We start from the raw sequence: 57,671 nt of genomic DNA, 5'->3' as shown, positions 1-57,671 counted from the left end.
GGCCCCGGCAATCATCGTGCCGCCGGTCATTCCGGCCCCTGAAACCCGCGTCCAGCCGCCGATTTCGATCCGCCCGGCTGAACGCGCCGAGATGGCACCCGCCCCGGAAACCGCAAGCAACGCCGCCGATATTCTCGACGCCGCCCGCGCCCGTGTGCTGCCGCAGCAGGTCCGCATCGAGCCTGAGGTTTCGACACCGGCCGCCCAGAGCCTGCCGACCGTTTCCGAGGGGACGCCCGTCGTGACCGCCGATGCCGGCGCGCCGCCGCAGCAGCCGAAGGGTGATTTCCAGCGGATCCTCGAAGAGGAAATGAACACCAACTTCACCGCCGAACGCGTCGTTCAGCCGGTGCCGACGATCCTGCCGGCGCAGAGCATGCCGGTCCGTCCGGTTATCCCGCCGCAGCCGGCCAATCTGCCGCGCCGCGATCCGGAGATGGCGCCGGTGACGGGCGCCGACGCCGAACTGCAGAAGGAAGTGGCCCGCATCTTCGGCGAAATGAGTGTCAATCGCGACAAATAGCTCTGAAACACAGGCCCGAAACAAAAAAGGCACCGCCGGAAAGCGGTGCCTTTATTTTTTTCTGCCGTGAGGCGTTTATTCGTCGCGGTAGACTTTTTCGCGGCGCTCGTGGCGTTCCTGTGCCTCGATCGACAGCGTGGCGATCGGGCGGGCGTCGAGACGCTTGAGGCCGATCGGCTCGCCGGTTTCTTCGCAGTAACCGTAGGTGCCGTCATCGATACGCTGCAGCGCGGCGTCGATCTTGGAGATCAGTTTTCTCTGACGGTCGCGGGCGCGAAGTTCGATGGCCCGGTCTGTTTCGGAAGATGCCCGGTCCGCGAGGTCGGGATGGTTGGCGCTTTCTTCAGCGAGATGATCTAGGGTCTCGCGCGCTTCTCTAAGGATGTCGTTTTTCCATGCGACCAGCTTTGCCCGGAAATATGCTCGCTGGTTTACGTTCATGAACTCCTCGTCTTCCGAGGGAACGTAATTGCTAAGATCGATCTTCTCACTCAACGCGATTCTCCTGAAGAACATCTCATGTGGCGGGGTGTATATCCCATGCGCTAATATCGATTCAAGCCAAATACGACATGTAAACAGATTTTTAAATCTGTCACATTTTTGAGCTAACAGTCTATTTTCTCATCATTATTCCGATTCCGCCTTTTCACCCCGCCTTCAACAAGCCGTGTTGGTGCAGCGCTTTTGCACCGCTCCGGCACGTCACCGGTTGACGCCGGCAATACCCGGCAGCTACTGAAAAGGCTCCTTCGCACGTGGATTTTTCTATGGCCGCAACCTTGCCTTCGCCTTCACGAATCTACCTGCTTCGGCACGCTGAAGCCGTCTGGCCACAGCCCGGTCAGGGCGATTTCGACCGCGACCTGAGCGAGAAGGGATATGGCGATGCCGAGATCGTCGCCGGCCACGCCGCCGACAAGGGTTACCGGCCCGACATCATCCTGAGTTCGACCGCGCGGCGCTGCCGCGAGACGGCCGATGCCGTCCATCGCGCCATGGGCCTCTCGGTCGACCTGCGCTATGTCGACGAGCTCTACAACACGACGCCTGACGTCTATCTCGAAATCCTGCGCACGCAGACGGCAACCGCCGTCATGCTGGTCGGCCATAATCCGACGATCGAGCAGACGCTCGAAACACTGATCGGCCACGATGCCCTGCTACGTACGCTGCCGAACGGCTTTCCCGCCGGCGGTCTTGCCGTTCTCGATTTCGATGTCGCCGCGGCGGCCTGGAAACTGCGCGAGTTTCTCGTCGCCTGACGCCAATCCTTTTTCCGGCGGCCAAGCGATCCTATATGGGTGAGCAATGACATCAGGGAACCCGCCTTGCCGCCAAGCCTGACATCCCTCGCCGACGATGCCCGCATCGCCTTCGACAATCTGACCGACCGCGCTAGCGGTCTGGTTCACCCGACGATCCGCCTCGGCGTGACGGGCCTTTCCCGTTCCGGCAAGACCGTCTTCATTTCCTCGCTGGTCCACAATCTGCTGCATGGCGGCCGCCTGCCGCTGTTCGAGCCGGTGCAATCCGGCCGCGTCTCGGCGGTGCGTCTCGAGGAACAGCCCGATGACGGCGTGCCGCGTTTTCAATACGAGGATCACATCCGGGCGCTGGTGAAGGACCGCGTCTGGCCGGATTCGACCCGCGCCATCTCCGAATTGCGCGTCACCATCGACTATCAGAGCGCCAGCGGCTGGAGCCGGATGTTCTCGCCCGGCCGCCTGTCGATCGATATCGTCGACTACCCCGGCGAATGGCTGCTCGACCTGCCGCTGCTCGCCAAGGACTTCCGTACCTTCAGCGAGGATACGCTGGCATTGGCCCGCACCGGCATCCGCGCCGAGCTCTCCCGCACCTGGCTGGAACTGACCGATCAGACCGATATTCACGCCGCAGCCAACGAGATGACGGCGCGCGACCTCGCCTCCTCCTTCGCCGCCTACCTGAAGGCCTGCAAGGCCGACGAGCGGTCGCTCTCGACCCTGCCACCCGGCCGTTTCCTGCTGCCCGGCGATCTCGACGGTTCACCCGCCCTCACCTTCGCACCACTGCACCTGCCTGCCGATGGCAAGCCGGAAAAAGGCTCTCTCTGGGCAATGATGGAGCGCCGCTACGAGGCCTATAAGTCCGTGGTCGTCAAACCCTTCTTCCGCGAGCATTTCGCCCGCCTCGACCGCCAGATCGTCCTCGTCGACGCGCTGCAGGCGATCAATCGCGACCCGGAAGCCGTCCAGGATCTGGAACGGGCGCTGAGCGACGTTCTCGCCTGCTTCCGTCCCGGCACCAATTCGCTGCTCTCCTCGCTGCTCGGCCGCCGCATCGACCGCGTGCTCGTCGCCGCCACCAAGGCCGATCACCTGCATCATGAAAGCCACGACCGGCTGGATGCCCTGACGCGCCGCCTTGTCGAGCGCGCCATTCACCGCATCGGCATGGCCGGTGCCGGGATCGACGTCATGGCGCTCGCCTCGGTGCGCGCCACCCGCGAAGCGACGGTCAAGCGCGACGGCCACGATCTGCCGGTCATCGTCGGCACGCCGATCGAGGGAGAGACCATCGGCGGCGAGCGTTTCGACGGGTTGCGCAAGACAGCGATCTTCCCGGGCGACCTTCCCACCGACCCCGAAACCCTGTTTGCCGCCATTGAATCGGGAGACCGCGATATCCAATTGCCTGACTTGAACGTCGTGCGCTTCCGCCCGCCGCAGCTCGAGGAGACCGGTGGAGGTATCAAGCTCTCGGTACCGCATATCCGGCTCGATCGCGCCATGCAGTTCCTGTTTGGAGACCGTCTCGCATGAGCAAGTCCGCTCCAGAAGATCCCGGCCGCAAGACCCGCGCCCCCGCCGCCTTCGTCTATGAGGACGATCCGCGTCCGGTCGAGACATCGCTGCCGCCGGAGCGGCGCAGACCCTCGGCATTCGAAGCTGATGTCATCCTGACGCCGGATGAGGACGATCCCTTCCTCAATCCGGAAAAGGACAGCGCCCCGCTTCCGGTCGCCGTGCCGCGCAAGCGCCACCTCTCCTTCGCCAAGATCGCCGGCGGCGCCTTCGGCATCCTGCTGTCGCTCGCCTTCGGTCTCTGGACCGATAGCCTGATCCGTGACCTGTTCTCCCGCGCCGATTGGCTCGGCTACGCCGCGCTCACAGCGCTCGCCGTCGGCATCCTCGCTGTCGTCGGGATCGTCATTCGCGAGACCGCCGGGATGATGCGGCTGACGGCAGTGCAGACGATCAAGGCGGAGGCCGAAGCCGCAATCCTGGAAACCAGGCCCGCCAAGGCGCGCACGCTGGTCAACCGGCTGGCCTCCATGCTCTCGGCCAAGCCCGAGACCGCCAAGGGCCGCGCCACGCTGAAAGCCTCCGAGAACGACATCATCGACGCGCCGCATCTCGTCGCCCTTGCCGAACGCGAATTGCTCGGCCCGCTCGACCGCCAGGCCCGGGCGCTGATCGTCAATTCGTCGAAGCGCGTCTCGATCGTCACGGCCGTCAGCCCGCGCGCCATCGTCGATCTTCTCTACGTCCTCTACGAGGCATCGCGGCTGATCCGCGCCATGGCCGAGCTCTATGGCGGCCGTCCGGGCACACTCGGGATGATCCGGCTGATGCGCGACGTGCTTGCTCATCTCGCGGTGACAGGCTCGATCGCCGTCGGCGACAGTCTCGTCCAGCAGGTGCTCGGCCACGGCCTCGCCTCGAAGCTCTCGGCTAGGCTCGGCGAAGGCGTTATCAACGGCCTGATGACGGCGCGCATCGGAATCGCTGCGATGGACCTTTGCCGTCCACTCGCCTTCCGCGCGCTCAAGCGGCCGGGAATCGGCGACTTCATCGGCGATCTTACGCCGTCCATGACCGGCCGCGACCAGCCGAAGTGACAGCAAAGCGCTTTTTCTCAGCGTGTGAGCCTGACGTAACGGAAGCGGCCTGGAAACGCATAGTTTCCATGCCTGTAGCGGCATGAAATCAACATGCGAGCAGCTCCGGAAATCCCGATTTTCCAGTGCATTTCGGCAGGCCGGAAACCAACCATTAACCATTATTCGGCAAAACTCCGAGGCAGTAACGGGTAGGTGTGCCAAGGAAATTCCATGTATTCGCGCAAGCTTCTTATCGTCTGCGGCCTCGCCGCCGTGGCCCTGTCGCCGGTCGCCGAAATCACGCCGGCAGCAACCGCCGCAACACGCGACAAAGCCTTCTTCGAGTCGGTCGCCGGCTCCTGGAGAGGCCCGGGTGAAATCGTCGCCGGCAAATACAAGGGCACGAAGTTCACCTGCAATCTCGTCGGCTCTTCGGTCACCGACGGTACCGGCATTAAGCTCGACGGCTCCTGCCGCGTCGGCGTCTTCAAGCAGCCGATGACCGCGACGATCACGCAATCGGGCAACAGCTACAAGGGCCAGTTCCTGGATGGCGCAGCAGGCAAGGGCCTGGACGTCATTTCGGGCACGGTGACGCCCGATACCGTCGTCGTCGGCCTCAACCGCTCCAAGCTCAACGGCGCCATGATCGCCCGTATCCGTGACGACAAGACGATGAACGTCACGGTTTCGGTCAAGGTGGAAGACCGGATGATCCCGGTCATCGGCCTGACGCTGACTCGCCAGCTCGACGAAATGACGGTCGGTTCCGTTCAGTAAACCCTACTGATCACGCAGACACACCAGGCGGCGGATTTTCCGCCGCTTTGCGTTTCAGGACTTCGTCCACCAGTCGCGGGAAACATCGGCAATCTCGATGCCCAGCACATCGGCATCCTTCAGCCATTCCCCAACGCTGCGGCCTTTCACAACGAGATCGGCGGCAAAATCCGCGAGCGGCATCAGCACGAATCCCCGCTCCGTCATCCGCGGATGCGGCAGCTCCAGCCGCGGCGCCGCCTGCTCGACATCGTCGAAAGTCAGCACATCGATATCCAGCGTGCGCGGTCCCCAGCGCTCGATCCGCTCGCGCTTCATCTCCCGCTCGATATCGAGACAGACATCCAGAAGCGCTTCCGGCGTCAGCTGCGTCTCGACAGCGGCGCAGGCGTTGAAAAAGAAGGACTGATCGGTCTTGCCCCATGGCGGCGTGCGATAGAGGCGCGAAACCGCGGTCACACGGCTGTCGGCGCGCGCATCGAGCGCCTGCAAGGCAGCAGCCATCGAGGCGACGGGATCGCCGACATTACCGCCGAGCCCGAGCGTCGCCGGTCTGAAATGATCACTGGGCAAAATGTTCGACGCTCACCTGAACGAAATCCAGTACGCCCGGAACCGGCGCACTCGGCTTGCGCACCGTGATCTTGGCACGGGTGATCTGATGGAAGCGCTCGCAGAGCCCCTTGGCGATATCGAGCGCCAGCGCCTCGATGAGATAGCGCCGCTTGCCGACGACGATCTCCTCGATGACGGTGAAGGCGATGCCGTAATTGACGGTGTCCTCGATCGAGTCGCTTTCCAGCGCCTTGCCGGCGATCACATCGAGCTCGGCATCGACGAAGAAGCGCTGCCCGAGGAACTCCTCCTCGTCATGGACGCCATGACGGGCGAAGAACGCACAGTTCTGCATCAGGATGGTATATTTCGTGCTCATTGGCCCCGGCGTCCTTCGTAATTACGGCGTGCCACCAGCATAGCATCGGCAACGCACAGCGCATCCCTGTTGATTGCGACATTGTGGACGCGGAAAACCGCAGCGCCCGCCAATCTCAGCAGCGCACTGCTCGCCGCCGTCGCGACGTCACGGTCAGCTGCATCGCGACCGGTGACCGTGCCGATAAACCGCTTGCGCGAGGTTCCGGCCAGCAGCGGCAGCCCGAAACGCTGAAGCTCGGCAAACCGCGCCATCAGCTCGAAATTCTCTTCCGCCGTCTCCTTGGCAAAGCCGAAGCCGGGATCGAGCACGATCTGCTCGTTGCCGATACCCGCCTGCCGCGCAAGACCGAGCGACTGATCGAGGAACAGCGCCTGATCCGCAATCACATCGGCAAGCTTCTCGCGCTCCCGCCCCGTATGCATGATGCAGACGCCAGCCTTTGCGCCGGCGATCACGCCTGCGATCTCCGGCTCCTTCTGCAGCCCGAAGACGTCGTTGACGATATGAGCGCCCGCTTCGAGCGCAAGCCGCGCCGTCTCGGCCCGGTAGGTATCGATGGAAATCAGCGCGTCTGACCTGTCGCGAAGCGCCTCGATGACAGGCAGCACCCGCTGCTGCTCTTCCGCCGCATCGACCTTCGCAGCACCCGGCCGCGTAGACTCGCCGCCAATGTCGATAATCTCGGCGCCATGGGCGATCGCCGCCAACGCATGTTCGACCGCCGCTTCCGTGCTGTCATAGCGTCCGCCGTCGGAAAAGGAATCCGGCGTCACATTGACGATCGCCATGATGACGCTCTTGCCGCCGAGCTCCAATTCGCGGCCATGCGCGAGGCGCCAGCGACTGCTCCGAAGCTCGTCCATGAGCGTTTATCCCATTGAAAACAAAAATTCCGGCGCGCTCTATTGCGCTCGCGGTGGCTATGCCCCAAGCTCCGCCAACTTTCAACACGGGTTGTCGTCTAGAATGCCTTCCGCATCGCGTAATATGCGTCTCTTCCTTGCTTTTTCCATGACGATTGCCCTTTGCACTTCCGCCCAGGCGGCCGTGGTCGCGACGAAAAGCTATTCCTATTTCGATATCCGCGGAAAAACCGCAGACGAGCTCGATCAGCAGCTCAGCACCCGCGGCCCGACTGCCAACGGCTCATCCGCCCGCCATCCCGGCGCCACCAAGATCCGCTTCGGCGGCGAAGCGACCTATGTCCAGCATGACGGTCGCTGCCGCGTCGGCAGCGCCAAGGTGACTGTGCATACGCAGATCATCCTGCCGCGCTGGCGCAGCCGCAAGGGCGCATCGAAGGAACTGTCGATGATCTGGGATGCGCTCTCGAGCGACATCAAGCGCCACGAGGAGCGCCACGCCGAAATCGCCCGCAATCAGGCTCGCGTCATGGAGCGCCAGATCCTGAGCCTGCCCGCCCAGCGCAGCTGCGAGACCATGCAGGAGTTGGTATCGGATGTATCAGCTCGCGGTATAGATGAGCACGACCGACTTCAGGCGCGTTTCGACAAGGTCGAGGCGGTCAACTTTCAAAACCGGATGCTACGTTTGTTGAACAACCGAATCGGTGCATCGGGCGGCAAAAACTAGCGCATTTCCAGGCGAAAGACGATGTTTGATCGTTAGCTGCACAACGAAACCTGTGCGAAACTTACGCCCTCCCCAGCCTCTCAATGGTAAAAATTTGCGATAGGCGACTCAACTGAGGCGCGCTAATATGAACACATTCGAAAGTTCAGGTGTGAACGACCTGATCTTTTGTCTCTGGGTTCTCCTGGCGCGTTCCAAGCCGCGGACGGTCCTCCCTCGTCCGATGGTTATGCGCCCGCCTCGCCTCGCACGTCATCCGGCGCGCGAGGCTTTTTTTGGAACGCACTTCTTCTCTCAGAAAGCTTTCGGAAGACCGGCCTGTTTCAAGGTCTCGTTTGCCGTATGTCGGGACTTGGTTCCGTAATCGACGGTGAAATGCCGCTTGGAAACCGGACTATACCAGATTTCGTGATCGCCCTTGCCCGGCCGCACATAGTCGCAGCCAGCCTTGCGCAATAGCTCCTTCAGTTCCCGAAGGTAGCCAACCATCGTCAGAAATTCGGATTGGGAACGCGAGCGAGTTGCTCAGCCATGATGTGGACCGGGATTTCGGCGAGATCAGACGAGATGCCGTTAAGTTCCAGGAGATCGGAGATCGCCGCGAGAACCCTCGGGCTCAGCGCCTCAAGCGTCTCGGCCTCGACTGCAAGACCGTCGATATCGTTGCTGGTCGCAACCCATACGCCGGCCTCGTCATCCCAATCGGCGCGCACGAAAATGGATACATGCTTCATGCCGTCACTTCTCCCGCCCGGCAAACGCCCGGGCTGATCCTGCCTATGCTACGTTCCCGCAGCCTGCAGACGCCGTGCCGGGCACGGCGCCTATTGTGCACATATATAGCTGAATGGAAGTGAATTTTCAGTAGTGGCGTCGATTACGCCTGGCGTTCCGGAACGTGAACCGTCAGGCCGTCGAGCACGGCCTTCATGCGGATCTGACAGGAAAGACGCGAATTCGGCCGGACGTCGAAGGCGAAGTCCAGCATGTCTTCTTCCATCGCTTCCGGCGGGCCGACGCGCTCTACCCACTCTTCGTCGACATAGACATGACAGGTCGCGCAGGCGCAGGCGCCGCCGCATTCGGCTTCGATGCCCGGGACGGAATTGCGCACGGCATTTTCCATGACGGTCGAACCCTGATCGACGTCGAGGTCAAAGCGCGTGCCGTCAAAGGCGACAATGGTCAGTTTGGGCATTTTGATTTCCGGTAACTTAATGAGGGAGGATCAGAATTTTTCTTCCAACAAATCTGCGAGCCAGTCAACATCGGCCGTCTCGCGCTCTTCATCCCATACTTAAAAGCGACAGGCTTTCTTGATTGCGTCATGCCGCTGGTCACAAAAAGACCCGCTGTGCCCTAAAACAGACTTGCTGTTCACGCGAACAGACTTGCTGTTTCGGAATGGCGCAGCGGGTCCAGCTTTGTAGACCGATGCTCTGCTCCTAGCGGCTGAGCTTCAGGATGAAATTTTCCGCCTCGACGACGGCGGCGCCGACGGCGGCCATCGATGCCGCATCGCCGGCATTCTCTTCGAGCATTTCAGCCGTCTCGGAGACCCGGAAGGCGCCGACGGCGCTTGCCGCGCCCTTCAGCCGGTGGGCGGCTGCGACGATCTTCTTCGCCTCGCCGGAGGCGATTTCTCCGAGACACGCGCGCGCCTGGCGCGCAAACATCTGGAGCACTTCGATTTCGAGGGCCTTGTCGCCCATCGTCTGCTTTGCAAGATGCACCAGGTCGATCGGACGGACCTTGGAGGGGCACGGCCCCTTCGAATTATCCGGCGCTTCGAACGCGATACTGACTGCTGCCATGTGCCAAACTCCCGTCTTTATCCCCGCGGTTGAACTCAATAGTGCGGTTGGAGCGTGGCGATCGCGTTAAATTCCGGCACATTGAGGGCGGGATTCTCCCGCTATGGTTAATATCCGTTAAACATCGCTAAATTATTGGTTTTTCAACAGGCTCTGCCGTTAAATCATGTTAACAACCCTTTAACGGCGGGTGATTAGCAAGCCTTCGTTAATTGTCTCCGAAGCCCGGATGTGTCACTACGATACTGGTACAGTGGGTTTGTGCTACGCGCCTTTGCGGGCCAAGTGGATAATGGTAATGTTTTGATACCGTCCGTTTGAAAAAGCGGCTATCCACTCTGAAATGACATGCTTATCCGTCCGTCGTCTCGGATGGTAAGGTCAGAGCAAAAGGTTGACGTCCGGGCGCGGCGATGCCCGGATCAGCGGCTGAACCGGCTGAGATGTAACGAGGCGTAACGGAATGGCGAACAACAAGTACAACGAGTCGATCGAGGACAAGGCGTTCAAGGCATTGGACGAGGCGCTCCAGATCGACTTCAGCCAGCAGAAAGCGCCGTCTCGCAGCGGCAAAACGCCCGACGCCCCGGAGGCCAATGTGTCTGAGAACCCATCTGCGCGTAATCAGCAGGAACAGGACGACAGCCAGCGCCGCCGCGGCCGCGCAAAGACTGCAGAACAGCCCGCCCCCCGTGCCCCGGCCTTCGCGCCGGCCAACGACGCCAATCGCAATACCCCGGCAACGCTTCTGAAGTCGCTCGACGGTGGCTCGACGCGCACAGCCATCCGCAACGCCACGCTCTTCTCGCTCCTGTGGATCGTCGGCGGCATCGGCCTGATGTCCCTGCTCTATTCGCCGCAGATCTGGCAGATCCGTTCGATCGCCGATCTGGTGGCGCTTCCCGGCGTGATCGCCGGCATCATCGGCATCATCGTGCCGGTCCTGCTCTTCTACGCCTTCGCAATCATGATTTCCCGTGCGCAGGACATGCGCAACGCTGCCCGCTCGATGGCCGAGGTCGCCCTGCGCCTTGCCGAGCCGGAAACCATTGCCTCCGAACGCATCATGACGGTCGGCCAGGCCGTGCGCCGTGAAGTCTCGGCAATGAATGAAGGCATCGAGCGCACCATCGCGCGCGCTTCCGAGCTCGAAACGCTCGTTCATTCCGAAGTCAACGCGCTCGAGCGCAGCTATGCCGATAATGAATTGCGCGTGCGCGGTCTCGTGCATGAGCTCGGTTCCGAACGCGAAGCGATCGTCAATCACGCCGAGCGCATCCGCAGCTCGATCGTCGGCGTTCACGACCAGCTGAAGGAAGACCTGTCGCTGGCGACCGAAGAAATCGCCGTCCGCCTCTCGACCTCTGGCGAAGCCTTCGCCTCGATGATCGATACGCGCGCTGCAACGCTGACCGAAAAGTCGGAAGCCGCCATCCAGTCGCTCGGCACGCTGCTGGCCGCCAAGACGGATTCGCTGTTGCAGACGCTGACCTCCTCCGGCTTTGCGCTAGCGCATGAATTCGACACGCGCCTGGATACGCTGACCTCCAGCCTTAGCGAACGCGGCGAACACCTGCTCAGCCAGTTTGAGACGCGCGCCTCCACCATGGACAGCAGCGCCGAGAAGCTGAACGCTGCCCTCAACGACCGCGCCCGCCAGCTGAACGAAATCCTGATCGCCCGCACCCGCGAGATCAACGAGACGCTGACCGGCAGCGAACGCGAGATAACCGGCTCGCTCGATGGCGTTCTCGCCAAGCTCAACAGCGCGCTCGACGAACGTGGCGCGAGCTTCCGCCAGAGCCTGCAGTCCAGCGCCGACGACGCGATCATGGACCTCGACCTGCGTTCGGGCTTCTTCGAAGAGCGCCTGCAGAGCACCGTCGCGCAGATGTCGACGGCCTTCGACGAGCGCGTCGCCGAATTCGCGACCGCCTTCGACAAGCGCGCCGGTTCGCTCGATACCAAGCTCATGGAAAGCCTCGCCCGCATCAACGAAACGCTGGCAGGCGGTTCGGAATCGATCGACGGCATCCTGAATTCCAGCATCGAGCGTCTTGGCGCCTCGATGACCGACCAGTCCTTCGCGCTGGCAACCGCACTTGGCACCGGCCAGGAAGTGCTGGAAAGCTCGCTCGGCAGCAAGGTCGAGGAAATTTCCGAGGCCCTCGCCGCCCGCACCAAGGAAATCAACCAGACCCTCAAGTCCGCTTCCAGCGACGTCAACGACGCGCTGGCCGCCGGCATGGCCGATTTCCACGGCAACCTCACCGGCCGCACCAGCGAGTTTACCACCACGCTGCAGAACGCCACGGGCGAGATCTCGCAGGCGCTGGCAGCCGGCACATCCGGTCTCCAGGCCGGTCTTGCCGAGCATACAGCAAACCTCTCCTCGGCCCTGCACAGCGCCACCGGCGAAATCTCGCTGGCGCTCGCCGCCGGCACGTCCGAGCTGCATAACAATCTCTCGGCCCGCTCGACCGAATTCCGCGACACGCTGCTGACGACGACCTCTGAACTGACTGCTGCCGTTTCCGCCGGTGCCGACCAGATCAGCTCCGCCTTCGGCCGCGCCGACGATCTCAACACCGTCATTTCCGAGCGCGCTGCTGCGATCACCACGGCGCTCGACTCCGCGCATGAGCGCATCGACAGCGCCATGGCCGAGCGCAGCAATGCTCTCGCAAACACGCTATCGAGCCACCACGACCGCGTAGCCGACGCGCTCGACGAACGCACCATGGCGCTCGCCATTTCGCTTGACGCCGCCCAGGAGCGCCTCGAAGGCACCATGTCCGACCGTGCCAATGCGCTGAACGACGCGCTTTCGGCAAACCACGCCCGCCTGTCCGATACGCTCTCCGCCAATCACGATCGTCTCTCCGACGCTCTCGACGAGAAGACCATGGCGCTCGCCATTTCGCTCGACGACAGCCAGAGCCGCTTCGACAGCGCGCTGGAAGCCCGCGCCAATGCGATGCTCGACACCGTTGCCGGTGCCGAAGCCCGCGTTGCCGGCGCCTTCGCCGACAAGTCGGAAGCGATCCGCAGCGCCTATATCGACAGCCAGGATCGCCTGGAGCGCTCGCTGAACGAACATGCAGCCGCCCTGCACTCCTCGCTCTCGAGCAACAGCGACCGCATCGAAGCCGTGACCGGCGACGCCGCCGCCCGCTTCCAGTCGCTGACCGGTGAAGCTGCAGACCGTATCGAGGCTGTGACCGGTGATGCCGCAAGCCGCCTGCAGACGCTGACCGGTGCCGCAGCCGATCGCATCGAAGCCGTCACCGGTGGTGCAGCGACCCGCATGCAGTCGCTCGCAGGCGAAGCCGCCGACCGCATCGAAGCGGCAACCGGCGACGCAGCAGCACGCTTCCAGACCCTCACGGGCGACGCTGCGGAACGCATCGAAGGCGGCCTCGCCTCGGCGCATGACCGCATCCGCTCGACACTCGAAGACCGTACCAACGCCATCAGCCTGGCTCTCGGCGAAGCCCATGCGCAGATCAGCGACACGCTCTCCGAACAGGCAACGACGATCAGCGCTTCGGTCGCCGCCAGCACCAGCATGCTCGAAATGTCGCTCGAAGATCACGAGGCATCGCTGCGCCAGACGATCGACAACAGCTCCCGCGCCCTCGACGAGCGCCTGCGCGAGGGCGCCGGCCAGATCGCCGAACGCTTCCAGGGTGCTGCAGCCGAAATCTCCCGCACGGCCGAGACCTTCTCGACCCATCTCGACCACTCCGTCAGTGGCATGACCGAGCGCTTTGCCGAAACCGGCTCGCGCGTCGAGGCTGGTCTGACGACACTCGAAAACCGCATCCGCGATGGTGTCGGCGGCGTTGCCGAGCAGGTCGATGCAGCCGGCGCGCGTCTTTCCGAAACGCTCTCCGACAGCATCAACCAGCTGCGCGAGCTCGGCGATGATGCCGCCTTCCGCGTCACCACCGTTCTCGAAAGCACCAGCGACACGCTGACCGGCGCAATCGACGATCGCACTGCGAGCCTGGCTTCGACGCTGGAAGAGCGCGCCCGCAGCCTGTCGTCCTCGATCGATGCACAGGCTTCCAGCCTCGCAGCCAGCCTCGACGTCCGCGCTTCGCAGATGAACGCCTCGCTCGAAGCGAGCTCGGCAAACCTGACCACTGCACTGGATGAGCGCACCACGCATCTCTCCTCCGTGCTCGATGACCGCACCGCCCGCCTCTCCTCGTCGCTCGATGACCGCACGGCGCGCCTGACGTCCTCGCTCGATGAGCGCACCGCTACGCTCTCGTCGTCGATCGACGAGCGCACCTCCAATCTCGGCGACACCATGGATCGCGGCGGCGAGCGTCTCGGCGAGCGCCTCTCCACCATGGACCGCGCACTCACCATGGGCCTCGAAGCCGTCAACCAGACGATCGAAGGCAAGGCCGCTGGTCTCGCCTCGACGCTGCGCAATGCCGTTGCCGACGCAGCCCAGGGCATGGACGCCGAAGCACAGCGCACCGCCGACCTGATGGGCCGCACCGGCCAGCAGTTCACCGAAACGCTCGATGCCAAGAGCGGCGAATTCGCCCGTTCGATGGACGAGCGCTCCGAGCAGATCGTCGGCCGCGTCTCCGAGGCACAGAACCGCCTTGCCGGTCAGGCTGCCGCCGTCGCCCAGACCTTCTCGGAAGCTGGCAACGCCATCGTCAACAAGGTCGCCGAAGCCGAAACGCTGGTCAGCGGCCAGGTTAGCGCCATCTCGCAGGCTCTGTCCGACGCCCAGTCGTCGCTGGAGACCCGTGGTGACGCGATCCGCACGACGATCGCCACCGCCAGCGAGACGATCGCCAGCACCATGTCCGATGTCGATCGCACGCTCGAAGCACGCGGCACGGCAATCCGCACCGGCCTCGAAGACCGTGCCCGCGAACTCGATGCTTCACTGACCGATGTCGACAAGGCTCTCGAAGCCCGCGGCAGCTCGATCCGCGCAACGCTGGACGAGCGCACCCGCGAGCTCAACTCGATGCTGGCAGGCCGTTCTTCGGAACTGTCGCGCCTGATCGACGAGACCGCCCGCCCGATGATCGAGCGCTACGCCGAAACCGGCCAGGAAGCAGCGGCCCGTATCGCGGCTGCCGCCGAGCAGAGCGCCGACCGCCTGCGTGCCGAAAACGCTGCGCTTGCCAACGCAATCGCTGCCCGCACGGAAAGCGCCTCGACGGCCGTCAACGCCATCGAGACCAGCCTGCTTGCCAACGTCAACTCGCTGATCGAGCGCCTCTCCGACAACAGCGCCTCGATGGCGCTGATGATGAACCGCGCCGCTCAGGACCTGACCGATGTCGACGGCCGCCTCGGCGACACGACCTCGCGTTTCACGGACTCCGCCGCCAAGGCCGCCGAAATGGTCTCCGCCTCGACCCGCCTGCTCGAAGGCAAAGTCGATCGTCTCTCTGATATCTCCGGCCAGACGCTCGCCCAGGTCGGCTCGATCATCGGCCGCTTCGACGAACATTCGAAGGTGCTCACCCAGGCCTCCGGCCTGCTCGCCGCCGCCCAGTCGAACCTGGTATCGACGCTGGAAGAACGCGAAGGCGCGTTGCAGAACCTGTCGCTCGGCCTCGTGCAGCGCTCGGAAGAAATCGAAAAGACGATGCGCTCGCTCGGCAGCATGGTCGAAGGCGCCTTCGAGCGTGCCGAACAGCGGTCCAACCAGGTCAGCGGTAATCTGCGCCAGAGCGTGCAGACGTCCTTTGCCGATATCGGCCGCGTTCTCTCCGATACCGAGAAGCGCGCCGAGGAAGCTGCCGAAGCAATGCGCAGCTCGATCGTCAAGGCCGGCGAAGAAGCCAACGCCACCATCGACGGCACCTTCGGCAATGCCGAGCGCCGCTCGAGCGAGCTTGCCAACCGCCTGCGCGGTGGCCTGACGGCGTCGCTGTCGGATGTCGAGCGCATGCTCGGCGAAGCCGGCCGCGCCTCCGACGGCGCTGCCCAGCAGCTGCGTGAATCGCTCCGCGAAGCAGTCGAGGAAGCGGTCGCCCGCTTCTCCGGCGCCACCGAAGAGATCCGCCGCTCGGCTGGCGATATCCGCAAGGAACTCGATATGACCCGCAGCGAGCTGAAGCGCGGTGCCTTCGACCTTCCCGAGGAAGCCAAGGAAAGCGCTGCCGCCATGCGCCGCGCCGTTGCCGAACAGATCAAGGCGCTGCAGGATATCTCGCATATCGTCGGCCGCTCGGTTCAGCAGTTCGAAGTGTCCGAACCGGCTCCGCGTGCGGCACAACCTGCCCCGGCTCCCGCGCCGCGCCAGGCTCCGCCGGCACCTGCTCCGGTCGCGGCGCCCGTCGTGGCCGCCCAGCCGGCCCCGCAGCCCGCTCCGGCTCCGGCACCCCGCCCGCAGATCGAGGATGGCTTCGCGCTGCGCGGCACCATCGCTCCGCCTCAGGCTGCAGTGCCGCAACGCGCCGCTCCGGTCGCCCCGGCTCCTGCAGCCGCAACACCGGCCCGCCAGGAATCCGGCGGCTGGATCAGCGATCTGCTGCGTGGCGCCTCGCGTGACGAAGATGCCGAAGAGGCTCCTGCCCGTCCGGCAGCACCGCGCGCCGAAGCAGCCGCACCGGCACAGCAGCGCGCCGCCGACAGCCGCAATCCGCGCCATGTGGTGGAATCGCTGAACTCGCTTTCCGTCGATATCGCCCGCGCCATCGATCACGATGCCTCGGTCGATCTCTGGCGCCGTTACCAGCGCGGCGAGCGCGACGTCTTCACGCGCCGCCTCTACACGCTGAAGGGCCAGCAGACCTTCGACGAGATCAAGCGCAAGTATGACCGCGAGCCGGAATTCCGCACCGCTGTCGACCGCTACATCGCCGATTTCGAGAAGCTGCTCGCAGACGTTGCCCGCAGCGACCGCGACCGGACGATCACCCAGTCCTACCTGACGTCGGATACCGGCAAGGTCTACACCATGCTGGCCCACGCAGCGGGCCGCCTGACCTAACGGAAGCGAAATCGCAGTTAAGTACAAGAAAAGGGCCGCTTCATCCGCGGCCCTTTTCCATTTCCGCAATGCGGTATCGAAAGCGCCTCACGGCAAAGTGAGACAAACGGCCGCCGTAAATCCGGGCTTATAAGCAAGACACGCTTGTCATAATGCCGTAGATTTGCTCAACCCGGCGGGCCAGACAACGTCACTCCGTCACGACCCTATGCAGGTTGCCAGCGTGCTGCCGCCGTTTTGAAGAGATCACATTCGATGCCAAAGACCATGCCGCTGCTTCTTTCCGCAGCGTTCTCCGCTTCCCTGTTCCTCGGGCTGGCCTCCACATCCGCGGCCGGACAGGCAAGTTTCCTGATGGACGCCCAGACGGGCCAGGTGTTGGCGAGCGCCAATCAGGACGATCTCAACTACCCGGCATCGCTGACCAAGATGATGACGCTCTACCTGGCATTCGAGGCCATGCATGCCGGCCGTCTCAGCTGGGACCAGAAGCTCACCATGTCGGAAAATGCCGAGAGCAAGGAGCCCTTCAAGCTCGCCGTAGGCGCCGGCCGCAAGGTCACCGTGCGCGAGGCGGTCGAAGGCATCATCGTTCTCTCGGCCAATGACGCCGCTGTCGCGATCGCCGAACAGCTCGGCGGCTCCGAAGATGCCTTCGGCAAGCTGATGACCGCAAAGGCCCATCAGCTCGGCATGACCAATACCGTCTTCAAAAACCCGTCGGGTCTTCCCGACCCCGAGCAGGTGACGACGGCGCGCGACATGGCGACGCTCGGGGCATCGCTGATCCGTGACTATCCGGAAGAGTTCAAGATGTTCTCCATGCGCGGTTTCCAGTTTCGCGGCATGAAACTGCGCGGCCACAACAATGTCATGTACCGCTATCAGGGCGCCGATGGCATCAAGACCGGCTACACGGATGCATCCGGCTATAACGTCGTAACCTCGGTCAACAAGGACGGCCGCCATGTCGTTGGCGTTGTCATGGGCGAAAAGACCGCGGCGATCCGCGACGACAAGATGGCCGCCATGCTGGACGCCGCACTGACCGGTGCTCCGGCCGCCGCAACAGCTTCCGCCGACCCGTCGGCCGCCACCGCCGCCGTTCCCGCAAACTGATCGCTACGCCGGCTGCTTCACATCGGCAGCCGCAAAATGCGCCATCTGGTCCGCATAGGCCCTGGCAAAAGCCGGCCTTGCCGTCGCCCGCTTTACATAGGCACGGCAGGCCGGAAAGGCTGCCAATCCATCGAAACGGTCGACCAGGCGCAACACATCCGCCATCAGGATATCGGCGACAGAGAACCGTCCGGCCAGCCACTCGCGCGCTGCAAGCACCGGCTCCATATGCTTCAGCCTCGCCTTCAGGAAGGAATCCAGGCTCTTCCAGGCCGCGGTATCGCCGTCCTGCCCGGAAAAGATCATGATCGTCCAGGGCAGGCTTGCCGCCTCGACCGAATTCAGCGCCGCAAACAGCCACTCCAGCGCCTCGCTGCGGCCTTTGTCGTCGCCCGGCATCAGCGCTTCGCTCTTGTTGCCGAGATGGAGCAGGATCGCGCCGCTTTCGAAGATCGAGAGTTCGCCGTCCGTCAGCCACGGCACCTGGCCGAACGGCTGGTGCGAGAAATGCTGCGCTTCACGCTTGGCAAAGGGTATGCCCGCGACACGGTAAGACAATCCCGCCTCTTCCAGCGCCCAGCGCACGCGGATGTCGCGTACATAGCCGCGTGGCAGATCGGGAACCCAGTCGAAGGTGGTGAGGACGAGCTTGTTCATACTGCTTCTCCTTGCTCTAGCTAAGCAAAGGACGCGCGAACACCTCGTGTTCCGACATCGGCAGCCAATTTTTCTCGTTCGCCGCCGATATCCGCTATCAGATGGACTGCAGCGTCCAGTCGACGATCTGCGTCGTGACCGCCGAGAACGACCGGTCGAGCGCCTTGACCATGCCATCGGCCGCTCCGCCACCGGCCGGTACCGCGGCGCGGAATACCTTCTGCGCACGCACCGAGCCGTTGCGGTCGTTGAGGATCTTCGCGGAGATCTCGACGACGGCCTGGCTGCCCTTGCTGCTGTCGATCTCGAAAGCGCGGATATCGGTCACGACCTGATAGTCGATCGCCAGCCCCTGTCCGGGCTTGCCGACGCCGCCGAGCTTGCCGGAATTCTCATAGGCTTCGACCAGCTTCGACTGCACCATGCGGGGCAGCTTGTCGCTCCACTGCGAGCGGGCCAGATACTGGATTTCGGAGGGCGAAACGCGCACCACGATCTGTTCGCTGTTCAGCGCCTGCAGCGCCGTCGGCTCCGGCACCAGGATCTGGCTGCGCTTGGCGGCCGGGCCGGCTCCATCGGCCATCGCAGCCGAGAGATCATAGGTGTCGTTCTTGGCGCCCGTGCCGCAGCCGGCAAGGGTCAGCGCCACCAGCGGCAGCGCGAAGGCTGCTCTCGCCAGCAATGAACGGCGCGCCAACAGATGCGATACGGCCATATTACGCTTCCCCTGCTTTCCCCAGATCAACGGCGTGTCCGGCCGTCATATTGCTTCACCGTATCGCCACCGAAGATCAGGCGCTGCGGGTTCTTGTCGAAATTGCTGATCGCATCGTTGAGGTTCTGCACCGTGCTGCGCGTATCGTTGACCAGCGACTGCACGTCGCGCAGGCCGCCGCTCGAGAACTTTTGCAGATTGTCGGCGATCGGCCCGATGCGGGCATTCAGGTTGTCGGCAACCTTCTTGAAGGATTCCAGTGTGTCGCGCGCCTCGGCAAACAGCGATTGTGAATTGTCGGTGCCGAGCAGCGCATCGAGCTTGATCAGGATGCCGTCGACACGCGTCGAAGCCGAGTTCAGCTTGTTCGCCATCTGCGAGACGTCCTGGATCGTCTGGTTGATGTCCTTCTGATGCGACGAAACCGTATTGGCAACGTCGCGGATCGAGGCGACGGCAACGCGCGCATCCTTGGTCGCCTGCGAGATGTCGTCGACCGTGCCCTTCAGCTTCTGCGGATCGATCTGCGCAATCAGCGTGTCGACGCGATCGAGCGCCGTCTGCGCCTTCTTGCCGACATCGTTGAAGGTCGTCGCCGTCTGGTCGAACTTGTCGATCGCGCCCTTCAGGCCGCCCGAGGCGTCGGCAACGTCCTTGCTGACCTTTTCGGCGTTGGCGAGGATTGTATCGATCTTCTTGGCATCGACAGCCTTCACCAGCGCCTCGACGGCGGCAAGCGTCGAATCCACCTTGCCGGAGACGTTGCGGACGGTCTCGGAAAGCTGGCCGACACTCTGCAGGAAGCTGTCGATATTGCCGGAATTCTTGGCGAGCGCATCCGAAAAGGTCTCGGCATTCTGCAGCGTCTTGGTCAGCGGTCCGCGCGCATCCTGCACGAAGCCCTGCACCTGCCCGACCGCATCGTTGGCGCGATCGAGGATCTTGTCGGCGGTCGCCAGAAGGTTCGTCACGCTCGACTGATCGGCGACGATGACCGCGCGCTTGCCGCTGTCGATCGACTTCTGCAGGATATTCTCCTCGCCGACCTTGCCGCCGGACATTTCGATATAGGCAGCACCCGTCAGTCCCTGGATTTCAAGGATCGCCTTGGTCGAGGGATAGATCGGCGCATCGACGCGCACTTCGGTAAAGGCCAGCGAATATTGCGGATCGTCCGCGTCGATCGACAGCGACTTAACCGAGCCGACCTGGATGCCGTTGAAGCGCACCGGCGAGCCGACGCTGAGGCCGTTTGCCGATCCCGGAATGCGCACGACGAGCTCGGCCATCGGGCCGCTGCGGCCGTATTCCGCCATCCAGTAGACGAAGCCGAACGCCGCTGCGATCACCAGAACGGTGAAAATGCCGACAATCGTGTAGTTCGCTTTGGTTTCCATCGTCTCCGGTCACTTCCCGCGGCTGTCGTGACTGCCGGCGCGAGCGGCGGCGGTCTCTTCCTGCGGCACGATCGAGCGTGCGCGTTTGCCCTTGAAATAGGACTGAACCCACGGATCGTCGTAGGCCAGCATGTCGTCGATCGTCCCTTCCACCATTACCCGCTTCTTTCCGAGCACGGCAATACGGTCACAGACGGAAAACAGGCTGTCGAGATCGTGGGTCACCATGTAGACGGTGAGGCCCAGCGTATCGCGCAGCCTGGCAATGAGGTCGTCGAATTCGGCGGCGCCGATCGGGTCGAGGCCGGAGGTCGGCTCGTCCAGGAAGACGAGATCCGGATCGAGCGCCAGGGCGCGGGCAAGTGCGGCGCGCTTGATCATGCCACCCGAAAGCTCCGAGGGATATTTGTCGGCCGCGTCAGCCGCAAGGCCGACGAGCTTGATCTTCAGATGTGCGAGCTCATCCATCAGCGATTTCGGCAGATCCAGATATTCGCGCATCGGCACCTGGATGTTTTCCTTCACCGTCAGCGAGGAAAACAGCGCGCCCTGCTGGAACAGAACGCCGAGGCGCATGTCGAGCGAGTTGCGCTCGCTCTCGTTCAGCTCGTCGAAATTCTGGCCGAGGATTTCGATGGTGCCCGACTGGCGCGGCAGAAGGCGCAGGATCGTCCGCATCAGCACCGACTTGCCGGTACCGGACGCGCCGACGAAACCGAGGATCTCGCCGCGGTAGATATCGAGGTTGAGATTGTCGAGCACGATCTTCGAGCCGAAGCCGACGGTGACGTCGCGCGCCGATAGCACGATGTCCCGCTCCTTCTCACTACTCGTTTCGTTTTCCTGACCGTTCACGCTCAAACCCTAGAAATTGATGGCCGCATAGAAGATGGCAAACATGCCGTCCATGAGGATGACAACGAAGATCGCCTTCACGACTGCGGCCGTCACGTGCTGGCCGAGCGATTCGGCACTGCCGCCGACCTTAAGCCCTTCCACGGCCGCGACAATCCCGATGACGAGAGCCATGAACGGCGCCTTGATCATGCCGGCAAGCACGGTCGACAGCGTCACCGCCTCATGCAGGCGCGACAGGAAGGTCGCGAAGGTGATCCCGGAATAGGCCCAGGCAACGGTTGCGGCGCCCAGCAGCGAAGCGAAATTGGCAAGTACAGTCAGAAGCGGCAGCGCCACAGTCAGCGCCACCAGCCGCGGAAAGATCAGCACGCCGACAGGGTTCAGACCCATGACTTTCAGCGCGTCCACTTCCTCGCGCATCTTCATCGAGCCGATTTCAGCGGTGATCGCGCTGCCCGAACGGCCGGCGATCATGATCGCGGTCAGCAGCACGCCGATTTCACGAAGCTGCAGAATACCGACAAGGTCGACGACGAAGACTTCCGCGCCGAAATAACGAAGCTGGAACGCGCCCTGCTGCGCGATGATCGCACCAATCAGGAAGGACATCAGCAGGATGATCGGCGTCGCGCGGACGCCCATATGATCGATCTGGTTGACGATAGACGCCGGCGACACACCGGAACCGCGGCCAAACTTCATCTGCGCACCGCGCACGGCGGAACCCAAGATGTACATGGCGGCGGAGAAATTATCCCAGAGATCGAAGGTCATCTTGCCGACGGGCGCGAAGACGCGCTCCAGTAACGGCTTCTGCTTCGGCGTCTCGGTCTCCTGCTTGTCCGGCTTGCGGGAGAATTCTTCGATCATCTCGTCGATATGCTGATTGGTGCCCTCAAAATGCACCTGCCGCCCGGCCGCTTCCTCCTGCATCTTCAGGCGCACCAGCAGCCAGACACCGGCCGTATCGATGTCGGTGACATCGGAAAGGTCGAGTGTCAGGTCGCCGTCGCTCTGCGGCAGCTTGTCGAAATCCTTGATGACGGTATGAATATTGGCGCTGCGCCAATTGCCTTCCAGACGGACCATCCGCCCGTTGCCATTGGCTTGGTCGTCCACGTGGAGTGAGGCGGCTTTGCTGGGCTCGGGCTTCAAAATGCTTGTGTCTTTCAGGGCTTGCGGCGACATTGCCGACTCGCGAAGCATCGCTCACGCCCGGCGGGTTAATATACCCAAGACCCACAGAATTTCCATGCTTGCAGGATTGCAAATATGCCACGGTCCCTCGAAATCCAAATGAATTCATTCCCGATCGCGGGCACCTTCACCATCTCGCGGGGTGCAAAAACCTCCGCCGAGGTGATCTCGGTGACATTGCGCGAAAATGGCGGGCAAGGATGGGGTGAATGCGTGCCCTACCGCCGCTACGGCGAGACGATGGAAAGTGTCCAGGCACAGATCGAAGCCGCCCGGCCGCTGATCGAATCAGGAATTTCTCGCGAAGACCTGCTGTCGGCGATGGCCCCAGGTGCCGCCCGCAACGCCGTGGATTGTGCGCTCTGGGATCTCGAATCGAAACTCTCGGGCACGAGCGTCGCAAGCCGCATCGGCCTGACGGCGCCGAAGCCCCTCACCACTGCCTACACGATCTCGCTCGGCGAGCCCGACGTGATGGCGGCGCAGGCCGGCGAACATGCCGGACGCGCACTGCTGAAGGTCAAGGTCGGCACCGGCGACGATGAAAGCCGCATCCGCGCCGTGCGTGCCGCAGCCCCCAATGCGGCGATCATCCTCGACGCCAATGAGGGCTGGCCGGAAGCGGCACTCGAGCATCACCTGAAAATCTCAGCCGAAATGAACATCGCCCTCGTCGAGCAGCCGCTGCCGGCAGGCAAGGACGAGATGCTGGCCGTGATCAATCGCCCGGTCATCGTCTGCGCCGACGAAAGCGTCCACCACACCGGCGATCTCGCCAGCCTGCGCGACCGCTACGACGCGATCAACATCAAGCTCGACAAGACCGGTGGCCTGACGGAGGCGCTGGCGATGAAGCGCGAGGCGCAACGGCTGGGCTTCCAGATCATGCTCGGCTGCATGGTCGGCACCTCCCTGGCGATGGCGCCCGCCGTGCTGCTGGCGCAGGATGTCGAATTCGTCGATCTCGACGGCCCGCTCCTGCTCGCCAGAGACCGGGAACCCGGCCTGCGTTACGAAGCTTCCCTTGTCTTCCCGCCGGAAAGAGAACTCTGGGGCTGAAGGTAATAGGCAACGAAGACCAGCGTCATACCGATCGCGGCGACCAGCGCCATGACGTAGTAGCTGGCAAGACCGAGCCAGGCATAGAGATAGCCTGATGCCAGCGTCATCAGGCCCATGAACATGCCGTTATAGAAGAAATAGGCGCCCTGCGCCGAGGATTCCTGCGTTGCTTGCACCGAGGCAACGATCCGCCGCTGCACGCCGGTATGGACGAAGGCATAGGTGCAGGAATGGAAGCACTGCAGGAAGAAGAAGCCTGCGAAACTCCAATGCATCGGAAACAGCACCCAGCGGCAGATGCACATGGCGCAGCCGATGCGGATCAGCGTCCACGCATTGAAGCGGCGGTTCAGGTGCTTGGAGATGAAGAACACCATCACCTCGGAGGCAACGCCGGCACTCCAGAGAATGCCGACCTGCGTTCCCGAAAAGCCGAGCTGGTGCCAATAGATCGAGGCGAAGGCATAAAGCAGCGCGTGGCTGGACTGCTGGATCGCCACACCCCAGAGCAGCACGAGAAGATGCGGCTGGCGGAGCGAACTCCCGGTCGCCTGCTGCAGATCGACGGGTACGTTGCGCCGCCGCGTCGGGCCGATGCGCGGACAATAGATCGCCATCGCCATCGTCGTCGCAAAGCCGAAGATCATCACGGGCAGCACCATGTTGCCGCCCCAGACACCGATCATTTCGCCGCCGATCATCGTCGAGACGATGAAGGCGATCGAGCCCCAGACGCGCATAGACCCATAATCCAGTCCCCAGCGCCGGACACCGGAAATAACGATCGATTCGACGATCGGCACATAGGGCGCGAAGGTGGCGCCCTGGATGCTGTAGACGATCAGGACCGGCCAGAATGTCGTTGTCCAGTAGAGCGCAATCGCGGTCAGCAGCGACAGCCCGCCCGACCACAGGAGAACGTCGGCGCGCTCCTCCATCCGGTCGGCGTACATGGCAACGATGGGCGCCACGAGCACGCGCACCACCATCGGCACGGCAAGGATGACGCCGATCTCGTGATCGGTGAATTTGTGAACCGCAAGCCAGACGGGGAAGAACGGAAGAGCCACACCGTTGACGATCAGCGGGGCGCAGTAAGACAGGGCGCTGAGCAGCCGGAAACGCGGCGGAGCCCCCTCATCGACAGAGGCATTCTGGGCGGGAATCATGGTGGACCTGCAGGAAACTGTGCGTTGCCTAACACATCAACCTAGGGGCGACTATGGCGAGAAATAGCCCATTTGAAACGTTTTAAAAAATAAATAGGGCCGTTGCCCGGAGGCAACGGCTAAAGGTCTTGCAATATGGCGGGTTGAAAATCAGGCAGCCTGCGGAGCGCGCTCGGGCTGGTGCGTCAGCTTCAGCGTGACAGGCTCGGTGCTGGCAATCGCATTCCAGGTGATCAGCTCGAAAGTGCCGTCCTCATGCTCGGCAATCGCCGTGCAGCTCTCGACCCAGTCGCCGGTATTGATGTAACGCACACCGTCCATTTCCTCGATGACCGCATGATGGATATGGCCGCAGATGACGCCGTCGGCACCGCACTTGCGGGCCTCGTCGGCGACGACGCGCTGGAACTCGCCGATGAAGTTGACGGCATGCTTGACCTGCAGCTTGGCCCACGCCGAGAACGACCAGTAAGGCATGCCCATGCGGCGGCGAATGGCGGCCAGAACGATATTGATGCGGATCGCCATGTCATAGGCCCAGTCGCCGAGATAGGCGAGCAGGCGGGCATTGCGGACGACGACGTCGAATTCGTCGCCATGCAGCACCAGATATTTCTTGCCGTCGGCGCCCTCATGCATCATCCGCTCGGCCACTTCGATGCCGCCGAAATGCATGCCCGGGAAGTCGCGGAGGAATTCGTCGTGATTGCCGGGAATGTAGACGACGCGCGTACCCTTGCGCGCCTGGCGCAGCAGCTTCTGGATAACGTCGTTGCAGACCTGCGGCCAATACCAACTGCGCTTCAGGCGCCAGCCATCGACGATATCGCCGACGAGGACGATCGTGTCTGCCTCGTGGTGGCGCAGAAAGTCGATCAGGAAGTCGGCCTTGGCAGCCTTGGAACCGAGATGCACATCGGAAATGAAGAGCGTACGGAAGTGTCGCGTATCCATGTAATCCATCACAGGCATCCTGCCCGTGCCCCATCGTTCATCTGGCCTTCCAAAATCAGACTCGTGTTTCAGGAAGATGACAGCGCGGTTGTTTGACGCATCCCCCGGGCATAAGAGTTTTCCGCTTTCAACCTCAAATTCCCGCTGTCCCGCCGCACCGATTGTTGTATGGAGAAGGCTTCAAACGACATGACTGCGGTATTGGAGAAGGCAATGGATAATCAGGACAAATCCAAGACGGAGAAGAACCTGACAGGTGGAACTCTTGACGAACAGGCGCTGTTCTTCCACCGCTATCCCCGCCCCGGCAAACTCGAAATTCAGGCGACCAAGCCGCTCGGCAACCAGCGCGATCTGGCGCTCGCCTATTCGCCTGGCGTCGCCGCGCCGTGTCTCGCGATCCGCGACGATCCGGAGACGGCCGCCGACTATACCTCGCGCGCCAATCTGGTCGCCGTCATCTCCAACGGCACCGCCGTCCTCGGCCTCGGCAATATCGGCCCGCTCGCCTCCAAGCCTGTGATGGAAGGCAAGGCCGTTCTCTTCAAGAAGTTCGCCAATATCGACGTTTTCGATATCGAGGTCGATGCCTCGACCGTCGAGCAGATGGTCTCGACCGTCGCCTCGCTGGAGCCGACCTTCGGCGGCATCAACCTCGAAGACATCAAGGCGCCGGAATGCTTCGAGATCGAACAGCAGCTGCGCGCAAAGATGCGCATTCCCGTCTTCCATGATGACCAGCACGGCACCGCTATCATCGTCGCCGCCGCCATCCTCAACGGCCTGGAACTTGCCGGCAAGTCGATCAGCAACGTCAAGATCGTCACGTCTGGCGCTGGTGCCGCCGCCCTCGCCTGTCTCAACCTGCTCGTCGAACTCGGCGCCAAGCGCGAAAACATCTGGGTCCACGACATCGAAGGCCTCGTCTACGAGGACCGCAACGTCTTGATGGACCAGTGGAAGGCCGTCTATGCGCAGAAGAGCGACACCCGCACGCTCGCCGAAAACATCGGCGGCGCCGATGTCTTCCTGGGCCTCTCCGCCGCCGGCGTCCTGAAGCCGGAACTGCTGGAGCAGATGGCAGAAAAGCCGCTGATCATGGCGCTCGCCAATCCGACGCCGGAGATCATGCCGGAACTCGCCCGCGCCGCCCGCCCGGATGCGATGATCTGCACCGGACGTTCGGACTTCCCGAACCAGGTCAACAACGTTCTCTGCTTCCCCTTCATCTTCCGCGGCGCGCTGGATTGCGGCGCCGAGGAGATCAACGAAGCGATGAAGATGGCAGCCGTCCGCGCCATCGCCGGCCTCGCCCGCGAGGAGCCGTCGGATGTCGCCGCCCGCGCCTATTCCGGCGAGACGCCGGTCTTCGGGCCGAACTACCTGATCCCGTCGCCCTTCGATCCGCGCCTCATCCTGCGCATCGCGCCCGCCGTCGCCAAGGCTGCGGCCGAAAGCGGCGTCGCGCGCCGTCCGATCACCGATTTCGACGCCTATCTCGACCAGCTGAACCGCTTCGTCTTCCGCTCCGGCTTCGTCATGAAGCCGATCTTCACCGCCGCCAAGGCTGCCGAGAAAAAGCGGGTCATCTTCTCGGAAGGTGAAGACGAGCGCGTGCTGCGCGCCGCCCAGGTGCTGATCGAAGAAGGCATTGCCGAACCGATCCTGATCGGCCGTCCGCAGGTCATCGAGACCCGTCTGCAGCGCTACGGTCTGCGTATCCGTCCGCTCGCCGATTTCGCCGTCATCAACCCGGAAGACGATCCGCGCTTCCGCGAATATGTCGATCTCTATCTGTCGCTGGTCGGCCGCCGCGGCGTCATTCCGGAAGCGGCGCGCACCATCGTGCGTACCAACACCACCGTCATCGGTGCGCTGGCGCTTCGCCGCGGCGAGGCCGATGCGCTGATCTGCGGTCTTGAGGGACGCTACGAGAAGCATCTGCGCGACGTTCGCCAGATCATCGGCAAGCGCAAGGATGTCCGTGATTTCTCGGCGCTCAGCCTGCTGATCTCGCAGCGCGGCGCGACGTTCTTCACCGACACCTACGTGACGTTCAATCCGAGCGCCGAAGAAGTGGCGGAATCGGCGGTTCTTGCCGCCGAGGAAATCAAGCGCTTCGGCATCACGCCGCGCGCCGCCCTCGTCTCGCATTCCAACTTCGGCTCGCGCGAAAGCGAAAGCGCCACCAAGATGCGCGGCGCCCTGCAGCTGATCCGCGATGCAGCGCCTGATCTCGAAGTCGATGGCGAAATGCATGGCGAAAGCGCGATTGCCGACGAGATCCGCAAGCGCGTCATGCCCTCCACGACGCTGCACGGCGAAGCCAATCTTCTGGTCTTCCCGAACCTCGATGCGGCCAACATCACGCTCGGCGTCGTCAAGTCGATGACAGACGGCCTGCATGTCGGCCCGATCCTGCTCGGCACGGCGCTCCCGGCTCATATCCTGGCACCGTCGGTCACCTCGCGCGGCGTCGTCAACATGGCGGCTCTCGCCGTCGTCGAGGCACAGCAGCCGGCGTGAATTTGCGGTCGATCGGAAAAATGCGTTAGAATTCCTTCGTTAGCTTGTTAACGGAAGGCAGCTAGACAGGATGGATGCGGCAAATGCCCTGCCGCTTCCGGTTTGACTATGCTGCGGGATGATACCGTGAAACGCCGAAGCCTGACCCTTGCCGTTTTCCTTGCGGCTGCCGCGCCCGCGGCGGCGCAGACGAGTGCGATCTGCGAGGATCTGCGCGGCCGCCTTGCCGACCTGCCGCAGGTGATCGGTAACGGCCCGGAAATCCGCCAATATGCGAGCGCCATAGCCGAGCAGAATCTCGAGCTCCGCAAGCTGCGCAACGACCTGCGCAGCAACGGCTGCAGCGTCGACAGCATGGTCGTCATCGGCGGCGAGAATGCCGGCTACTGCAGCGACCTGCAGGAATCCGAAGCGCGGATGATCGACAACATCCACTACCTCCAGGACCGCCGCAACCAGCTACGCGAATCCGGCGGCAGCGATATCAACGAACGCCGCCAACTGATGGCCGCCCTCGACGACAACGGCTGCAACGACGATCCGGGCTATCAACCGGACGAGCGCGCCTACGAGCCGGCGCCAAGCACCGAAGAACAGGCGATGCGCGGCGATACCTTCATCCCGCTCGGCAACGGCGAGGAAGGCAACACGCAATATGGCGTGCCGCGCGGCGAGATGATGTCGCATGTCAGCACCATGTGCGTGCGCACCTGCGACGGCGGCTTCTTCCCGATCAGCACCAACGCCACCTCGATCGATTTCGGCCGCGATGCCTCGACCTGCTCGAAAATGTGCCCCGGCATCGAGACCGAGCTCTTCTATCAGGACGTTTCGAACACCGACGCCGCCAACATGATCTCGGCCGCAACGGGCGCCCGTTACAGCGCGATGCCGAACGCCTTCGCCTACAAGAACCGCGCTCCCGGCGAAAAGTCGTCCTGCACCTGCAATCTGACCGCCTATTACGAGCAAATGCGAAAGAACCAGACCGTCAGCGAACCGCCGCCGAAGGGCTCGATCACGACGATCACCACCAAGCCTGCAGCCACGGCATCTCAAACGCCGGCTGCACCGCAGCCACAGATCCCGGACCGGCCCTATGAGCCGCAGAATAGCAAGGTCCGCCAGGTCGGCCCGCAATTCCTCGCAGGCGACCAGGGCAGCATCGATCTGAAGAACCCGGCAACATCAGGCCCACAGCCGCAGCAGCAACAGCAGAACTAACCGGCATGGGCTGAACGTCGACCGGTCCTAGCGGCGGCCCCAGCCATCGCGGAAGACCAGCTCCTCGAGCGGCAGCCGTTGCCTCCAGCCTTTGACGGCGAGTTCCGGCTCCCGGTAGAGCTCGTCGACATAGCCGACGCAAAGCCAGGCAACGATCTCGATATGCGCGGGCACGCCGAGGATCTCCTTGAGCTCGCTTTCACGGAAGATGCTGACCCAGCCGACGCCGACGCCTTCGGCCCGCGCCGCAAGCCACAGGTTCTGCACGGCGCAGACGGTCGAATAGCTGTCCATCCGCGGATTATGCGTACGCCCCAGCACCACCTCGCCGCTGCGCGTCGGATCGCAGGTGATGCAGACACCGAGCGGTGCCTTGAGGATGCCTTCGAGCTTCAGCGACCGGTAGGTCGCCTGCCGCTCGCCATCGAACATCCCGGCCGCCTCATGGTTGGCCAGATCGAACGCCTCCCACACCCGCCGCCTCACAGCGGCATCGTCGACAACGATAAAATTCCACGGCTGCATGAAGCCGACCGAGGGCGCGTGATGCGCGGCCGAAAGCAGCCGCATCAACACATCCTCGGGCACCGGATCCGGCAGGAACTGGTCGCGCACATCGCGCCTGGTCATGATCGCCCGGTAGACGGCATCGCGCTCGTCACCGGAAAAAGCGGATGCGCGCTGCAGCGCATCCCCGCTCAAGGGTCGCATCGTCAAATCCCCAACAACGCAACCGACCCGCCGTCCGCGCGGGATCAGTCTATGATGCCAGGCCGGTCTTCTGACTTGGCGTCATCCGCCCGCCGCAGCCTTCCCGGTCTTGACCAGTGGCATGATGCGGCAGGCGTCAGCCTTACAGCGTTGGGCACGTTCCGGTCTCTCACCGGATTCCCGATTCTCCCGCCAATGGCGGGCACCTGACGAAAACCCTCTTGCCCGTTTTACCGGCGCGCTTCAAGTGGCCGGGAAATAGCGCACATAGGCAAACTCATCACCATCCGGTGACCAGCAGGGAACATTGATCGTGCCCTGCCCGCCGAACAGTTCGAACAGCGTCGTCAGGTTGCCGCCATCCATGTCCATCAGCCGCAGCCTAACATGCAGGTCGCGCGGGTGGTCGAAAACATCAGGATCGTAGGAGAGGATCAGCACCCGGTCGTTGGTTGGCGACGGATGGGCAAACCAGTTGCCGTAATTGTCATGCGTGACCTGCTCCAGCCCGGTTCCATCGGGGTGAACGCGCCAGATCTGCATCAGCCCGGTCCGGCTGGAATTGAAATAGATCCACTGCCCGTCGAAGGAATAATCCGGCCCGTCATTGCGGCCTTCGCCATGCGTCAGCCGACGCTCGGTGCCGCCGTCGACCGCTATCGTATAGATGTCGAAGACGTCGTCGCGGATACCGCAATAGGCCAATTCCTTGCCGTCGGGCGACCAGCCGTGCCAGTAGGACGGAAGATTGGTGGTCACCTGCTTCGGCGCCCCACCTTCCGCTGGAAGCGTATAGATGCAGGATTTTCCGTATTCCGTCTTATCGGAAATCACATACCGCTTTCCATCGGGCGAAATGCCGTGATCGTTGTTGCAGGCGGCGGCAAAGCCGGTATCGACCTGCTTCAGCCCGCCCTCACCATCCGGTGACAAGCGATAGAGCAGCCCATCGCCGTTCAGCAGCAGATAGCGCCCGTCAGGCGAAAAGTTCGGTGCCTCGATCAGCTGCTCCGTCTGGAAAACCACCCGGCTCTTGGCCGTACGGATATTGTAGATCTCGACCGAACTGCGCATGCATGCCTCCCGCATTGTGCGGCGGTCCGGCTATCCGCCGTTCCGCTTCATTCTGATTTGCATGCGGTTTGTGCCATGCATCTGTGTCTCGATAAAGTCGCATCGCTTCAAAAGCGAACTGAGGTTCGGAGCGCCGAAATGCTGCGCCCTGAAGTCGGGATAGACCTGCCGCAGCAAGGTGCCAAGCTCGGCAATATCGAGCCAGCCTTCCTCCCTCAGCTTCGCCGTCTGCAGCGCCTGCGCGATATAGGGCCGGATGCTCGGTGACGGCTGCAGCGCCACGACCTTGGCCAGCGCCGGAAGGCTCGCAGGCGCCTCCGCGAGCCGCAACTCGAAGAAATCATCGAACGACTCGCGCAGCAGCCTGGAAGCATTCGGCGCACCAAGCCCGATCGCCTGCTTGCCGCGCATCCGGATGCGCGTCGCCAGATGGCCGAGGTCACGATCACTGCTGGCGATGCAGAAGAGATCGATTGCCGAAGCTCCTAGATATTCCATCGCATCGACGGCAAGCAGGATATCCGCACCGTCCTTGCCCGACTGGGAGCTGACCGCCGTCTGCAGGCTGAGCGCATGCTTTCCGGCAGCAGCGATCCACGGCTGCGCAGCCTCGCGCGTGAAGTCGCCATAGGCACGCCGCTCGATCAGACGTCCGTAGCCGGAGGCGATGTCGATGATCTCGCCCGCCGAGCGCGCCGGCAGGTTTTCGGTATCGATGAAGACGGCGACTTTCGTATCACGCACGATCAGGACCTCCCGCGTTTGCTTCGATAGAAACGCGGGAAGGTGCGGAAGTCAGCAGCTTTCGGTTGATCGGGTTAACGATCGCTAACTGCGATCCCTAAACCGGTTGGTAATCGGGTAGCGGCGATCACGGCCGAAATTCTTCTTGGTGATCTTCACGCCGGGCGCCGACTGGCGGCGCTTGTATTCGGCGAGATAGAGCAGATGCTCGACGCGGTGGACGGTCGCCACGTCATGGCCGCGCGCGACAATCTCGTCGACGCCCATTTCCTTCTCGACGAGGCATTCGAGAATGTCGTCGAGAACAGTATAAGGCGGCAGCGAATCCTGGTCCTTCTGGTCCGGGCGAAGCTCGGCTGACGGTGCCTTGTCGATGATATTCTGCGGAATGACGACGCCAGATGGCCCCAGCGCATCCGGCGGCACATGTTCGTTGCGCCAGCGCGAGATCGCATAGACCTGCATCTTGTAGAGGTCCTTGATCGGATTGAAGCCGCCGTTCATGTCGCCGTAGAGCGTGGCGTAACCGACCGACATTTCCGACTTGTTGCCCGTCGTCACCACCATCGAGCCGAACTTGTTGGAGATCGCCATCAGGATGACGCCGCGGGCGCGACTCTGCAGGTTTTCCTCGGTGATGCCGCTATCGGTGCCTTCGAAGAGGTCCGACAGCGCCGAAGTGAAGCCCTTCACCGGCTCCTCGATGGGCACGATATCGTAGCGGCAGCCGAGCGCCCTGGCGCAATCGGCGGCGTCCTTCAGCGAATCCTCCGATGTGTAGCGGTAGGGCAGCATGACGGTGCGCACCCGCTCCTCGCCGAGCGCATCGACGGCAATCGCCGCGCAGATCGCCGAGTCGATACCGCCCGAAAGGCCGAGCACCACATTCTTGAAGCCGTTCTTGTTGACGTAGTCGCGGAAGCCGAGCAGGCAGGCGCGGTAGTCGGCCTCTTCCTTCTCCGAAACATGCGACATCGGCCCTTCGCTGCAGCGCCAGCCGTTCTCGCCGCGCTTCCAGGTCGTGACCGCAAGCGCCGGCTCGAACTGGCTCATCTGGAAGGCTAGCGACTTGTCGCCGTTAAAGGCGAAGCTGGCGCCATCGAAGACCAGTTCGTCCTGGCCGCCGAGCTGGTTTGCGAAGATCAGCGGCAGGCCGGTCTCGATGACCTGGCGCAGCGCCACCTGGTGGCGCACGTCCACCTTGCCGCGATAATAGGGCGAGCCGTTCGGCACCAGCAGGATTTCAGCGCCGCTTTCGGCCAGTGTCTCGCAGACGCCGAGATCGTTCCAGATCTCCTCGCAGATCGGCACGCCGATCCTGACGCCACGGAAATTCACCGGCCCCGGCATCGAGCCTTCGTCGAAGACGCGCTTCTCGTCGAACTCGCCGTAATTCGGCAAGTCGATCTTGTCGCGTAGCACCAGGATCTTGCCGCCATCGATGACCGCAACCGAATTGTGCCGCCCGGTTTCGCCCTGGCGGGGGAAGCCGACGATGACGCCCGGGCCGCCATCGGCCGTATCGGCAGCGAGATCGTCGACCGCCTTCTGGCAGGCCTTCACGAAGGCCGGTTTCAGCACCAGATCTTCGGGCGGATAGCCGGAAATGAAGAGCTCCGTCAAAAGCAGAAGGTCCGCACCCTGGCGAGCGGCATCGGCGCGTGCCTCGCGGGCTTTCGCAAGATTTCCTGCAACATCGCCCACGGTAGGGTTCAGCTGCGCGACGGCGATACGGAGCGTGTTCAAGGGAGCGTTTTCCTGTGTCATGTCATTTATTTAGCGCGCGCGTCCTCGCCCCGCAACGTGCTCCGCCATGAAAAGCGGCAGTGTCTGATACGCGGAAAATTCAAATCCCAGGGAAAAGCAAGGAAACATTAATGGTTCATCTAGCGTTCATGGCGGGCATGTGACAGTTCGATGAAGTTTTTATGACGCCGCGAAATCGGCGGGAATGACATTGGAGTCCGCCTTGATCGCATCGGTCATGAAGTCCGCGCAGGCCAGAAGAATGGCGCTGCTTTCCACTGGTCTCGGCTCCAATGTCCGCTCTCCGGCTGCCCGCGGTGTCCTCAGCGTCGCGCTGACCTTGTCTATCGCGCTGCTGAGCGTCATCGCCGTCGAATGGATCGCCCGCAGCACGCTTGCCGATGTCGGCGATTTCCTGACCTCGACGGCCCGCCCCGGCATGACCACCGTGGCTATGCTGAGCATCCTGATGCTGACGCTCGACGCGGCCTTCGGCCGCCGCCACCAGTCCGCGCTGATCGTCGTGCCACTGGTGCTGATCCCGGCTTTCGTCTCGAACCAGAAGCAGCACTATCTCTCCGACCCGTTCTATCCGTCGGATATCCTGTTTGCCCGGCAGATCATGGAACTTCTGCCGGTGATGGTCCGCGACCGGCCCTTCACGGCGGTCGCCCTGGTCATCGGTATCGCGCTTCTCGGTGCCGGCATCGTCTTCGGCTGGCGCTATGCCTGGCGCACCTTCCCGAAGCTCTCGGGCCAGGCGCGCCTGCGCCGCCTTTGCCTCGGCCTGCCCGTTATCGCCGCCTTCGGCTCGCTGATGGATTATTCGCAATATTCCTATATCCGCGACCGCCTGCAGGTCGTGCCGATGATGTGGGATCAGAAGGAGAACTACCGCAGCAACGGCTTCATCCTGGCCTTCATCTTCAACGTGCCGATGGCCGATGTCGCGGCTCCGGCCGGGCTGAATACCGAAGCGCTGGATGCGATCCCCGCCCGCAATTACGGCTATCTCGCCGGCCCGCGCGAAAAGCCTGATGTCATCATGCTGATGAGCGAATCCTTCTGGGATCCGACGCGGCTGAAGAACCTGAATTTCAGCGCCGACCCGATGCCGACGATCCGTGCCGCGCAATCCGGCTACGTCTTCTCGCCGGAATTCGGCGGCATGACCGCGAATGTCGAGTTCGAGGCGCTGACTGGCTTCTCGAATGCCTTCCTGCCCTATGGCAGCATTCCCTATCAGCAGTATATCCGCCGCGATATTCCCTCGCTCGCCACCTTCTTCCGTGGCGAAGGCTATGCGGCACGCGCGCTGCATCCCTTCAGCGGCTGGTTCTGGAACCGCAACGAGGTCTACAAGGATTTCGGCTTCGAAGAATTCCGCACCGAGGAAACCCTCCCGCCGATGGAAAAGCGCGGCATCTTCGCCTCCGATGACTCGCTGATGAAGGAAATCATGCGCGAGGGCGATGGCCTCGACAAACCCTTCTTCTTCTTCGCTGTCACCCTTCAGGGACATGGTCCCTACGAGGCCAATCGCTACGCGCATAACTCGATCGACATCCAGGGCAACATCCCGGAAGCCGACCGCGCCACGCTCGCCACCTATACACAGGGCGTCAAGGAAGCCGACGACAGCCTGAAGATGCTGATGGACTGGGCTTCGCACCGCGACCGCGAGACGATCATCGTGCTCTGGGGCGACCACCTGCCGCCGCTCGGCAATGTCTATATGAGTGCCGGCTACATGCCGGACCAGGTGGCCACCCGCAAGGCGCCGCTCGACGTCATGAAGCAGCAGCACGAGACACCGCTGGTCATCTGGTCGAGCAAGAAGGGCGTGAAGCAGGATGTCGGCACCATCAGCCCGTCGCTGATCTCCTATAACCTGCTGAAATTCGCCGGCTTCGAGCATCCCTATTACACCGGCTTCCTCGGCCGCGTTCAGAAGAAATACGACATCATCGACCGCTACCAACTGGCGACGCGCAAGAACGAAGTCACGCCGGATTGGGTTCTCGACCCCAAGAAGCTCGACCCGCTGGTGCGCGACTACCGCTATCTCCAGCATGACGTGATGTTCGGCAAGGCGCAGACGCTCGACCGCTTCTTCCCGCAGCACGTGATGGTCAACGAAGCCAGCTACTGAGCCTAAGACTTTAATTTGCATTGCATTCCGCCGGTCGGCGGGAATACTGGCTCCGACGCGTAACGCTTCGGAGCCAGGCATGTATAATCTTCCCAATTTCATCCACACGCATTTCGGCAAGAGCGCCGACGAACTCGGCGATATCGAGAAGCGCGTCCTCGCGAAGGCTCACGAGCGCAGGATCATCTCGACCGACGTCAACGCTGCACTCTCGGCGGAATCCTCCTTCGGCCAGCGGGTTGCCGATGGCATTGCGCGCGTCGGCGGCTCCTGGTCCTTCATCATCGCCTTCCTCGCCTTCCTGGCCATCTGGACGGTCGTCAACACCATCATCCTCGCCACCGGCGCCTTTGACCCCTACCCCTTTGTCTTCCTCAACCTGATCCTCTCGATGCTGGCTGCCATCCAGGCGCCGATCATCATGATGTCGCAGAACCGCCAGGCCGAGCGCGACCGCTTCGAGGCCGCCAAGGACTATGAGGTCAATCTGAAGTCGGAGCTTGAGGTCCTGTCGCTGCACCAGAAGATCGACATGCGGGTACTGACCGAACTGACGGCGCTACGCGAGGATGTCGCCCGCCTCAGCGCCGCCCTGGAAGCCAAGAAGATCTAGCCAGCGCCCGGATATTGCGGCAGGCCGTCGTTGATCTCGTAGAAATCACCCTTGTCGGCGCAATAGATGTGATAGCCGATGGCAAGATCGCTCGGCTTGTCGAAGGCGCCGGCGAGGATCGACACGGCATCGGAGCCGATCCGCTGCCAGAACAGCGCTGAGCCGCAGTTGCGGCAGAAGCCGCGCTCTGCCGCCTCGCTCGACTGGTACCAGTGCAGGGTTTCGCGGCCATCGATCACCAGCCCGTCGAGCGGCACATCGGCTGAGGTGAAGTAGAGGCCAGTCTGGCGCCGGCACTGCGAGCAATGGCAGGCGACCACCGGCCCGGGCTTGTTCCTGCTCCGAAACCGGACGGCACCGCAGGCGCAGCCTCCCGTATATTCCCTCTCCATCGTCCGATCCTCCGCCGTCATCTGCAGGGGAAATTGGCTGCAGCCGCGCGCCCGGTCAAATCCAATCTCTTGATGGAAAAGGTCAGCATTATTGATGACTTGCCCCCCGCCCCACGCCGGGACAGCGTCGCGCACAAACCAGCAAAAGTTGCAGGTGAATATTGACCGCCGGTCGCGAGTTTCCCGAAATGGGGCAGGCTCGCAAAGCTCAAACACACGCATCACGTTCATTAGCTAATCTAAAATTAAGAGATGCGGCCTTATATAAGACGAAGCTCAACCGAGCTGACATGAGGTCCAACATGATCGTGTTCAACCGTTTCCGGTCGAATGAAAGAGGCGCCGCCGCCATCGAATTTGCGATTGTCGCGCCCATTTTCCTCCTCGTCATCCTGACGCTCATCGCCTACGCAATCTATCTGACAGCCGCCCATTCCGTTCAGCAGATCACCGCAGACGCGGCCCGCACCGCTGTCGCCGGCCTGTCGGCGAAGGAGCGCGAAACGCTGGTCGATAATTTCATCACCTCGTCGACGCTCAATCACCCCCTGCTCCAGAAAGACAAGATCCACATCACCGTCACCACCGATCCCAGCAACGTCAACCAGTTCACGGTGACGACGGAATATGATGCCAACAATCTACCAATCTGGAATCTCTACACTTTTCCTCTCCCTGAACACATGATTCGGCGCTTCGCGACCATCCGGATGGGAGGCATCTGAATGCCGTTCAATGCCCTGCGCTTTTGCCGCGACACCCGCGGCAACATCGCCATCAGCGCTGCCATTTGCGCGCCTCTGATCGTCTACTCCCTCGGCATGGGCATCGACTACGGCATGCTGACGCTGCAGCAGCGCCGCCTGCAGCAATTGAGCGACATCGGCGCCATTGCCGCGGCCTCCGACATAAACCATGCGCCGGAACAGCTTCTCGCCAATTTCAAGCACAACGGCATCGACGCCGCCGTCACTATCGAGAACGGCTACCTGACCGGCAAAGGAACGCTTCCGAAGGGCGCCGACCTGTCACAATTCCAGGCTGTTGTGAGCTATGCGCCCGGCGCCTACGTCGCCGATCTCGCCATTGCACCCGATCAGCGCTTCGTCGCCGGCAAGCAGCCATACGATGCCGTCAAAGTTGCAGTGTCGCAGAAGGGCGAGCTCGCCTTCGCCAATATCTTCGCCAGCGCCCCGACCCTCAGCGCCGCCGGCACCGCATCGGCGGCCAAGGTCGCCGCCTTTTCCGTCGGCTCGCGCCTTGCCAGCATCAACGACGGCGTTCTCAATGCGTTGCTCGGCGCCCTGCTCGGAACGAGCATTAGCCTGAAGGCCGTCGACTACGAGAGCCTCGCATCGACAGATATCAACCTGCTCTCCTTCCTCGATCTGTTGGCAACCAACATCAATGCCAGCGCCGCCACCTATGACGAGCTCCTGGCCACCGACATCTCCTATCCGCGCCTGCTGAACACGCTCGGCAAGACGCCGGGCCTGCCTGCTACTGTCGACAAGACGCTGAGCTCGCTGGAAAAGACACTCGGGACGTCGCAGATCAAGGTGAAGCTCGAGGATATCCTCAATCTCGGCAGTACCGGCGAGCGGGCAATCGGCAGCGGATCGAACCTGCAGGTCGATGCAACAGTCATGGAGCTCCTCTCCGCAACGGCACTCGCGGCCAATCAGAAAAAGCAGGTCGCCGCCAACGTCAACAGCGCCATTCCCGGCCTGCTGAACGTCAAGCTGACGCTTGCGGTCGGCGAAAAGCCCGTCGGCTATGCCGCAAATGCGGTCGGCACATCGGGATCGGCCGTGCGCACCCCGCAGATTCGCCTGGCGATCGAAACCAGCGTCCCCGGTATCGGCATCATCGGCGGCATGAAACTGCGCGTCCCGCTCTATGTCGAGGTCGCCTATGCGGAAGCCAGGCTCTCGAGCATCTCGTGTCTCGGCGGCGGGGCGAAGAACGTCAATGTCGGCGTCGAGGCCGTTCCCGGCGTTGCCGAGATCGCGCTCGGCGATGTCGATACCAGCGCCTTCGCCAATTTCGGCAGCAAGCCGCGCGTCAACAAGGCAACGCTTCTCGATATCCTCGGCCTCCTGAAGGCAAGCGCCATCGCCGACGTCAACGTCAGCAATCTCGACAAGAGCAAACTGACCTTCCAGCCCTCCGATATCGCCGCCAAGGCGATCAAGAACATCTCGACCAAGGACACGCTGACCTCGACGGTCCAGAGCCTGCTCGGCAATACCGAAGTCGACGTCCAGCTGCTGACCCTGACGCTCGGCACGCCGAAGGCGGTGACCGCAGCGGTATCGCAGACGCTGACCGGGCTGACCAAGCCCTTAGATGAGCTGCTCTACAACACGCTGTCGATGCTCGGCATCAAGATCGGCGAAGCCGATATCCGCGTCACCGACGCCCGCTGCCAGCAATCGGTGCTGGTGCAATAAAAAAGCCCGGCGCGAAGCCGGGCTTTTCATCATTCACGATATCGCCGGATCAGGCGCTGGCGGCCATGCGCTTCTCGTCGCGGCCACCCTTCATGCGCTCGGCCAGCAGGAATGCCAGCTCGAGAGCCTGATCGGCATTGAGACGCGGGTCGCAATGCGTGTGGTAGCGGTCGGACAGCGAGTCAGCCGTCACGGCGCGGGCGCCGCCGGTGCATTCGGTGACGTCCTTGCCGGTCATCTCGATATGGATCCCGCCTGGATGCGTGCCTTCGGCGCGGTGGATCTGGAAGAAGCTTTCGACTTCCGACAGGATCCGCTCGAACGGACGCGTCTTGTAGTGGTTGAGCGTGATCGTGTTGCCGTGCATCGGGTCGCAGGACCAGACAACCTTGCGGCCTTCCTTCTCGACGGCGCGGATCAGCTTCGGCAGGTTGTCGGCAACCTTGTCGTGGCCGAAACGGCAGATCAGCGTCAGACGGCCGGCTTCGTTGGCCGGGTTCAGCGCATCGATCAGCTCGATCAGGTTGTCAGGCGTCAGCGACGGACCGCACTTCAGGCCGATCGGGTTCTTGATGCCGCGAAAATACTCGACATGCGCATGGTCGAGCTGACGCGTGCGGTCGCCGATCCAGATCATGTGGCCGGAGGTCGCGTACCAGTCGCCCGAGGTGGAGTCGACGCGGGTCAGCGCTTCTTCATAGCCAAGCAGCAGCGCTTCGTGGCTGGTGAAGAAGTCCGTTTCGCGCAGGCTCGGCTGGTTTTCCGCGGTGATACCGATGGCCTTCATGAAGTCCATGGTTTCGGAAATGCGGTCGGCGAGCTTGCGGTAGCGGTCTGCCTGCGGGCTGTCCTTGATGAAGCCGAGCATCCACTGGTGAACGTTTTCGAGATTGGCGTAGCCGCCCATCGCGAAGGCGCGCAGCAGGTTCAGCGTCGCCGCCGACTGGCGGTAGGCGTCGAGCTGGCGTTCGGGGTTCGGAATGCGGGCTTCCTCGGTGAATTCGATGCCGTTGATGACGTCACCGCGGTAGCTCGGCAGCGACACGCCGTTCATCGTTTCGATGTTCGACGAACGCGGCTTGGCGAACTGACCGGCGATACGGCCGACCTTAACGACAGGCAGCTGCGCGCCATAGGTCAGCACGACGGCCATCTGCAGGAAGGCGCGGAAGAAGTCGCGGATGTTGTCGGCGCCGTGTTCGGCGAAGCTCTCGGCGCAATCGCCGCCCTGCAACAGGAATGCATCGCCATTGGCAACGCTTGCGAGCTGCTTCTTGAGGCGGCGGGCCTCACCGGCAAAAACCAGCGGCGGATAGGTGGCAAGCTGGGCTTCCGTTGCCGCCAACGCGGCTGCGTCCGGATATTCCGGAACCTGCTGGATCGGTTTTTGCCGCCAACTGCTCGGGGTCCAAGTCTGTGCCATCTTACTCACCTTTATTGCGCCGGACACCATCCGGCGTCTTTGTCCCTAGAGAATAACGGCGGCTTATAAACCTTTAGGTCCGACTTGCCTAGCGGCGTTTCAGACAGTTTCAGGCGCAAAGAACGACGTTTTGCAGCATATAAAGGAATGCCGCAGCCACTCTTCAATCCCGGCCGTTAAGACAAACTATACCACATCATTTTGCGGCTGATTTAGCTTTCACTGTTACAACACCCCTCGATATCCAGGGGACCGGCGCGGTGCCGGCCCTCGACGCGCCTAGAGGGATGCTGCGCCCCATGTTTACCCGCCGTTTGCTCGCTGATCGCTCTGGCAATTTCGGGATGTTGACGGCGCTGCTCATGGTGCCGCTGATTGGCTCGGCCGGCATGGCGATCGACTACGGCCACGCGATGAGCCTGCGCACGCAGCTCTACGCCGCTGCAGACGCCGCCGCCGTCGGCGCTATCTCACAGAAATCCAATGCCGTGACCCAGGCGATGACCATGAGCGGCGACGGCGCGCTCACAGTCGGCCAGACGGATGCCCGCAGCATCTTCATGTCGCAGATGCAGGGCGAACTGACGGCCAGCAATGTCAATATCGACATCCAGGTCAACAAGGTCTCCAACCAGCTGAACTCGCAGGTGACCTTCAGCGCCTCAGTCCCGACGACCTTCATGCAGATCTTCGGCCGCAACACCATCGACATCAGCGGCACGGCGAATGCGGTCTTCCAGACCGCCGCCTTCATGAATTTCTACATCCTGCTCGACAACACCCCCTCGATGGGCGTCGGCGCCACGCCGACCGACGTCGCGACAATGGAAAAGAAGACGCCCGATACCTGCGCCTTCGCCTGCCATGTCGTCTCCGATGCCGGCGTCGAGGACCCCAACAGCTATTACAATCTCGCCAAGAAGAACAATGTGACGCTGCGCATCGACGTCGTGCGCCAGGCAACGCAGCAGCTCACCCAGACCGCCAAGACCCAGCGCGTCAGCGACAATCAGTTTTCCATGGGTGTCTATACGTTCGGCCAGCGCGCCCAGGACGCCAACCTGACGACGATCTCCAGCCCGATCACCGATCTCGACAAGGTGGCGAACTACACCAATGCGGTCGACCTGATGTCGATCCCCTACCAGGGCTACAACAACGACCAGCAGACCAGCTTCGACAATGCGCTGACGCAGATGAAGACGATCATCGGCGATCAGGGCGATGGCAACACGCAGACCCAGCCGCAGAAGATCCTGTTCTTCGTTTCCGATGGCGTCGGTGACAGCTACAAGCCAAGCACCTGTACCAAGGCGACGACGGGCGGCCGCTGCCAGGAGCCGATTGACACCTCCTTCTGCAAGCCACTGAAGGACAAGGGCATCAAGATCGCCGTGCTCTACACCACATACCTGCCGCTGCCGAACAACAGCTGGTACAACAGCTGGATCAAGCCTTTCCAGAGCCAGATCCCGACCAAGATGGCAGAATGCGCCTCGCCCGGCCTCTATTTCGAGGTGACGCCAACCGATGGTATCGCCCAGGCGATGAACGCGCTTTTCCTGAAGGTGATCCGCATGCCGCGGATCACCAGCTGACCGTCAGACCTTCTGGCCGTCGACGATGCGGTAGCTCGGCGCATACATGGTGACGAGTTCTTCCGCCGCAGTCGGATGGACCGCCATGGTGCGGTCGAAATCGTCCTTGGTGCATCCGGCCTTCAGCGTGATACCGAGGATCTGCGCCATTTCGCCGGCGTCGTGACCGAGGATATGCGCACCGATCACCTTGCGGCTCGCCGCATCGACGATCAGCTTCATCAGCATCTTCTCGCCGCGGCCTGACAGCGTCGCCTTCAGCGGCCGGAACTGCGCGCGGTAGACCTCGATTTCCTTGTAGGCCTTGGCCGCCGCCTCTTCCGTCAGGCCGACAGTGCCGATCTCCGGCTGCGAGAAGACGGCGGTCGCGATCGTCTCGTGATCCGGCTTGGTCGGGTTGTTCTTGTATTCGGTTTCGATGAAGCACATCGCCTCGTGGATCGCCACCGGCGTCAGCTGTACCCGGTCAGTGACATCGCCGAGCGCGTAGATGTTGTCGACGCTGGTGCGCGAATATTCGTCGACGACAACAGCGCCCCGCGCATCGGTCTTCACGCCGGCCGCCTCGAGGCCGAGGCCTTCGGTATTCGGATCGCGGCCGAGCGCCAGCATCACCACGCCGGCATTCAGCGTACCGTTATTCTTCGTCTCGACGACAAGGCCATCGGCGCCCTTCGAGACCTTCTCGATCACGTCATGGCAGAGAATGCGGATCCCCTTCGCCACCATCGCCTCATGCAGGCCGCGGCGCAGATCGTGGTCGAAGCGCGACAGGATTTCAGCGCCGCGATAGATCAGCGTCGTCTCGACGCCGAGGCCATGGAAGACATTGGCGAATTCGACGGCGATATAGCCGCCGCCGGCAATGACGATCGACTTCGGCAGCTCGTCGAGATGGAAGGCCTCGTTGGAGGAGATGCAGAGTTCGTACCCGGGAAGCGCCTTGTGTTCATTCGGGCGGCCACCGGTCGCAATCACGATCGTCTTCGCCGTCACCGTCTGCCCGGTCTTGACCAGGCGCACCGTGTGGCGATCGATCAGTTCGGCGCGCGTTTCGAGGATCTCGGCGTTCGCATTCGAGAGCCCCTTCTTGTAGAGGCCCTCAAGCCGGGCGATCTCGACATCCTTGGCGGCGATCAGCTTCTTCCAGTCGAAGCTGCTCTCGCCGACGGTCCAGCCAAAACCGGCCGCATCCTCGAAATGCTCATGATACTGCGAGGCATAGACGAACAGCTTCTTCGGCACGCAGCCGCGGATGACGCAGGTGCCGCCGTAGCGATATTCCTCGGCGATCGCCACCTTCTTGCCGAGCGAGGCGGCGACGCGCGCGCCTCTTACGCCTCCCGAACCGCCACCAATGACGAAGAGGTCGTAATCATATGAGGACATGGGGGAATGCTCCGTTTGGGAATCGGGAGGGACAATGACCCTGCATATAGTATCGGTCGCCGCCAAAACAAAAGCCCGGCGCGAGCCGGGCTTTCATCATGCGGATTGTGAAGATGCTTATTGCGGGGTCTGCAGGTTCAGGGCCGGTGCCGGAGCCTTTGCAGGAGCCTTGGCCGGAGCCTTTGCAGGCGCCTGGGCGGCCGGGGCATCGGCCGGTGCTGCAGCCGGCGTATCGAGCTGGACCGGCTCGACCTTGATGACCTTGCTCAGCTCGTCGCTGGCATTTTTCTGCAGATCGCGGGCAATGCCCTGTGCCCAGATGTCTGCGGCGCGGTTGGTTTCGCGCGAAGCGATCGGGCCGTCCTTGAGCAGCTTCTTGCCGACGTCGGAGCTGTAGAAATCGGCAATTGCCTTCAGCTCTTCAACCGTGAAGGCCTTGGCGTAGTTGGTTGCGGCTTCCTTTTCGAGATCGGCGCGGCGCGGCGCCAGAGCAAGCGCCGTCGCATCGACCGTCTGCGAGATCTGGTCTTCGTAGTTCGGCGAATCCTGGATCAGACCGGCCTTCAGGCGTTCGGCGAGGCCCGGCAGGATGTTGTCGAACTGAGCGGTGGCGCCGATCGCAGCGATTGCCGCGCGCGCTGCCTTCAGCTGCTCGTCCGTAACTTCCTGAGCCTTGACGGCGGTACCGAAAGCGAAGCTGGAGAGAATAACGGTCGCAGCGGCGATACGGCCAAGACCTGCAAATTTCTTCATGAGTTTCAGTGCTCCTGTTATCTGTTCGCCTGCAGCGTGCGTGCACCGGAAGGACCAGCAATGATCGCAAGTGCCGCCATATTGAGAAAAAGCCCGTGCTCAACGACACCGGGTATCGAGTTCAGCTCGCTCGAGAGCGCCTCTGCATCAGGAATACGGCCAAATGATGCATCGATGATGTGATGGCCGCCATCCGTCATGAAATCGCCGTCGCCGGAACGGCGCAGCGACAGACCACCCGTCAGACCGAGCTTGCTTGCAACCTTTTCGATCGCCATGCGCGTCGAAACGAGGCCGAAAGGATTGACTTCGATCGGCAGCGGGAAGCAACCGAGCGTCTCGACCAGCTTGCTCTCGTCGGCAATGACGACCATACGCCCGGACGCGGCAGCGACGATCTTTTCGCGCAGCAGCGCACCGCCGCCGCCCTTGATAAGCCGCAAGGCACCATCGACCTCGTCGGCGCCATCGATCGTCAGATCGAGCTCCGGCAGTTCGTCGAGCGATTTCAGGGGAACGCCGAGTTCGACGCAGAGCCGCGCCGTGCGTTCGGATGTCGGAACGCCTTCGACCTTGAAGCCGCCGGCGACCTTTTCCGCCAGCAGCCGGACGAATTCCTCCGCAGTGCTCCCCGTACCGATTCCGAGGCGCATGCCGCTTTCCACATGGGTCAGCGCCACCTCGGCGGCCTTGATCTTCATTTCGCGGGCATCCATGCGCCGCTTACTCCGATTGTTTCGTTGGATGTGCTGTTTACACGGCTCGTTTGCCAAACGAAAGCCAAAATAACCGTAGCAAACTGAAAAGCGGAAGCATCCGCGCCCACCCGCCAAAAGCTAGTCTTGGCGTTGCTTTTCCGGCCTCCTTACCCTACTCCGGACCATCAGCATTTCATGAAGAGGCAATAGACTTTGACCCCTGCCCTTGTCGTATTCGATCTCGACGGCACGCTGCTCGACACGCATGCCGATCTCATTGACAGCCTGAACCACACGATTGCCTCGATCGGCCTTGCGCCGGTTAGCTATGACGACCTCACCCATCTCGTCGGCCACGGCGCCAAGGTGATGATCGAGCGCGCCTGCAAGCGGCACGGCCATCCGCTGACCGAAGACGAGTCCGGGCCGCTGCTGCAGCGCTTCATCGCGCATTACAGCTCGACCATGCCCGGCCACACCAAACCCTATCCGGGCCTGATCGCCGCCATGGACAATCTTAAGGCAAACGGCTTCACGCTCGCCGTCTGCACCAACAAGCTGGAATCACTGGCGCGCACGCTGATCGACGCGCTCGGCCTCACGCATTATTTCGCGGCGATCACCGGCGGCGATACCTTCCCGGTCCGCAAGCCCGACGCGCGCCACCTGCTCGGCACGATCGAAAAGGCCGGCGGCACGCCCGAGCGCAGCATCATGGTTGGCGACAGCTTCAACGATATCGCCGTCGCCAAGAACGCCGCCGTCGCCTCGGTCGGCGTCCCCTTCGGTTATTCAGACGTTCCGATCGAAAGCCTGGAGCCCACCCGGATCATCCAGCATTTCGATGAGTTGACGCCCGATTTCGCCGACGCGTTGATCCGCGATTACGCGGCAAGCAACAAGGCTGCACAGGCTGTCTGAGCCGGCGATCACAGCAAACAAAAAAGGCGGCCACCGGCCGCCTTTTTCATAATTACCTGGCGGCTCAGATCTGAGCGCCACGCGCTTTGCTGGTGATGTCGAAGGCCTTCATCGTGTAGGTATCGCGATCATAGACGTCGTTGAAATATTCAACATTGCCGTCCTTGTTCGGCCAGGCCGTGAAGTAGGCGATGTAGATCGGGATCCGCTGCGGCACGGACACGGCCTTGTTCTGGCCGCCGGCGATCTGCTTGGCGACATCGTCGACCGTCGTGTTCAGCACGGCGGCCGCCATCGCACGCGGATCGGCAAGACGGACGCAGCCGTGGCTGAGCGCGCGCATGTCACGCTTGAAGAAGCTGCGCTGCGGCGTGTCATGCATGTAGATCGCATGGACATTCGGGAACAGGATCTTCAGTTCGCCGAGGGCGTTGTCACCGCTCGGTGGCTGGCGCACGGAAACGTTGGACGTCGAGCCGTACCAGTCGACGCTGGACGACGGAACAGCGCGGCCGTTGACGGCAACTTCATAGCCCATGCGGTCAAGATAGTTCGGGTCGGCGCGCAGCTTCGGCAGCATCTCGTTGATGATGATCGACTGCGGAACGCCCCAGAATGGGTTGAACTCGACCGTCTGGATCTGGTCTTCGAAGAAGAACGTCTGGTGCGACGGCTGGCCGACCACCACCCGCATCGACAGCTGTTCCTTGTTGTCGTTGTGGTAGTAGACCATGAAGGCCGGCTGGTTGATCATCACGTAGCGCGGGCCGAGATCTTCCGGCAGCCAGCGGGCCTGTTCCATGGCCACGACGAGCTTGTTGATCTTTGCCGTATTGCTGTCGCCGCCGGTCATGACGCGGACGGTCGCCTGGCCGATGACGCCGTCAGGCTTCAGGCCATGCTCCTTCTGGAAGTCTTCGACCAGCGACACGACGTCGGGCGAATATTCGGGAGCGCCGGTGTAAGCGGCAAGCATCGCCGCATGCTGGGTCTTCAGCGCTTCCGAACCATGCTTGCCGACGGCCTTGACGATGTTGGCAACTTCAGGCGAGCTGTCGCCCGGGCGCAGCAGACCGCTGAGCGAGATGGTGATCTGCTCCTGATCGCCGCCTTCAGCCTTCAGCTTGGCAAGTTCCTTCTTCAGGATGTCGAACTCGCGTCCATCCGGGCTGCGGCTGGCGAGATAGGCGCCGACATCCGGGCTCATCCGGGCAAGCTTCAGCACCGGATCGAGATTGACGACCTTGCGCTTGAAATCGTGATAGCCCGACAGCTTGTTGGGATCGATGCGGCCGCGCACCGTGTCCTGGACATAGGCCAGAACCTTAGACGAGAGCTCGAGCTCGAACTGCGTCAGCGCGTGATCGCGAACCGTCGGGTCCGGATTGGCCGGATCGGCAGCCGGAAGATTGACGGCATAATCGGCGGGGTCGAGGCCGACGGTGCCGGCGTTTGCCAGGAAGCCCATCGCCGCCTTGGCGCGATCGTTGACTTCGGTGCCAGACACCCAGACCAGCGGGTTCTTGGTATCGCCGTAATAGGTTTCCAGCGACTTCGCGACATTGGCGTCAGCGCGAACCTTGGCATCGGCGAGATAGCGCCGCTGAACACCCGACTGGTCGCCCGACGTCGCGGACGCATCGACGACGGCACCGGTTACGACCGGATCCGCAAACTTCGCCGTGTTCACCAGACGCATCGGGTCCGGCTTATAGGTATAATAGGTCGGTGCCGTCACCTTCGGCAGCGGCGCGTTGACCGGCGGCTGCATCGTCGGCATCTGCGCCGGATTGGAAGGATCGATGATCGTGCTCTGGGTGCGCTGCCGGTCGCCACGGATCATGTCCATCAGCGTATAGGCATGCGCGGGTGCAGCGAGAGCCGCAAAGCCGCAGGAAAGTGCCAGTGCGGAGACCGCACCCTTGAAAAACGATGTCATGCTTTTTCCAGTCCCAGTGTCATGCTGTCTTGGCGGGGCAAAGCCCATTCAAATTCGTACCGCCTGGCTATCTGCTCATTGGCAGAATCCGGCCTGCGCCGCCAGCGCCGGACGACTCAACTTTGCGTGACGTAACCCGAAGCAGCGACGCCAGGCAGTTCACACAAAATTATGAAATTATTAGTTAATTTTTTACTCAATTTCGCACCGGCGCCAAAGGCCGTTTTTCCCGCCGTTTGGTATAAAATTCCGGCCGTGTCCCAAATGCCACGTCACGAAGGGTCTAAAACATGAAAAACACCTTCATATTTTAGGGCCGCAACCAGTTTTCTTGCGCCGTTGGCAGGCATATAAGACGCGCATCCTTAAGTCAGCGAGAGGAAGGCGACAGCCATGAGCGCGACCCGTACCGAAACAGACACCTTTGGCCCGATCGAAGTGGCGAGCGACCGTTACTGGGGCGCGCAGGCGCAGCGCTCGCTCGGAAACTTCAAGATCGGCTGGGAAAAGCAGCCGCTGTCGATCGTCCGGGCGCTCGGCATCGTCAAGCAGGCGGCCGCCCGCGTCAATGTCGAGCTCGGCCAGCTAGACCCCGCGATCGGCAAGGCGATCACCGATGCGGCGCAGGAAGTTATCGACGGCAAGCTCAACGACCACTTCCCGCTCGTCGTCTGGCAGACCGGTTCGGGCACGCAATCCAACATGAATGCCAATGAAGTGATCTCCAACCGGGCAATCGAAATGCTCGGCGGCGAGATGGGCTCGAAGAAGCCCGTCCACCCGAACGATCACGTCAATATGAGTCAGTCGTCGAACGACACCTATCCAACGGCAATGCACATCGCCTGCGCCGAGCAGATCGCCAACCATCTGCTGCCCTCGCTGAAGCACCTTCATGCGGCGCTCGACATGAAGGTCGTCGAGTTCAATCATATCATCAAGATTGGCCGTACCCATACACAGGACGCGACCCCGCTGACGCTCGGCCAGGAATTTTCCGGTTATGCGGCGCAGGTGGGATCGGCGATCAAGCGTATCGAGATGACCCTTCCCGGCCTCTGCGAACTCGCCCAGGGCGGCACCGCCGTCGGCACCGGCCTTAACGCGCCGGTTGGCTTCGCCGAAAAGGTGGCCGAGGAAATTGCAGGAATCACCCACCTGCCCTTCGTGACCGCCCCGAACAAGTTCGAAGCGCTGGCCGCGCATGACAGCATGGTCTTCAGCCATGGCGCCATCAATGCCGCTGCCGCCGCACTCTTCAAGATCGCCAACGACATCCGCCTGCTCGGTTCCGGCCCGCGCGCCGGTCTCGGCGAACTGGCGCTGCCGGAAAACGAACCGGGTTCGTCGATCATGCCGGGCAAGGTCAATCCTACCCAGTGCGAAGCGCTGACCCAGGTCTGCATCCACGTCTTCGGCAATCACGCGGCACTGACCTTCGCCGACAGCCAGGGCCATTTCGAGCTCAACGTCTACAATCCGATGATGGCCTATAATTTCCTGCAGTCGGTTCAGCTGCTCGGTGACGCCGCGGTCTCCTTCACCGACAATTGCGTCGTCGGCATCGAAGCCCGCGAAGACAACATCAAGGCCGGACTGGAACGCTCGCTGATGCTGGTGACCGCACTCGCCCCGACCATCGGCTACGACAACGCCGCCAAGATCGCCAAGACCGCCCACAAGAATGGCACGACGCTAAAGGAAGAGGCTCTCGCCAGCGGCCTGGTCACCGCCGAGCAATACGATGCCGTCGTCCGCCCCGAACAGATGATCGGCCCGAAATAAGCGCAGGCGCGATTCGCTGACGCAGCAACACGGCCGAACGCCCAGACAAGAAAGGCTCGCGGAGGTCACTTCGCGAGCCTTTCGCCGTTTTTCCCGGCATAAACGGGCCTTGGGTTTGCCCGGCGGCGTGTCTAACGCGACACCATGACGTATGTATAAAACCGCGCGTACTTTAAAAAATAAGATTAAGATTCGCATACTCGCGCAGTATAGCAATATATAACGAAATACAAACTCAACATAAGGATTCATTATAAACTTATAATATATCACCTATAGTTAAGTATATTACTGTACGTTGACGTTTATATATATGAACGCGTGATAAATACGCAACATCGATACTTTACAACGCCTTGTGACAAACTTGTAATTTTGACGTTTGGTTTGCCCTGTACCCACCGCCTCGAAGTCGGGGGCATGCCACCTTCTTCTCAAAAACAAGGTCCGGGAGAGGGAATGCCGTTGGCAAAAAATCCCGGTCCAATCGAAACTTTGAATTGGAGGTTATCCATGAACATCAAGAGCCTTCTCCTTGGCTCCGCTGCGGCTCTCGCAGCAATTTCCGGTGCTCACGCTGCTGACGCTGTCGTCGCCGCTGAACCGGAAGCCGTCGAATACGTTCGCGTCTGCGACGCTTACGGCACCGGCTATTTCTACATCCCGGGCACCGAAACCTGCCTGAAGATCAACGGCTACGTCCGTTTCGACGTCAACTACGGCTTCGGCGAAGGCTTCGAAAACGGCGGCCTCGAAGACTGGAACGTCCGCACCCGCGCACAGGTTCAGTTCACCTCCAAGAGTGACACTGAATACGGCCCGCTTACCGGCGTCATCGTCTATCAGTACAACTTCCGCCCGAACGCGATGAAGGGTATCGATACCGCCAGCCTCGGTGGTGCGTCGAATGAGATGTCGCTCGATCAGGCCTACATCGACATCGCAGGTCTGCGCGTCGGTAAGATGCTCAACTGGTGGGATAACGACTTCTCGGGCGAGTTCGACGTGACCAACTCCGGCACGACGAGCTTCAACACCATCCGTTACCAGTATGAAGCAGGCAGCTTCTACGCCGGTATTGCGGTTGAAGAAGTTGGCGGCGTAAGCGACTTTGCTGCCTGGCAGCATGGTGGCAACGACATCGGTATCGACGCTGCCGTTGGCGGCAAGGTCGGCGACTTCACCTACGAGTTGCTCGGCGGTTATGACGTTGACGCAGAAGACGGCGCAGTCCGCGCTAAGCTCGGCGTTGCCGTCGGCCCGGGCACGCTTGGCCTCGCTGCAATCTGGTCCAGCGGCCCGAGTGCTTACTTCACCAAGGGTGAATGGTCCGTGGCTGCTCAGTACGCTGTCAAGGCAACTGACAAGTTCACGATCACGCCTGGCGTCCAGTACACGGACAACATCGATCAAGTCGATGGCGAATATGACTCGGGCAACGAACTGCGTGTTGGCGTTACGCTCGACTACCAGATCGTCGACAACCTCTCGTCCAAGTTCACCGCAACCTACGTCAAGCGTGACCACGATGCAGCTGAAGACACGGACTTCGTCCAGGGCTTCTTCCGCCTGCAGCGTGCATTCTAATCTGATCTGACTCCTTCGGATCGAGGCCCGTCCGGCTCTGCCGGGCGGGCTTTTTGCCGCGACCGAACCGATGGGTGCCCACGGCGCATTGCATTTCCATGCGCCCGGATTTAGATCGCTTCCAAACTAGCCCATTTGAAAGGTCTCCGATGGCTGACGATCTCTTTCCGCTCGGCAAAGACACCACGCAATACCGCAAGATCAGCAGCGACCATGTCTCTGTCGACAGCTTCAAGGGTCAGGACATCCTGACGGTCGAGCCGGAGGGCATCCGGCTGCTGGCGGAGACTGCCTTTGCCGATATCAACCATCTGCTGCGCCCGGGCCACCTGAAGCAGCTGGCTTCCATCCTCGATGACCCTGAGGCGACCGATAACGACCGTTTCGTCGCCTATGACCTCCTGAAGAATGCCAATATCGCTGCGGGCGGCGTGCTGCCGATGTGCCAGGATACCGGCACCGCGATCATCATGGGCAAGAAGGGACGCCGCGTCTGGACCGAAGGCGGTGACACCACAGCGCTCTCCAGGGGCGTTCTTGATGCCTATGAGAAGAAGAACCTGCGCTATTCGCAGCTGGCGCCGATCAAGATGTTCGAGGAGAAGAACACCAAGAACAATCTCCCGGCCCAGATCGACATCTACGAGGAAGGCACAGATAGCTACGACTTCCTGTTCGTCGCCAAGGGTGGCGGCTCGGCCAACAAGACCTTCCTTTACCAGGGCACGCCGTCGCTCCTGACGCATGACCGGATGATCGACTTCCTTAAGGAGAAGATCCTCACGCTCGGTACGGCAGCCTGTCCCCCCTACCATCTTGCAATCGTCATCGGCGGCACTTCCGCCGAGATGAATCTCAAGACGGTGAAGCTCGCTTCCACCCGCTATCTCGACGACCTGCCGACCGAAGGCTCCGAAAGCGGCCATGCCTTCCGCGACATCGAGATGGAAAAGGAAATCCACAAGCTGACGCAGCAGATGGGCGTCGGCGCCCAGTTCGGCGGCAAGTATTTCTGCCACGACGTTCGCGTCATCCGCCTGCCCCGCCATGGCGCCTCGCTGCCGATCGGCCTCGGCGTCTCCTGTTCCGCCGACCGCCAGGCGAAAGGCAAGATCACCCGCGACGGCATCTTCGTCGAGCAGCTCGAAACCGATCCGTCGAAATACATGCCTGAGATCGACGAATCCAAGCTGTCGGAATCGATGGTCCGCATCGACCTGAACCAGCCGATGAGCGATATCCTCGCCGAGCTTTCCAGGCACCCGGTCAAGACCCGGCTGTCGCTGACCGGCACGATCATCGTCGCCCGCGACCTCGCGCATTCGAAGATCCGCGAACGCCTGGAAAATGGCGAAGGCATGCCGGATTACATGAAAAACCACCCGGTCTATTACGCCGGCCCGGCAAAGACCCCGGCAGGCTATGCCTCCGGCTCCTTCGGCCCGACCACCGCCGGCCGCATGGACTCCTACGTCGATCAGTTCCAGTCCTTCGGCGGCTCGATGGTGATGCTCGCCAAGGGCAACCGCTCGCGCGCCGTCCGCGAAGCCTGCAAGAAGCACAACGGCTTCTATCTCGGCTCGATCGGCGGCCCCGCCGCCCGTCTGGCGCAGGATTGCATCAAGAAGGTCGAAGTGCTCGAATATCCGGAGCTTGGCATGGAAGCCGTCTGGAAGATCGAGGTCGAAGACTTCCCCGCCTTCATCGTCATCGACGACAAGGGCAACGACTTCTTCCAGGAACTCAATCTGGGTTAAGACAATGCCAATCATCGGCTGCTGATCGCTGACGCTTTAGGCAGAACCGTGTTCACAGAAGCGCGGCCATTTCGATGGCCGCCGTCAATGAAATAAGAACACGGTTATGCAAATTTTTTCAGAGATTTTCCGGGAAAATTTCAACCGCCGCCACGCGAAAGACACCCATGGGTGTGAATATTCCTCAGATTTTCCAGCATTTTCAATGCCATAGTATTTCCGGAATATACAACCAGAATAATCACATGTAATCGTTGGTATATATCGTCTTAATTGTTTCCCAACGAATTTAAGCTAGCCAATAGAAGATTGCTTTTCTAATTCCTTGAGGAGTATGCCGGATGAATACGGCTGCAGCGCAGAAAGCGCAGATCCCGGATGTCGCAGGCCAGATCACTTTTGCCATGCGTTCGATGGGCGTCGCGCCAATCCCGCGCAATTACGAACTCTTCTACGAAGCCTATATCGGCTCCAATCCCGCCCTCACCCGCGACCTCGCAGCGCTCGGCAATCAGGCGACGCAGGAAGAACTGGATGAGCTCGGCGCACAATATTTCTGCCACTCCCCGGCGCGCGTCTTCGATGATGTCCACACCCGCATCGCCGCCGAACTCGAGGGCCTGCTGAGGGTTCTGCGCCAGGAGCAGACCTCTCTCGAAAGCTACAACAAGCTCCTCGGCGAAACCTACCGCCGCATCAACACCAAGAACACGACCAGCGTCGACCTCCTCGAAAACGCCATCAACCTCTTGACCCAGGCAACCGGCGACACGATGGCCCACGGCGAACGCACCGTCGAGAATGTCGCCCAGCGCTCGCAGGAAATGGACCAGGTTCGCAAGGAGCTCGACGAGTACAAGCGCATCGCCAACACCGACTCGCTGACCCGCCTTTCCAACCGCCGCGCCTTCGACGACCGCCTCGCCGCCGTTTTCGACAACGCGGCGCTGAAGCCGGTCACCGCTCTCGTGCTTGCTGACATCGATAATTTCAAGAAGATCAACGACACCTACGGCCATCCGGTTGGTGACAAGATCCTGGCGACCGTTGCATCGGTCATCCGCGCCAATGTCCGCCGCGATGTCTTCGTCGCGCGCACCGGCGGCGAGGAATTCGCGCTGATCATTGACGGCAATACCCAGGAAGAGGTCGTCGCCATGTCCGAGCGCATCCGCCGGACGCTGGAAGCGACCCCCTTCAAGAATAGCCGCACGCGGGTCAATTATGGCCCGGTCACGGTGTCGATGGGCGTCTGCATGGCGTCCCACGCCGAGGATGCCGGCGAGCTCTATTACAAGACCGACATTGCCCTCTATGGCGCCAAGCATGCCGGCCGCAACTGCAGCGTCGTCTACGAGGATGGCATGCAGAAGGACTTCACCAAGAGCTGGCTGATCTACAAGGCCTGACGCGTCACCATCTGGTGACGCTCATTACCACATCGTCTTCGCCGCACGTCCCGCCCATTCGCGGTCGTATGTCTCGTGGTCGAAATCTTCTGTCGCCACCTTCAACATCATGCCGGGCGTCGGCAGGCTGGCCGGATCGACGAAATTCTCCGGGTTCCACAGCTGCGAGCGCATCAGCGCCCGTGCACACTGGAAATAGACCTCATCGATGGTGATGACGACGACGGTGCGCGGATGCTTGCCGTCCATCTCGAAGCTCGAAAGCAGGCTGTCGTCGTTGGACACCACGCCATGCCCATTGATCCGCATCGTCGTGTTCGATCCCGGCACCAGGAACATCAGCGCCAGCCGCGGATCGCGCACGATATTCAAGAGGGAATCGACGCGGTTGTTGCCGCGCCAGTCGGGCAGATGGATCGTCTTGTCGTCGATGATCCGGACAACGCCGCCGATGTCACCGCGCGGAGAGCAATCGAGCCCTTCGGGGCCGACGGTGGCGAGCGCCATGAACGGCGAGGCCTCGATCATCTGGCGATAAAGCGGTGTCAGCGCCTTGGTCACCTTCGCGACGGAAGCCTGCGACAGACCGCCGGCGTAGATTTCGCTGAGCTCTTCCACCGTGCTGATGATTTTCATGATCGTCCCGCCATCTCTACCGGACGGCAATTAGCCGCCTAACATGACGCTACAATGACGCGCGCCGGACAGGAAGCTCGACAAAGGAAACAATCTCGGCGCCCTCGCCCTGTCGATCGCCGAGGAAAGCCTCGATCTCGTCAAGCACCGGCTTGGCGCCGATGATGCGCCGGTGGCCGAAACCGTTGGCCCAGAAGACCCGGACCGCGTCCCCAGCCGCCTGATAGCGCCGTGCATGATGCGCTCCAACTTCCTTGTCGTCTTCCGCATGGATCGTCAGCACCTGCGCTCTCAACCGTCCCGCCGGTTTCGCGACATCGAAATCCGCAAGCTGCCGCCCGGTGATCCTGCCGACCTTGCCTTCCAGCACCGCCTGAGCCGCCTTGCCGAGCCCGATCATCCTGCCGAAATCGGTGAAGAGCCACGCCATTTCGCTCGGCGAACCGATCGTGACGATTTTCTCCACCTCGATCGGCCGCATATGCGGCAGGATCCCGGTTGCCGAGACCATCAGTGCCGCGCCGCCGAAGGAATGGCCGATCGCCGCGTCGAAGGCACCAAAGCGCTCCTGCGCAGCCGCGATCGCCTCGACGGCGAGCCCCATATGCAGGAAGCGCCCCCTGGAGAGACCGTGTCCCGGGAAGTCGAGCCCGATCACCTCGGCCCCATCCTTCGCGAGATGCGCAATCAGATCGCTCATGTAGGCCATGCCGGATCCCCAGCCATGGGTTACGAGGTAACGCTTGCGCTTGCCAAGAGCGCCGCCGTTGATCCGGAAGGCCGCCGCACGCTTACCGCCAGCAATCGGCAGTTCGATCCGTTCGGCATTCTTCAGCCAGCCCATACCCGCCGCATGCGCCGCCTTCGCCTTGGCGCCCTGCGGGCGCTGAGGCGGCGTCCGGCAGAAAAGGCGGAATGCCGCCTCGCCTGCAAGGCGGGGTGAAAGTGCCTGCAGCGCGGTAAATCCGAGGCGGGTGACGCCAAGCGCAAACTTTGCCATAGTGGGAATCCGATAATGTTCAACACTGAACAATAAAGTACAACGATGAACAAAAATCAATCCCTACCCTGGGATCATCCGCGTTTTCGCAGCTGGATCGCCGTCGCCCGCGCCTGTCAGCTGATGCAGCAGTCGCTCGGCCGCTCGCTTGCAGAGCTCGACATCAAGACGCCGCATCTCGATATCCTGATCAATCTCTACCGCTTCGAAGGCCTGACGCAGCAGGATCTGGCGCGCAAGCTGCTGGTCGGCCGCTCCAACATGAGCATGCTGCTGCCGCAGATGGAAAAGCGCGGGCTGATCGAACGCCGCGGCGACGAGCGCGACAAGCGCGTGCTGCGGCTCTATCTGACCGCCGAGGGCCGCGTGCTGACCGAAAAGGCCATGGTGATCCAGACCGGCCTCATCGACCGCATGCTGACGGACGAGCCGCTGGAGCAATGCATGGCGATGGCCGATTCGATGGAGCGCATTATCGCGCTCCTGCAGAATGACCTGAAGGACGAGGACTGACCGGCGCTAGTGCAGCGTCGGTGCCGGTGCCGCCGAACCGAGCGACCGGTATTCCCAGGCTGCGACGATGACGAGAACCAGCGCCGCCAGGATACCCAAGACATAGATCTCCACAGCCGGCACCAGGAAGGTCAGCAGGATCAGAAGCACGATGCCTGCGAGATGCGAGAGCGGTGCCTTGCCGCTCGTGGCGCCCTTGAACCAGAGATTGCCCGCCAGAAACAGGCCGGATCCGCCGAGGATGACAGCGGCAATGCCGAGATCGCCGACCTCATGCGGATGCGCGAAGATGAACTCGACGGCAACGGCATCGACGATGATGCCGGCCAGGATCGGGATATGCGCGTAGGTGAAGGCCTGCCGCGCCATACTGCCCGGCTTCGCCTCGTGCTCGATGCGGTGAGCGGCCCGCTCATGGCCGAAGCGGAAATAGAGCCACCACATCGCCACCGTCGACGCGAAGCTGGTGACGAGCACCAGCCCGGTCATCGGCGAGAACGGCATTTCCGAGAAGGTACGGCCGGACACCAGCACCGCCTCCCCGAGGCAGATGATGATGAACAGCGCACAACGCTCGGCCATATGGGCGCCCGAGACGTCCCAGTCGGCGGTCGACGACTTACCGAGCCCCGGCACGAAGAAGCCCGAGGCCGGACCGGCATATTCGATCGCCAGCGCAATCACCCAGGCGATCAGCCGCGCCTCATGCTCCAGCAGGCCGCCGGCGATCCAGAACACACCGGCTACGGCGAGCCAGATACTGATGCGGGTGAAGTTGAGATAGTTCGAATGGCTCGAATGGCGGACGGCATAGGCGGTGAAGACCGACCGGCCTACCTGCATCAGAACGTAAGCGCCGGCAAACAGCAGCCCCTTGTCGCCGAAGGCTTCAGGGATCGAGGACGACAGGACCAGGCCGAGCAGCATCAGTACGATCAGCATGGCGCGAACCGGCATCTTTTCAGGATCGAGCCAGTTGGTCACCCAGGCGGTAAATATCCAC

At 62.0% G+C, this 57,671-nt stretch carries 50 protein-coding genes and 1 riboswitch (2 of these 51 running past the window's edge); of the genes, 22 read left to right on the top strand and 28 right to left on the bottom strand.

The genetic code is table 11. The annotated features are described in order from the left end of the window. A protein-coding gene (locus tag ACODR6_RS29375; RefSeq protein WP_489025973.1) for a flagellar biosynthetic protein FliO crosses the window boundary here: on the top strand, window positions 1-523 show its final stretch. 623 nt of this gene lie to the left of the window's left edge; only the last 523 of its 1,146 coding nucleotides appear in the window; its start codon lies off the left edge, out of view; it ends in the stop codon at window positions 521-523. A gap of 75 nt (window positions 524-598) precedes the next feature. On the opposite strand, the gene dksA is transcribed toward ACODR6_RS29375, so the two are convergent. After that, the gene (dksA, locus tag ACODR6_RS29370) at window positions 599-1,018 is read right to left on the bottom strand and encodes an RNA polymerase-binding protein DksA (protein WP_112716531.1); all 420 of its coding nucleotides are present in this window, start codon (window positions 1,016-1,018) and stop codon (window positions 599-601) included. A gap of 275 nt (window positions 1,019-1,293) precedes the next feature. Between dksA and ACODR6_RS29365 the strand changes: the two genes are divergently transcribed. The 4 genes from ACODR6_RS29365 (at window position 1,294) to ACODR6_RS29350 (ending at window position 5,171) form a co-directional block, all read left to right on the top strand. Continuing rightward, window positions 1,294-1,788, top strand: coding sequence for a SixA phosphatase family protein (locus tag ACODR6_RS29365; RefSeq protein ID WP_489025971.1), 495 nt, complete (start codon window positions 1,294-1,296; stop codon window positions 1,786-1,788). A gap of 66 nt (window positions 1,789-1,854) precedes the next feature. Then, on the top strand, window positions 1,855-3,330 hold the full coding sequence (locus ACODR6_RS29360; RefSeq protein WP_489025969.1) for a YcjX family GTP-binding protein: 1,476 nt from the start codon (window positions 1,855-1,857) through the stop codon (window positions 3,328-3,330). After that, window positions 3,327-4,409 (top strand): YcjF family protein, encoded by a 1,083-nt coding sequence (locus ACODR6_RS29355; RefSeq protein ID WP_489025967.1) that lies wholly within the window; start codon window positions 3,327-3,329, stop codon window positions 4,407-4,409. The genes ACODR6_RS29360 and ACODR6_RS29355 overlap by 4 nt, the downstream gene beginning before the upstream one ends. A gap of 213 nt (window positions 4,410-4,622) precedes the next feature. Beyond that, the gene (locus ACODR6_RS29350; protein WP_112716539.1) at window positions 4,623-5,171 is read left to right on the top strand and encodes a hypothetical protein; all 549 of its coding nucleotides are present in this window, start codon (window positions 4,623-4,625) and stop codon (window positions 5,169-5,171) included. A gap of 54 nt (window positions 5,172-5,225) precedes the next feature. Here the strand turns inward: ACODR6_RS29350 and folK are convergent, their stop codons facing one another. Genes folK through folP form a run of 3 tightly spaced genes read right to left on the bottom strand, consistent with a single transcriptional unit; the run spans window position 5,226 to window position 6,971 of the window. After that, window positions 5,226-5,744: a 2-amino-4-hydroxy-6-hydroxymethyldihydropteridine diphosphokinase gene (gene folK / locus ACODR6_RS29345; RefSeq protein WP_489025965.1), complete on the bottom strand. Its 519-nt coding sequence runs from the start codon at window positions 5,742-5,744 to the stop codon at window positions 5,226-5,228. Next, complete coding sequence (gene folB / locus ACODR6_RS29340) at window positions 5,734-6,105, bottom strand: dihydroneopterin aldolase (RefSeq protein WP_130278201.1); 372 nt, start codon at window positions 6,103-6,105, stop codon at window positions 5,734-5,736. Before folB ends, folK begins: the two co-directional genes overlap by 11 nt. Continuing rightward, complete coding sequence (gene folP / locus ACODR6_RS29335; protein WP_489025963.1) at window positions 6,102-6,971, bottom strand: dihydropteroate synthase; 870 nt, start codon at window positions 6,969-6,971, stop codon at window positions 6,102-6,104. The genes folB and folP overlap by 4 nt, the downstream gene beginning before the upstream one ends. A 103-nt stretch (window positions 6,972-7,074) precedes the next feature. On the opposite strand from folP, the gene ACODR6_RS29330 reads away from it, so the two are divergent. Further along, entirely contained in the window at window positions 7,075-7,701 is a 627-nt protein-coding gene (locus ACODR6_RS29330; protein ID WP_489025961.1) for a DUF922 domain-containing Zn-dependent protease, read from the top strand. A 294-nt stretch (window positions 7,702-7,995) separates the two neighbouring features. On the opposite strand, the gene ACODR6_RS29325 is transcribed toward ACODR6_RS29330, so the two are convergent. The 4 genes from ACODR6_RS29325 to ACODR6_RS29310 form a co-directional block, all read right to left on the bottom strand. Next, the gene (locus tag ACODR6_RS29325; RefSeq protein ID WP_489025959.1) at window positions 7,996-8,190 is read right to left on the bottom strand and encodes a type II toxin-antitoxin system HicA family toxin; all 195 of its coding nucleotides are present in this window, start codon (window positions 8,188-8,190) and stop codon (window positions 7,996-7,998) included. Between the two features lie 2 nt (window positions 8,191-8,192). Further along, window positions 8,193-8,435, bottom strand: coding sequence for a DUF1902 domain-containing protein (locus tag ACODR6_RS29320; protein ID WP_112716551.1), 243 nt, complete (start codon window positions 8,433-8,435; stop codon window positions 8,193-8,195). A gap of 143 nt (window positions 8,436-8,578) precedes the next feature. Then, window positions 8,579-8,899, bottom strand: a complete 321-nt coding sequence (locus ACODR6_RS29315; RefSeq protein ID WP_112716553.1) for a 2Fe-2S iron-sulfur cluster-binding protein — start codon at window positions 8,897-8,899, stop codon at window positions 8,579-8,581. 247 nt (window positions 8,900-9,146) lie between these two features. Then, window positions 9,147-9,515: an Hpt domain-containing protein gene (locus ACODR6_RS29310; RefSeq protein WP_130278198.1), complete on the bottom strand. Its 369-nt coding sequence runs from the start codon at window positions 9,513-9,515 to the stop codon at window positions 9,147-9,149. 463 nt (window positions 9,516-9,978) lie between these two features. On the opposite strand from ACODR6_RS29310, the gene ACODR6_RS29305 reads away from it, so the two are divergent. Both ACODR6_RS29305 and ACODR6_RS29300 read left to right on the top strand, forming a co-directional pair. Continuing rightward, window positions 9,979-16,497 carry an apolipoprotein A-IV repeat region-like domain-containing protein gene (locus ACODR6_RS29305; protein WP_489025956.1) on the top strand — a complete coding sequence of 2,173 codons (6,519 nt, stop codon included), beginning with the start codon at window positions 9,979-9,981 and terminating at the stop codon, window positions 16,495-16,497. A gap of 255 nt (window positions 16,498-16,752) precedes the next feature. After that, entirely contained in the window at window positions 16,753-17,616 is an 864-nt protein-coding gene (locus tag ACODR6_RS29300) for a D-alanyl-D-alanine carboxypeptidase family protein (protein WP_489025954.1), read from the top strand. A 3-nt stretch (window positions 17,617-17,619) separates the two neighbouring features. On the opposite strand, the gene ACODR6_RS29295 is transcribed toward ACODR6_RS29300, so the two are convergent. The 5 genes from ACODR6_RS29295 to ACODR6_RS29275 form a co-directional block, all read right to left on the bottom strand. Next, window positions 17,620-18,273, bottom strand: a complete 654-nt coding sequence (locus ACODR6_RS29295; protein ID WP_130278195.1) for a glutathione S-transferase family protein — start codon at window positions 18,271-18,273, stop codon at window positions 17,620-17,622. Between the two features lie 97 nt (window positions 18,274-18,370). Then, entirely contained in the window at window positions 18,371-18,988 is a 618-nt protein-coding gene (locus tag ACODR6_RS29290) for an ABC-type transport auxiliary lipoprotein family protein (protein ID WP_489025951.1), read from the bottom strand. 26 nt (window positions 18,989-19,014) lie between these two features. Next, window positions 19,015-20,385 carry an MlaD family protein gene (locus ACODR6_RS29285; RefSeq protein WP_413709614.1) on the bottom strand — a complete coding sequence of 457 codons (1,371 nt, stop codon included), beginning with the start codon at window positions 20,383-20,385 and terminating at the stop codon, window positions 19,015-19,017. Window positions 20,386-20,394: 9 nt separating this feature from the next. After that, the gene (locus ACODR6_RS29280) at window positions 20,395-21,240 is read right to left on the bottom strand and encodes an ABC transporter ATP-binding protein (protein ID WP_203428747.1); all 846 of its coding nucleotides are present in this window, start codon (window positions 21,238-21,240) and stop codon (window positions 20,395-20,397) included. A gap of 9 nt (window positions 21,241-21,249) precedes the next feature. Beyond that, window positions 21,250-22,431 (bottom strand): ABC transporter permease, encoded by a 1,182-nt coding sequence (locus tag ACODR6_RS29275; RefSeq protein WP_489025948.1) that lies wholly within the window; start codon window positions 22,429-22,431, stop codon window positions 21,250-21,252. Window positions 22,432-22,515: 84 nt separating this feature from the next. On the opposite strand from ACODR6_RS29275, the gene dgcA reads away from it, so the two are divergent. Further along, window positions 22,516-23,499: an N-acetyl-D-Glu racemase DgcA gene (gene dgcA, locus ACODR6_RS29270; protein ID WP_413709617.1), complete on the top strand. Its 984-nt coding sequence runs from the start codon at window positions 22,516-22,518 to the stop codon at window positions 23,497-23,499. Here dgcA and ACODR6_RS29265 read toward each other — a convergent pair. Both ACODR6_RS29265 and ACODR6_RS29260 read right to left on the bottom strand, forming a co-directional pair. Further along, the gene (locus ACODR6_RS29265) at window positions 23,451-24,671 is read right to left on the bottom strand and encodes an MFS transporter (protein ID WP_489025946.1); all 1,221 of its coding nucleotides are present in this window, start codon (window positions 24,669-24,671) and stop codon (window positions 23,451-23,453) included. The two genes, dgcA and ACODR6_RS29265, sit on opposite strands and share 49 nt — an antisense overlap. Window positions 24,672-24,821: 150 nt before the next feature. Next, on the bottom strand, window positions 24,822-25,625 hold the full coding sequence (locus ACODR6_RS29260; RefSeq protein ID WP_489025997.1) for a UDP-2,3-diacylglucosamine diphosphatase: 804 nt from the start codon (window positions 25,623-25,625) through the stop codon (window positions 24,822-24,824). Window positions 25,626-25,838: 213 nt separating this feature from the next. Between ACODR6_RS29260 and ACODR6_RS29255 the strand changes: the two genes are divergently transcribed. Beyond that, window positions 25,839-28,151 (top strand): NADP-dependent malic enzyme, encoded by a 2,313-nt coding sequence (locus ACODR6_RS29255; protein WP_130278189.1) that lies wholly within the window; start codon window positions 25,839-25,841, stop codon window positions 28,149-28,151. A gap of 126 nt (window positions 28,152-28,277) precedes the next feature. After that, entirely contained in the window at window positions 28,278-29,375 is a 1,098-nt protein-coding gene (locus ACODR6_RS29250) for a DUF2865 domain-containing protein (RefSeq protein WP_489025944.1), read from the top strand. A gap of 27 nt (window positions 29,376-29,402) precedes the next feature. Here ACODR6_RS29250 and bluB read toward each other — a convergent pair whose 3' ends face one another. From bluB to ACODR6_RS29230, 4 genes are all read right to left on the bottom strand, one after another. Then, on the bottom strand, window positions 29,403-30,086 hold the full coding sequence (bluB, locus tag ACODR6_RS29245) for a 5,6-dimethylbenzimidazole synthase (RefSeq protein WP_489025942.1): 684 nt from the start codon (window positions 30,084-30,086) through the stop codon (window positions 29,403-29,405). 43 nt (window positions 30,087-30,129) lie between these two features. Then, a riboswitch (cobalamin riboswitch) is annotated at window positions 30,130-30,311 on the bottom strand. Between the two features lie 18 nt (window positions 30,312-30,329). Further along, complete coding sequence (locus ACODR6_RS29240) at window positions 30,330-31,160, bottom strand: TolB family protein (protein WP_489025940.1); 831 nt, start codon at window positions 31,158-31,160, stop codon at window positions 30,330-30,332. Window positions 31,161-31,190: 30 nt separating this feature from the next. After that, window positions 31,191-31,904 (bottom strand): NYN domain-containing protein, encoded by a 714-nt coding sequence (locus tag ACODR6_RS29235; protein ID WP_489025938.1) that lies wholly within the window; start codon window positions 31,902-31,904, stop codon window positions 31,191-31,193. 84 nt (window positions 31,905-31,988) lie between these two features. Next, complete coding sequence (locus ACODR6_RS29230; RefSeq protein ID WP_489025936.1) at window positions 31,989-33,671, bottom strand: NAD+ synthase; 1,683 nt, start codon at window positions 33,669-33,671, stop codon at window positions 31,989-31,991. 241 nt (window positions 33,672-33,912) lie between these two features. On the opposite strand from ACODR6_RS29230, the gene ACODR6_RS29225 reads away from it, so the two are divergent. Both ACODR6_RS29225 and ACODR6_RS29220 read left to right on the top strand, forming a co-directional pair. Next, entirely contained in the window at window positions 33,913-35,802 is a 1,890-nt protein-coding gene (locus ACODR6_RS29225) for an LTA synthase family protein (RefSeq protein WP_489025934.1), read from the top strand. Window positions 35,803-35,881: 79 nt separating this feature from the next. Continuing rightward, window positions 35,882-36,415 (top strand): DUF1003 domain-containing protein, encoded by a 534-nt coding sequence (locus tag ACODR6_RS29220; RefSeq protein WP_130278182.1) that lies wholly within the window; start codon window positions 35,882-35,884, stop codon window positions 36,413-36,415. On the opposite strand, the gene ACODR6_RS29215 is transcribed toward ACODR6_RS29220, so the two are convergent. Further along, entirely contained in the window at window positions 36,412-36,807 is a 396-nt protein-coding gene (locus ACODR6_RS29215) for a GFA family protein (protein ID WP_489025931.1), read from the bottom strand. The two genes, ACODR6_RS29220 and ACODR6_RS29215, sit on opposite strands and share 4 nt — an antisense overlap. 302 nt (window positions 36,808-37,109) lie before the next feature. On the opposite strand from ACODR6_RS29215, the gene ACODR6_RS29210 reads away from it, so the two are divergent. Both ACODR6_RS29210 and ACODR6_RS29205 read left to right on the top strand, forming a co-directional pair. Further along, window positions 37,110-37,532 (top strand): TadE/TadG family type IV pilus assembly protein, encoded by a 423-nt coding sequence (locus ACODR6_RS29210; protein ID WP_112716595.1) that lies wholly within the window; start codon window positions 37,110-37,112, stop codon window positions 37,530-37,532. Next, on the top strand, window positions 37,533-39,260 hold the full coding sequence (locus ACODR6_RS29205) for a pilus assembly protein TadG-related protein (protein WP_489025929.1): 1,728 nt from the start codon (window positions 37,533-37,535) through the stop codon (window positions 39,258-39,260). Window positions 39,261-39,309: 49 nt separating this feature from the next. Here ACODR6_RS29205 and ACODR6_RS29200 read toward each other — a convergent pair whose 3' ends face one another. Further along, window positions 39,310-40,683: a class II 3-deoxy-7-phosphoheptulonate synthase gene (locus ACODR6_RS29200; protein ID WP_112716599.1), complete on the bottom strand. Its 1,374-nt coding sequence runs from the start codon at window positions 40,681-40,683 to the stop codon at window positions 39,310-39,312. A gap of 299 nt (window positions 40,684-40,982) precedes the next feature. Between ACODR6_RS29200 and ACODR6_RS29195 the strand changes: the two genes are divergently transcribed. After that, window positions 40,983-42,281 (top strand): pilus assembly protein TadG-related protein, encoded by a 1,299-nt coding sequence (locus ACODR6_RS29195; RefSeq protein WP_489025926.1) that lies wholly within the window; start codon window positions 40,983-40,985, stop codon window positions 42,279-42,281. Between the two features lie 3 nt (window positions 42,282-42,284). Here ACODR6_RS29195 and gor read toward each other — a convergent pair whose 3' ends face one another. The 3 genes from gor to rpiA form a co-directional block, all read right to left on the bottom strand. Next, complete coding sequence (gene gor, locus ACODR6_RS29190; RefSeq protein ID WP_199629512.1) at window positions 42,285-43,670, bottom strand: glutathione-disulfide reductase; 1,386 nt, start codon at window positions 43,668-43,670, stop codon at window positions 42,285-42,287. Between the two features lie 117 nt (window positions 43,671-43,787). Further along, window positions 43,788-44,423 (bottom strand): DUF2059 domain-containing protein, encoded by a 636-nt coding sequence (locus tag ACODR6_RS29185; RefSeq protein ID WP_112716605.1) that lies wholly within the window; start codon window positions 44,421-44,423, stop codon window positions 43,788-43,790. Between the two features lie 17 nt (window positions 44,424-44,440). Continuing rightward, on the bottom strand, window positions 44,441-45,139 hold the full coding sequence (gene rpiA, locus ACODR6_RS29180) for a ribose-5-phosphate isomerase RpiA (protein WP_203428734.1): 699 nt from the start codon (window positions 45,137-45,139) through the stop codon (window positions 44,441-44,443). Between the two features lie 195 nt (window positions 45,140-45,334). Between rpiA and ACODR6_RS29175 the strand changes: the two genes are divergently transcribed. After that, window positions 45,335-46,042, top strand: a complete 708-nt coding sequence (locus ACODR6_RS29175) for an HAD family hydrolase (protein ID WP_489025923.1) — start codon at window positions 45,335-45,337, stop codon at window positions 46,040-46,042. 64 nt (window positions 46,043-46,106) lie between these two features. On the opposite strand, the gene ACODR6_RS29170 is transcribed toward ACODR6_RS29175, so the two are convergent. After that, window positions 46,107-47,981 carry a L,D-transpeptidase family protein gene (locus ACODR6_RS29170; protein WP_199629510.1) on the bottom strand — a complete coding sequence of 625 codons (1,875 nt, stop codon included), beginning with the start codon at window positions 47,979-47,981 and terminating at the stop codon, window positions 46,107-46,109. 393 nt (window positions 47,982-48,374) lie between these two features. Between ACODR6_RS29170 and fumC the strand changes: the two genes are divergently transcribed. The 4 genes from fumC to ACODR6_RS29150 all read left to right on the top strand — a co-directional run bounded on the left by fumC (window position 48,375) and on the right by ACODR6_RS29150 (window position 54,519). Next, a complete protein-coding gene (gene fumC, locus ACODR6_RS29165; protein ID WP_489025921.1) occupies window positions 48,375-49,766 on the top strand; it encodes a class II fumarate hydratase in 1,392 nt (463 codons plus the stop codon). 513 nt (window positions 49,767-50,279) lie between these two features. Continuing rightward, window positions 50,280-51,353, top strand: coding sequence for a porin (locus ACODR6_RS29160; RefSeq protein ID WP_489025919.1), 1,074 nt, complete (start codon window positions 50,280-50,282; stop codon window positions 51,351-51,353). Between the two features lie 98 nt (window positions 51,354-51,451). After that, window positions 51,452-53,110: a fumarate hydratase gene (locus tag ACODR6_RS29155; protein WP_489025917.1), complete on the top strand. Its 1,659-nt coding sequence runs from the start codon at window positions 51,452-51,454 to the stop codon at window positions 53,108-53,110. Window positions 53,111-53,451: 341 nt separating this feature from the next. After that, on the top strand, window positions 53,452-54,519 hold the full coding sequence (locus tag ACODR6_RS29150; RefSeq protein WP_130278173.1) for a GGDEF domain-containing protein: 1,068 nt from the start codon (window positions 53,452-53,454) through the stop codon (window positions 54,517-54,519). Between the two features lie 24 nt (window positions 54,520-54,543). Here the strand turns inward: ACODR6_RS29150 and ACODR6_RS29145 are convergent, their stop codons facing one another. Next, complete coding sequence (locus ACODR6_RS29145) at window positions 54,544-55,155, bottom strand: pyridoxamine 5'-phosphate oxidase family protein (RefSeq protein ID WP_203428729.1); 612 nt, start codon at window positions 55,153-55,155, stop codon at window positions 54,544-54,546. A 49-nt stretch (window positions 55,156-55,204) separates the two neighbouring features. Next, window positions 55,205-56,155, bottom strand: coding sequence for an alpha/beta hydrolase (locus tag ACODR6_RS29140; RefSeq protein WP_489025914.1), 951 nt, complete (start codon window positions 56,153-56,155; stop codon window positions 55,205-55,207). A 45-nt stretch (window positions 56,156-56,200) separates the two neighbouring features. On the opposite strand from ACODR6_RS29140, the gene ACODR6_RS29135 reads away from it, so the two are divergent. Continuing rightward, on the top strand, window positions 56,201-56,668 hold the full coding sequence (locus ACODR6_RS29135) for a MarR family winged helix-turn-helix transcriptional regulator (protein WP_130278170.1): 468 nt from the start codon (window positions 56,201-56,203) through the stop codon (window positions 56,666-56,668). 6 nt (window positions 56,669-56,674) lie between these two features. Here ACODR6_RS29135 and ACODR6_RS29130 read toward each other — a convergent pair whose 3' ends face one another. Beyond that, on the bottom strand, window positions 56,675-57,671 hold the 3' portion of the coding sequence (locus tag ACODR6_RS29130; RefSeq protein ID WP_489025911.1) for a low temperature requirement protein A. It continues 194 nt past the right edge of the window; only the last 997 of its 1,191 coding nucleotides appear in the window; the start codon falls outside the window, past its right edge; the stop codon is at window positions 56,675-56,677.

This window comes from Rhizobium sp. FG96 (assembly GCF_057808655.1).
The sequence above is the reverse complement of the archived record's forward strand: the minus strand, read 5'-3'. Positions and strand labels throughout refer to the sequence as shown.

Excerpts from the sequence above, each read along its gene's own strand:
- ACODR6_RS29170 (WP_199629510.1), bottom strand. The coding sequence starts at position 47,981 with ATGACATCGTTTTTCAAGGGTGCGGTCTCCGCACTGGCACTTTCCTGC.
- dgcA (WP_413709617.1), top strand. The coding sequence starts at position 22,516 with ATGCCACGGTCCCTCGAAATCCAAATGAATTCATTCCCGATCGCGGGC.
- ACODR6_RS29210 (WP_112716595.1), top strand. The coding sequence starts at position 37,110 with ATGATCGTGTTCAACCGTTTCCGGTCGAATGAAAGAGGCGCCGCCGCC.
- ACODR6_RS29140 (WP_489025914.1), bottom strand. The coding sequence starts at position 56,155 with ATGGCAAAGTTTGCGCTTGGCGTCACCCGCCTCGGATTTACCGCGCTG.
- fumC (WP_489025921.1), top strand. The coding sequence starts at position 48,375 with ATGAGCGCGACCCGTACCGAAACAGACACCTTTGGCCCGATCGAAGTG.
- ACODR6_RS29325 (WP_489025959.1), bottom strand. The coding sequence starts at position 8,190 with ATGGTTGGCTACCTTCGGGAACTGAAGGAGCTATTGCGCAAGGCTGGC.
- ACODR6_RS29155 (WP_489025917.1), top strand. The coding sequence starts at position 51,452 with ATGCGCCCGGATTTAGATCGCTTCCAAACTAGCCCATTTGAAAGGTCT.
- ACODR6_RS29365 (WP_489025971.1), top strand. The coding sequence starts at position 1,294 with ATGGCCGCAACCTTGCCTTCGCCTTCACGAATCTACCTGCTTCGGCAC.
- ACODR6_RS29230 (WP_489025936.1), bottom strand. The coding sequence starts at position 33,671 with ATGACACAGGAAAACGCTCCCTTGAACACGCTCCGTATCGCCGTCGCG.
- ACODR6_RS29355 (WP_489025967.1), top strand. The coding sequence starts at position 3,327 with ATGAGCAAGTCCGCTCCAGAAGATCCCGGCCGCAAGACCCGCGCCCCC.
- ACODR6_RS29145 (WP_203428729.1), bottom strand. The coding sequence starts at position 55,155 with ATGAAAATCATCAGCACGGTGGAAGAGCTCAGCGAAATCTACGCCGGC.
- ACODR6_RS29285 (WP_413709614.1), bottom strand. The coding sequence starts at position 20,385 with ATGGAAACCAAAGCGAACTACACGATTGTCGGCATTTTCACCGTTCTG.
- gor (WP_199629512.1), bottom strand. The coding sequence starts at position 43,670 with ATGTCCTCATATGATTACGACCTCTTCGTCATTGGTGGCGGTTCGGGA.
- ACODR6_RS29200 (WP_112716599.1), bottom strand. The coding sequence starts at position 40,683 with ATGGCACAGACTTGGACCCCGAGCAGTTGGCGGCAAAAACCGATCCAG.
- ACODR6_RS29240 (WP_489025940.1), bottom strand. The coding sequence starts at position 31,160 with ATGCGCAGTTCGGTCGAGATCTACAATATCCGTACGGCCAAGAGCCGG.
- ACODR6_RS29310 (WP_130278198.1), bottom strand. The coding sequence starts at position 9,515 with ATGGCAGCAGTCAGTATCGCGTTCGAAGCGCCGGATAATTCGAAGGGG.
- ACODR6_RS29320 (WP_112716551.1), bottom strand. The coding sequence starts at position 8,435 with ATGAAGCATGTATCCATTTTCGTGCGCGCCGATTGGGATGACGAGGCC.
- ACODR6_RS29265 (WP_489025946.1), bottom strand. The coding sequence starts at position 24,671 with ATGATTCCCGCCCAGAATGCCTCTGTCGATGAGGGGGCTCCGCCGCGT.
- ACODR6_RS29185 (WP_112716605.1), bottom strand. The coding sequence starts at position 44,423 with ATGAAGAAATTTGCAGGTCTTGGCCGTATCGCCGCTGCGACCGTTATT.
- ACODR6_RS29150 (WP_130278173.1), top strand. The coding sequence starts at position 53,452 with ATGAATACGGCTGCAGCGCAGAAAGCGCAGATCCCGGATGTCGCAGGC.
- ACODR6_RS29205 (WP_489025929.1), top strand. The coding sequence starts at position 37,533 with ATGCCGTTCAATGCCCTGCGCTTTTGCCGCGACACCCGCGGCAACATC.
- ACODR6_RS29290 (WP_489025951.1), bottom strand. The coding sequence starts at position 18,988 with ATGGCCGTATCGCATCTGTTGGCGCGCCGTTCATTGCTGGCGAGAGCA.
- rpiA (WP_203428734.1), bottom strand. The coding sequence starts at position 45,139 with ATGGATGCCCGCGAAATGAAGATCAAGGCCGCCGAGGTGGCGCTGACC.
- ACODR6_RS29300 (WP_489025954.1), top strand. The coding sequence starts at position 16,753 with ATGCCAAAGACCATGCCGCTGCTTCTTTCCGCAGCGTTCTCCGCTTCC.
- ACODR6_RS29225 (WP_489025934.1), top strand. The coding sequence starts at position 33,913 with ATGGCGCTGCTTTCCACTGGTCTCGGCTCCAATGTCCGCTCTCCGGCT.
- ACODR6_RS29330 (WP_489025961.1), top strand. The coding sequence starts at position 7,075 with ATGCCTTCCGCATCGCGTAATATGCGTCTCTTCCTTGCTTTTTCCATG.
- ACODR6_RS29275 (WP_489025948.1), bottom strand. The coding sequence starts at position 22,431 with ATGTCGCCGCAAGCCCTGAAAGACACAAGCATTTTGAAGCCCGAGCCC.
- ACODR6_RS29295 (WP_130278195.1), bottom strand. The coding sequence starts at position 18,273 with ATGAACAAGCTCGTCCTCACCACCTTCGACTGGGTTCCCGATCTGCCA.
- ACODR6_RS29135 (WP_130278170.1), top strand. The coding sequence starts at position 56,201 with ATGAACAAAAATCAATCCCTACCCTGGGATCATCCGCGTTTTCGCAGC.
- folP (WP_489025963.1), bottom strand. The coding sequence starts at position 6,971 with ATGGACGAGCTTCGGAGCAGTCGCTGGCGCCTCGCGCATGGCCGCGAA.
- ACODR6_RS29350 (WP_112716539.1), top strand. The coding sequence starts at position 4,623 with ATGTATTCGCGCAAGCTTCTTATCGTCTGCGGCCTCGCCGCCGTGGCC.
- ACODR6_RS29195 (WP_489025926.1), top strand. The coding sequence starts at position 40,983 with ATGTTTACCCGCCGTTTGCTCGCTGATCGCTCTGGCAATTTCGGGATG.
- ACODR6_RS29305 (WP_489025956.1), top strand. The coding sequence starts at position 9,979 with ATGGCGAACAACAAGTACAACGAGTCGATCGAGGACAAGGCGTTCAAG.
- ACODR6_RS29220 (WP_130278182.1), top strand. The coding sequence starts at position 35,882 with ATGTATAATCTTCCCAATTTCATCCACACGCATTTCGGCAAGAGCGCC.
- ACODR6_RS29215 (WP_489025931.1), bottom strand. The coding sequence starts at position 36,807 with ATGGAGAGGGAATATACGGGAGGCTGCGCCTGCGGTGCCGTCCGGTTT.
- ACODR6_RS29160 (WP_489025919.1), top strand. The coding sequence starts at position 50,280 with ATGAACATCAAGAGCCTTCTCCTTGGCTCCGCTGCGGCTCTCGCAGCA.
- folB (WP_130278201.1), bottom strand. The coding sequence starts at position 6,105 with ATGAGCACGAAATATACCATCCTGATGCAGAACTGTGCGTTCTTCGCC.
- bluB (WP_489025942.1), bottom strand. The coding sequence starts at position 30,086 with ATGCGACCCTTGAGCGGGGATGCGCTGCAGCGCGCATCCGCTTTTTCC.
- ACODR6_RS29260 (WP_489025997.1), bottom strand. The coding sequence starts at position 25,625 with ATGGATACGCGACACTTCCGTACGCTCTTCATTTCCGATGTGCATCTC.
- ACODR6_RS29255 (WP_130278189.1), top strand. The coding sequence starts at position 25,839 with ATGGATAATCAGGACAAATCCAAGACGGAGAAGAACCTGACAGGTGGA.
- ACODR6_RS29315 (WP_112716553.1), bottom strand. The coding sequence starts at position 8,899 with ATGCCCAAACTGACCATTGTCGCCTTTGACGGCACGCGCTTTGACCTC.